Consider the following 57,671-nt stretch of genomic DNA (forward strand, 5'->3'; position numbering starts at 1 on the left):
AAAATCATTCTTTGGATTTACTTCTTTTTCTTCAGCAATAACTACTATTCTCATATTTAAATTACCTCCTTCTTTTATATAAATGTAACTATCGATAATTAAGAATTATCGTTAATTAACAAATTAATTATAACATTTATGTTATAAAAAAAACATATGCCTAATAAATTGTCAAAAAATGTAAAGATTATGTAAAAATTAACACATCTCTCTTTAAAATTTATATTCATTACAATATTATAAAAACAAAACTCAAAAAATATAAAATATTATTTATACATATATATATTAAAATTGATTATTCTTCAAAACATTTGATTTTTTCATTATCAATTTGAATATTAATTTATTTTTGCTTATTTAAGTCTATTATTTGCATTTATTAATTGAATATTTAGAATAAAAGTCATCATTTATACAACATTTAACTTTATTGTATAAATGATGATTTCATACCATTATAAACATTTTAATATTTTCCAATTATAAAATATCTTTCATGAATATACTTGTTATCAAAGTATAAATCACCAATATAAATATTATGTAATAACTTACACAAAATACTGAAACTACATTTAACCTTTTATTTTCTTATATCTTGATAAACTCTCTGGCTCTTCAGGTTGACCGAAGACAATATTACATGCACTATTAACTCCTACAATCGCTAAAAGTGTTAATAATCCTGCAAAAGCATTAAGCATCAATTTTTTTAAATTATATGTCATAGTCATTCACCTCCTATTTTTAATTTAACATTTATTATTTAGTAAATTAACATACTTAGATTATAATACACATAAAATGTATAAAAAGAGTAAAAAATTTATCAAATTATCAATATATGAACATTTTTTCTAAAATTTGTTCATATATTTTCATTTTTGTCAATATTTGTAAATTACAAAACATTTAAAGAAAAATATACTAATCAATATATAGGAGGTTATTATGAAAAATATTACAAATATAGGTCTTAAACAAGCAAGATTAAATAAAAACTTATCGGTCTCTGAGTTGGCAATCTTATTACATAAAGATCCTTCAACTATTTCACTTTGGGAAAGTGGTTTGCGTACAATTGATCCATCATCTTTATTACAGGTATCTAATATATTAGAATGTTCAACTGAAATGATTCTTTTTGGAGAGACAAGAACAGGGTTAAAATTAGATAATCTTACATTAGAACAACAAAAAGAGGTATTCAATCTTGCAATGTTCTTAAAAAAATATTATGAGGAGAATAATTAATGGATTTTGCAGATAAAATAAAATTTTTAAGAGAAGAATTTTTAAATTTAAGCCGTGTAGATTTAGCCAAAAAATTAAACATTAGCAGAACTAGTATATATAACTGGGAAATTGGTGTTTCAAAGCCGTCACTAGAAAATATAAAAGCAATTTCTCTTTTATGTGGCATCTCCACAGATTATTTAATGAAAGAAAACTATCCTTTAGAACTATCTTTATTCAAAATAGATAATAAAGGATATGACATTTTAGACAATCTCATTAAATATTTAGAGGAAAGAAATCAGGTGAAAAATAAAAATGAAAAATAAAATTTACAACTATCTTGTAAATAATAATATATACTTAGAAAAAGATGTTTTTGAATATGGATTTGAATACTTTCTCTCGTATCTTGTATATTTACTTATTGTCATTCCTATATCAATTCTAACAGATTCATTTATAGAAATAATGCTATTTATAATTTTATATATCCCAATACGTAAAAATATAGGCGGATTACATCTAAAAAAACGATATCACTGTCTGATGCTCTCAATAATAATTACACTGGTTGTACCAATTTTAACAAATTACATATTTTTAAACATTTATTTACTTTTAATTCCTATAATTTTAAATACTTTTTTATACATTATGTTTGTACCTGTTGATTGTAAGGAAAAGAAACTTTCCCAAGTTGAAATAAAATATTATAAAATTAAATCTTTAATTTTACATCTTATATACTTTACTCTTTATACGTTTACATTTTTATACAATATTGATTTTGTTTTTCAAGTACTTTGCATTATTGAAATAATATCATCATTTAGTATTATAACTTCAAAAATAAAAGTATATATATAACATTATTAATACAAAACTTCTTAAACTATAAATTTACCTTATATATCAAAATATACATTTATTTTGATTTTTAGATTAAATTATTTTACAATGTAGTTTAGTAAGACAATAGGAGAGGATAAACTTGAACATTCTTATATATGATAATAGTATTAACGATATTAATCAGTTAAAAAAATGTATTGATTGCTTTTTTACCTCTATCAATGAACCATATACTATTCAATGTTGCCAAAGTAGTAATGAATTATTTTCTACAATTCATCTCTATGATTTACTTTTTTTAGATATTGAATTATCTAATGAAAATGGTATTGACCTAGGTATGCAATTAAAAAACAAAAAATTTGATTGTATAATCATCATAACAACACATTTTATGAAATATGCAATTGACGGATATAAAATCAATGCTGAAAGATATTTTATAAAACCAATTGATCAATCTGAATTCAATTTAGAAATGACATCGATTATCCATAAATATCACAATAACTTATTAGGATTTTATGATTCCAAAATATCTAAAAATAAAATTCACTTTAAGAACATATTATATTTTGAATTTTTCAATCGTAAAACTATTATTCATTTGATAAATAACAAAACAATTGAAACAGCCTATCCTCTAAAACACTGGATACAAATAACAAAAGATACATTTTTTTCTCAACCACATAAATCTTTCTTGATCAATTTAAATTACATTAGTGCCTTAAAGAAAAATGATATTATAATGTTTAACGATGATTTGATTCCACTCTCTAGACATTTCAAAACATCATTCTTAAAGGAATATGAAAACAATTTACACGAGGTTATATAGATATATGAATATAATAATTGCTAATTTTTTTAATCTTTGTGCATTAACTTACATTTGTAATAATTTACTACATTATAGATTTGAAAAGAAATATATACGTTATTTGATATTCTGTATAGTTTTACCTATACTCTCTTTTGTAAACTTTAGGGGGACATCTAATAAAAAATCATTAATTATTTTTACTATTTTTCTTTTGTACACATTCATTCAATTCAAAGATACAATTTTTAAAACACTATGGGCTACTATTCCCTTTTATACATTTAGTCTATTATCTGAATTGATTATAGGTGTTATATTGAATTACTTATTTAATTTTTATAAAACAACACAAATCAATTCATGGATATATAATGTTGGGCTTATCAACTCTGTTTTATTATTGATGTTATTCTCTTATGCCTTTGTTAAATTCATACATTATTTAGAATTAAATTCATTTCCAAATTATTGTGAAATTATCTTTGTTTTCCCACTAGCAACTGTCTTTCTCCTGTCTTTCTTAAATAATTATTACGAAATAATAAATGACACAGCTATAACATTATTAATTTTTTTATGTATTTTGATTTCTAATTTTGCAATACTCATTATTTTCTTCTTGATTATGCGCTCAAATCAAATGTCTTTACATTTAAAACTGGCTCAATATGATAAAAATGTTATTGATACTAAATATAACTTATTGAAAAATCATTACAATAACAATTTTTCTTTTCTACACGATCTTCTTCACCGATGTTACAAAATGCATGAGTTTGTTGAAAATAATGATATTATTCATTTGGATGAAGAACTCAACAATCTTATTGATATAACTTTTGATAAATTTAACTCTATATACTCAAATTCTTTAGTTCTTAATTATATTATTAATGATTATATTGAGTTACTACAAAAAAATAAGATAAAAATTTCAAGTTCAATAAAATATAACGATTTTAACTTTCTTACATTGAATGAACTAACAGAAATATTTTCTAAATTTTTAGATTACGGAATCTTGTTAAATCAAGTCACACCTGAAGATAAACGTAATATCATTATTAAGTCTAATAAAATAGGAAATCAGATTATTATAGGCACAATAATTACATGCCAAAACATTGAAGATGATCTGATAAAGGAAATAAAACAAGACTTTCAACCTATATTAGAAAACAATACAAATAGCAATATTTCTATCAAAGTGAATTCTAATAACTCTATTAGCATTATTTTATATTTTACACATTTTAACGCAACCACAAAATAATATAGTCACTATGTCTACAATTTTTTCCCATTCGCAGATTATTATCTATAGGTTTTAATAAAAAATTCCTGCCAGTAAATTGGTAGAAATATATATTATATATAATGTATATATAATGATTATTTCATTCATTATAGAACACCTAATTCACAATTCATGCATCAATTGTATACAGTTTAAGCACAACTTTTGAAATATAGAATTTATTTGTAATGCACCATTAATTCATGCATATGCCCTCACTTTTGTTATTATGATATTGAGAGTAATAGACTTTCTAATCCATAACGAAAGGAGGGTTTTTATTATACCTAAAAAAGTTTCTGTCAAACCAATTCTTGAACTGTGTGCTCATGACTTATCAATGCGTAAAATTAAAGCTATAATGCATATTTCAAGACATACTATCTCAGCTGTTTATAAAGCCGCTGATAGTCATTCTATTTCTTGGAACAATGTTAAAGTCTATGAAATGTTATTTCCTTTACCATAAAAGTCTTCTATCTATGAAGATGCAGATTATAATTATGTACATTCTGAATTGAAAAAAACAGGTGTTAATCTCAAGTTTCTTTGGAATGAATATCGCAATCATTGTATTTCCAAGAACACTGTTCCTTGTAGGTACACAAAATTCTGTAAGGATTATTCTAAGTATGTACAATTATCGAATGTTACTAATCATCTAACACATATATTAGGAAGCACTATTGAGTTCGACTGGTTATGAGAATTTTTGTATAGCCAGTCTTATATGACAGATGGCAAGAGCCACTCTGTTCGCTATATGAAAGCCCTCAGCAAACAGTTGGTTAGAGTCACATTGTCTACACCACTAAGTTTTTAACCCCCCCACCTTCAGGTACAAAGTATCGTTGATTTTTTTATTACATCTCAATTCCATGATTTCTAGAATGAGTATTTCACTAAAAAGATGACACCATTTTCACTCATTTGATGACGTCATCAAACAGGTAACACCATTCGATTTTTAAAGTGAACTATTCACTAGAATGCTATTGACTTCTGTTTCATTTACTAATGATAATAAAAATTCATCAATGATAAGTAGATTAATTTTTCCTAACTGCTTCATCATCTTGCGATATGTTCCTTGAATCTTAACTCTTTCTAAATACATAAGCAGTTCTGGAAAGCGAATATATTTTATATGTTTTTTAACAACATACATGGACACCTAATGCATTTGAAATCCAGGTCTTTCCATAATGTAAAATTTCACATTAAGGTAAATTTTTTCTATCGAACTGTTTAAAAAAAGTAGCCTGTCGTGATGGCATAAGTACATGTTACATAAGAACACCAGATTTATTTGCTCAGCAAGAAGAACTTAAGAGAGGAAGAAATAAACTTATAAAGAAGCATGAAAATTGCCCACTATTAAAACTTGATGAGTGGCTAATCAATTCAATGAGCGAACAAAAAATTAGATTTATCTTTGAACTTGTAGAGAGAAGATATTAAAACAACTCTACTATCTTTTGTACACAATTTAAGATTAAATCATAGCATTCACACTTGTGTGAAGAAGTCCATGCTAATGCCATCATAAATCGTATCATCCATAATTTAATGACAATCAATGTAGAAGATATCAATATGAGAGAAAACACTAGTAAGCGTAAAATGAAAAAGCCCTATTATCAATCAACGACATTGATTATAATTAGAGCTGTAATAAATTGACAATTTATATATGTATGATTTACAGGACTCGACTAAAAGATCGTATCTCTACGATTTTTTAGTCAGATATGTATTATCAGGCAATTCTTTTGACCATGGCATATAATTATCAAGGGCTTCTTCATCATTGATATCTATTTCTGTCAATGATGACAAAAGATAGTTAAAATATTCATAGGGATTGAGATTGTTTAGCTTTGCAGTTTCTATAAGTGAATATAAGGCAGCGCTTGTCTGTGCTCCCTGAACCGTATTGGTAAACAGCCAGTTGCGTCTGCCTACACAGAATGGGCGTATCGCATTTTCTGCTCGGTTGTTTGATATCTCTATTCTCCCATCTTCAAGGTAGACTCTTAGTTTTTCTTCCTGGTTGATGCTGTATTTTAGTGCTTCACTTAACTTTGTTTTATCCACTGCAACTTTTGCACATTCCCTGACATCTTCAAAGAAATCATCAACCAGTGGTTTTGACTGTTCCTGTCGAATTTGCCTGATTTCTTCATAGCTTCTGTCCGCGTTTTCCTTTTCAATTTGAAAAAGCTTGTTGATCTTATGAAAAAGCCTATAGCTGGCAGTTTGTTTGAGATCTACCCCAGCAGGCGCACTGTCTAGTGCTTCCTTATATTTTCTACGACAATGAGCCCAGCATCCCATGTGTGTAATGCCTTCAAGTTTCTCATAGGCCTGATAGCCATCCGTCTGAAGTATATGATGATAGCCCTCCAGATGCTTCTGGGCATGCTCGTGTCCTCTTGTATTTTCGTATATGAAAACAACTATCTGCTTCTCCTCGCTGCGTCCTGTCTTGTATACCCACATATAGGATTTTGTGGTTGCCTTTTGATGCGGTGCCTTTAAAACCTGAACAGACGTTTCATCTCCGTGCAGGTATTGACTTTTTAACAGAACCTTATGCATATGACTAGCGATTGTCCTGAAATATTCATCATGCAGTTTGATTATCCAGTTGGCCATCGTCTGTCTTGACAGCTTCAGCCCCATCTGATTGAACATGACTTCCTGTCTATACAGAGGCAGTGCTTTGTTGAACTTGTTATCAATGATATATGACAGAAGTGATGGCGATGCAAAGCTCTTGTATATGACCGGTTCCTTCATGGGTGCCTTGTATATTGGCGATTGAACAGCTTCCCTGTCACATCGATCGCACGTATAGACATATTGAATATGTTCAATGACTTCATATCGTGCAGGATGGTAGACAAGCTCCTTTCTTTTGTTTTCGCCTATCTTTCTAAGCGGTGCACCACATTCTGGGCAGCTTTTATTGTCAATATCATGAATAACCTTCTTTACTGGCAGTGATGAAATATCTATTCCTCTCTGTCTGCTTTTTCTTTTTCTTCTGTATGTGATTTCTTCAAGTTCCGGTTCCTGCTTGATTGGTGTGGATTCTAGTTCAATTTCATCAAAAAGAGAAATCTGATCAGGAAGAACAGTCTTTTCTGAAGATGAACCAAAAAGCTTCTTCTGCTGAAGCTTGATCTGCTGACTGTACCAGTTCAGCTGCTCAGTCAATGCTTCAATCTTTTTATCCTTTTCATTGATCATCTTGATCAGTTCTTCCTGACTTAGATTTCTCAAGTTCATGACATCTTCACACCCCACATTACATGATTTCAGCTGTTTCGTATTATACCATAAAACAAACTGCTTTGTTAGATGAGAAGCTGCTTTTCTTTCAATTTTTCATCATATTCAAGACCCTCCAGAAGCCAACTGAGCTGACGGGAAGTGATGGCTCTTGTCAATGATTCCTGCGATTCCTGGATTTTGAATTTTCCATGTTCAAGTCTCTTGATGAACAGCCAGAAGCCGTTGCTTTCATAATAGAGAATCTTGATGCGATTTCTTGATCGGTTGGTAAAGATAAAAAGGCTGTGATCAAGGACATTCATCTGGAATTGGGAATGCACAATGAGTGTCAGACCATCTATCGACTTGCGCATATCCACGAAATGCGTTGAAACGTAGATATTCTTGACTTCATCAGCGTTGATGATCATTTGAGAGCACCAATGATTCTGTCAAGAAGTGCAGGATCAAATTCAATACAATGACCATCAATGGTCATTGATACATTGGGGTGGGCATCATCCACAACCTCGACAGGAACAAATAAATCACTTTGAAGTTCATCATTTTCCAGTCGTCTTTTTGACTTATAGAAAGAAGACACACAGATATTGTTCTGTCTGCAGAATTCCTTGACAGTCAAAGTGCTTTCCTTTTGACTATTTATGATTTTTTTCCAATCATATTGCATATAGTAAGTACCTCCTTTTTTATTGTACTTACATTTTAAATGAATATCCGCAGTCTTGTTAGTGCCTTTTCATTTGTCGCTTACAAACACTACAATCATAAGTAAAAATATGCACCACTTTTAAGTGGTGCTATCAAAACATATCAATGGTGATCAAATTGTATACAATTGGTGCATGAATTAAGAATTAAGTGGCTGACTAAAGCAAAATAATCAGTATAGTACTTTATTTATTAAACTTGATTATTTATTGTAAATTCTAATAACTTTTTTATCCTCATGTTTTTATGATATATTATTGACTTGAACAGTGAGTAACAACATAATATTTTCGTTTTATACATGTAATTAGAAAATTATACTAATTTGGAATAATAATTTCTCCTGCATCGGCACCTAACTTTCCTCCACCACTGCTACCACCATTTCCCAAAGTGAGTCCTAGCTCAGATTCTGGATATGAACTATAATTTTTAATGATATAACTCCATCCTCCTGGTGCAGTGTCTTGATTAATAAAGCATGCAAATTTATCTTGCCACCCATTAGGTGCCGTTACATAATATGCAGCTTTTGGACAAGTAAAACTAGAATTATGTAAATAAACTCTATAAGATGCATAAGGTACATCAGCATATGTTATACTCTTATGCACCCATATACACTCGTTAGTCTCTTTTCCCGGTGTCCCTAATCTATGATCACCATTATAATCATTTGCTCCTTTACCATAAGTATATCCAGTACTTTTAAAATTACCAGGTGCTGAAGACAGTGGATCATTATCAATAACTATATATTTAGCTGCATACACACTAGTAATCGTAACTAAACAAACTATAAACACTGAAAACATTCCTATTATTTTCTTCATTTCTTATCCTTCCTTTATCATACTACTATGTTTATCAAATACGTTTGTCTTTAAAATTTGATTGATATTTAATGTATTGATTTGAGTGAAAAATGTATCATTTCCTTCATCATCAATTAAATGTGATTCAAGTAAAATACCTGTAGATGAATCAATAATAAATTTTGAAGAAATAGCATTATGTTTTTCTTTATAATATTCATTTAATTTAGACTCTACAACCACACAATTTCTACCTAGGTATTTATCATTTGAAACAATATTCCATTTATTGAAATCTGTACCCATAAATCCAATCGCAAAATCTTCAGGTAATAAAACTGTTTTAGTAATTCCCATAAGTGAAGTTTCAGTTTTTCTAACATATGTTTCTTTTCCATCGGTTGTTATTATCCTATCCTCTATTGAATCAATATTTTTACTTTTCTTTTTCAATGAATCAGGAATAAAGATTTTATCATAACTTAACTGACTATACTCCCCATTTCTTGCTGATTCATCTGATACACCTTGTGAAGCAAGATAATCATCACTTCTATATACAGAATAGTATTCCCCATTAAAGACACTTTCTTCAAACGGATCAGTAATACTCTTTGTTTTTAAATTTCTAAATGTATTTTTCTCATATGACTTGGAGTTCTCTATGTCAACAATAAAATCAACATCCATATCTGTATCAGCATTTTTTGAATAATATCTAAATGAACCTGATGCATTTTTAAAATAATCAATAGAATTAATCATCATATTTAATAGTTCTCTCTTATCTGCATCTGAATTTGTAAAAACTTTTGATGAATTATTACTAAGATTTAAGGTTTCATCATTTGATATTGCTTTAGCATTTTCTATGGGATTATGAGCATTATAAAGTGTTATAGTACCCACAAACAGACCTAAAATAACACCACTAATCAAAATTTTCTTTCTCTTCTTCATAGATATAGATCTCCTTCATTTTATACGATAAGATTAATTTTATAAGCTAGCCTATGTATAGAAAACTATCATAAATAAATTTTTATGTAAATATACTTTGAACAAAATGCACATATATTGTATAAAAAGACAATATTAAAATATAGTAACAATAATTATGAAATAGATAATTCTATTTATGCTATTATTTAACTTGGTTAATCACTTGTCACAGTGTTAATCAAATTAGATAATAAAATCGTAAAAATGATTTCAACAATATAAAAAATGAAGTTAAACCTTATATCACATTTTTGCTTTCTCTTTTTAATAGACGTTGTACTATGCCTTGCATCTGCTACATATGTTTCTATTGTATCTCCATATTCAAAATCCAAGAAATCCTTTAGATGATAAAAGGCTGTACTATCATGAATATTACCTGAATCCAGGCTCATTCCTAGTATGTATCCATGTCCGTCACAGGCAACATTGACATTGTATGCAAAGCATTTTTCCTTTTCTCCCTTATGAAAATAGCCACAGGCTGGGTCGCTTAGGCTCGTTTTAATTTCTTTTGTGTCTGGAAGTTCTTTTTTTTTACGCTTTAATTCCTTCTTGAAATGTTCCGCTCTATCCTTATCTATTTCTTCATCAAGTTCCTTCTGATATCTTTTCGATGCAATCTCAACTTCCTTGTTGATTGATTTGTTTTTATTGGCATTGGCCTTAAGATGTGTTCCATCCACAAATACAACACTTGGATCTACTATGCCACATTCAACAAGTTCCTTGATGTAATGTTCAAAAATTTTAATAGCTGTATTATCCTTTTTAAACTTTCTTATATAGTTCTGAGAGAAAGTGGAATGATCAGGAACTTCTTCATCGAGTCCCAATCCAAGAAACCATCTATAGGCAATATTCACCTTGACTTCTTCACATGTTCTTCTCATTGAATGAATGCCAAAAATAATATTGATAAACATCATCTTAAATAAAATAACAGGATCAACTCTATTCGTTCCTTCTTTAGAATAAAGTGGAACACAGATTTCATAAATAAAGTCCCAGTCAATGAATTCATCTAGCTTTCTGACAAAATGATCCTGTGGGACAAAATCATCAAGCATTCCAAGAATAAAGCTTTGATTAGCTACATATCTGTTTCTTGCCATAAAATATCAGTCCTTCCATACCTCTATTATACTACAATACAAAGGACAATATTTCATTTATATGATCATCGAAATGAATAAAAAATTCTAATTTTAACAAGAATTAATTTTTATTATTTACCATAAGCATTGAATAGTTAATCAAAATAATCAGAAAATATCACTTAATTAAAAATGTAAGAATAGTTAATCAACACAACCAAAATGATTAGTCAATTTGAACAGAATATTCAATAGAAAATATTTAAATACATATCAAAACAGAATTATTAGAAATATACCATATCGATTACGATAATTACAGTAACATTAAAAGTATATCATCAAGGTTATTATAGTATATTTTGATCACAACAAATTATAATAACTTTTCTTAAAAAATCTCAATTAATTATTTACTCTATGTTGATTATTAGCTCTCCTAAAATCACTTAGCTTATTAAAATTTTGATAATGATGGATCAACATGTTTTAATACCATTAAATGTATTTCGTACACAATTTATGCCTCTTATTCAAACACAATTTACAATTTTTATTTCATATATTATCTTATATATATATTTGTGCAAAGGAGGTGTTCTAATATGATAAAAAAAATAATATCTTGTGCAGTTGTAATGTTCATTTTTGCATTATCATGTACAAATTCTTTTGCCGTAACAGATAGTGCTTCGAAATCTTATTCAGGTTATGGTACCTTAAAAGGGACAATTGAAATGGAAAAAGCAAGTAACTCAAAATCTGTTTATCTAGTTACAACAATTGGAAAAAAATGTAACTATGTTGGCTGGAAATTATCTATCAAAAATGCAACAAGCGGTGAAACATACTTAAGTACTGTAACGAGAAGCTCAAGCAACACTACTAAACATTCTGAAGGCATGATTTTTCAAAAAGGTTACAATAGTACACACACAAAAATTTTTAATAACAAATGCGTTGCTTATGGTACTCATGAATTCAGACATACTACGTCAGGCGTAGTGTATACAAAAGTTGTATTATAGTAAAGAAAATAATAGATAAATTCCATATTTATCTATTATTTTTATAAATTATAGATATTTTATATCTTACTTGCCTACCTTGTTCTATCAATACATGTATATATTATTTTTTCATTATATTAAAACCTGAGTGAAAAACAAAACGGAAAAAGTTTTACACATTTAAATTAGTTTAATTCATAAAACTTTAATTGACTAAAGGATTATACATAGTCCCTTTAATAAATATAAATATTACAAATTTCAAAGAAAGGAGAATAGTGAACTATTTAAGAATTATGACAAATTAAAGTTTTCAAAAATACATAATAAGAATTAAATATCTAAACTTTTTGTCTTTGAAAAATGGCTTGTTTACGTAATGAATAGTAGTAAACATACATAAATAAAATAATTACATCTGTATTAGAAAGATATAAAACAACATAGTAAATCATTTAATCTAAGATAATCAGTAATATTATGTATTTCAATTAGAAATTTTTATATACTTTTGATTTAGTATAATTTAATCACATATTTGTCATTTTTACCTTAATAAAGCTTACTTCATAACAGAAATGATTATTAAAAAATTTTTGATATGTTTTCTCGTTATATGTTTATGTGGGTGTACTGTTTCAGAAGATAAAAACGAAGAAAATAATCAAGAAATATTATATTCTTTTGAACAATCAACAAATCTCACAAATAATCAGTATATAGAGTCATCAATAAATTTTGACTACACTTTTAATAATAACGGAACAAGTATTACTTATGGATTAATGATTTTCATTGATGGTTATATACAAGAGTTTAGATTAAATAATTCTTCTAATAATTTTTTTCAAATTATATCATCTTCTGAAAATACTTCAACAAAGTATTCCATAACCATTGATAATCCAATAGTTAATGCACAATCTAAAAATCATACAATTAATATAGCCGGAATTCTTAATCCGGCAAAAAAATATGAATTAAATAATTATAACATAGAACACAGCTTATCCCAAACAATAAACTATTCTATTCAAGGCAATTTTAAAAGAAGATACAGTATAGATGATTTTAAATGCATTTTACCAAAAAACAATTTAAATGATTCAATGTTAAGTGAACTTAACATTGAAAAGAAACAATTAAACCAAGAAATATTTTTTGAATTTATACAGTCTAATAAAAAAATCATTGACACAATAAACAAAAAAAATAATTTAGATATCAGAATATTTGGAAAAACAGGAAAATATGCAATCTATCTATTTACTGATGGTATACCATATGAAAATAAACCAATGAAAATTATTGATGTGCAATCAAATCAATATACCGAATTTAACATTGATTTAGCTAAATATGATTGTAAAAATTTTTTCTTAATAGCTTGTCCAATGAATAATAAAGATTATATATACCAATCTGCTAAATTTGTCATGGAGTAAAAAAATGAGTAGTTATACAATATATAAAATATTACAAAAAACTAAAAAAAAACATAGAATAAAAAAATATAAGATAGCCTTCATTATTATTCTCATTGCATTAATAATATCTTTATTTGCAAGTGATATTTTTAAAATAAAAAACATTGATATTAATTGTAATGACCAAATCATTTCACAAAATGTTCGAGAAGCCATGAGTAACTACATTAATAAATATTATTTATTTTTGGATGAAAATAATATAAAAAATATAATAATGGAAACAAACAAAAACATCAAGAAAGTTGACATAACAAACAAATATAATGGATCAATTGAAATAAATATCGTAAAAGCTGAATCTATAGCATATTCAGAAATAAACAGTCATTATTATATAATCAATGAACTTGGAAATATAAGTCAATGCAGTCAGGATCAATTACCTTTATATACTACTAAATGCATAAATTTCCCTTCCAAAGATATTCTTGAAAAATTTGCAAAACAATATTATAAAATAAGAGACATTATAAGAAATGATGTTAGTGATATTGAGTTTGTATCAGATGATTATAATTCAATTTTAATTCGCCTTTATTTAATAAATACTAATGTAATTCAAATAAGAGTTGAAGATATGGTTTCTCAACTTGAGAAAGACACTTTTCCCTATGAAGCATATATGCAAGTATATAAAAATAATTATATTTTTAGTTTTGAAGGAAAATATGTTTATATAAAGAAAATAAAATTACAATAAAATACCTTGCCACAAATGTTTGTTAAACGTTTTGCGGCAAAGTATTTTTTATTGTGTATTTATGATTTTATATAAATATGTACTTAGCAATTTTTACTCCATATCTATTATAAAATTATTTTTTAACTGCGCACTCTTCTTTACACTCATCATTACTATTACCTTAAATTTTATATATTTATTTTTAGTTCCCTCTACAATTCCAACATAATAAGACTCATTATCATAATGTCTATCATAGAATATTAAATTACCATATGATTCATCTATATGTATTATTTTATTCATAAATATTGCCTTTTATTCATAAATATTACATTTTGTTCATAACACATTTACATATTTTTATAACTATATTTTAATATATATGGAAAGGAGAATTCACAATTCTAAATTATATTTTAAATAACAGGGAGGAATGAATATTATGAAAAAAAATAAACTTTTTTTGAAGTCAGCATTAGTATTATTTATAGGAATTTGTAGTATATCAAGTGTTTTTGCAAGTAGTTATACTGGAAAGTTTACCATGACACACATGATTGTTTCAAAACAATCATTGTATTTATCTGGGAAAAAAACTGTTAAAGGAACAGCAAAGATTACAGATCTTGGAGGTGGTAATGTAAGTGCCGCAGCTTTAACAGCTGAACTTGTTCAACCACAGATTTTTGGATATAAGATTTGTTACACCACATCTGCTGGCAAATTAAAATTAGGTTCAAGATCCTTTACTTTTGGAGAAAAAAAATACCCGGGTGATACATATTACTTTGCATTAGAACATGGAACTGGATTCCCTATATCTGGAGAATTTACAGTTAATTGGTAGAAAAAAGTATGAGGTTTATCATTGATTTACCCTTAAAAACATTTATTGTTTTGTTTATAATTTGTTCAATAATTGTCATGATTTTGCATTATCTACGTTATAAACAAAAAAAAGCTAAGTATTCTCTTTTCTTCAAACTATCAATATTACTTTACATTTTATTGTTGATCAAAGTCGCATTTTTAGGAATACAAATTACAGATGAAGAAGGATATAAAATCCTTTTGGAGTATGGCTTGATTAACAATGCACGATTTATTCAATTAATTCCTTTTAAAACAATATTAGATGTTTTAAGTACTGTAGAGACATTAAGTGTAACATATATACAAATTGTTGGGAATATTATTTTATTGACACCACTTTCATTTATATTATGTTATATCAAGGAGTTTTCAGCAAGAAAAACATTGTTATTTACTTTTTTTGTGTCATTGTTTATAGAATCATATCAATTGATCATAAGTTTAATAACTAAGATTCCTAGTCATACATTTGATATAGATGACATAATATTAAATATTTTTGGGGCAGTAATTGTAATAGTAGTATCAATATTTATTAAGAGAAATGAAAAAATAAAAAATTTCATTGATAATTTTATATATAAAGACAATTAATATGTTGCATAGTATATATTTTTGTTCGTTTATTGATTTACAGTAATTATATTTTTTATAAGTAATATATTTAAAAAATTTATTATGGTTTGAATGATATCAACAGCTGTAACGATATGGCTTTCAAAAGGTTATTTCGTTGCAGCATTTTTCGTTACACATACGTTATTTTTTATAATTACTGATAATATACTAAATAATATAAATATTTGGATTTTCATACATAATTACTGTATATCAATATAAGTAAGAATTAATTACAATGAATTTTTATTTATCATAGGCCACTTGAACCACTTATTTTTTGTAAGTAATTTTAAATTGATTATTTCATGCGTTATGCACCATCGATACACAGTTTAAGCACCATTTTATAATATTCAATTCACATGTAAAGCACCATTAATACACATGATTAGCTCCACTTTTGTTATCATAATATTGAGAGTGACAGACTCAAAGTTTCTGTCAAACCTATTCTTGAATTAGGTGCAGCAGGTATTTCAATACGTAAAATTGAGGCTTAACGCATGCATCAAGCTCATTGGTAAGCTATTTATAAACCCACTAATATTTATTCTTAATTATTAAGGCATAGCTGATTAAATATTATGATTTAAGTTGCTCATCAATTCTGATAAAACTGATTAATAGGTTGACCAGCCAAATAATATACTCCTTTTGATGTCATATTTAATTGTAGATAGGTATCAAAAATATCAATACAAAGTCAATTCTACAAGATTTATTCATATTCTAAGAAAGTTTTTTGAATGGTGCTATTCATTTGCATAGGTGGTGCTACAATTATCTACTGCTGGTGCTGATGTTGTGAATTAAGTGGTTGAAGAACGTGAAATAATCATTAAATTTTGGATTTTTTAAAAAATAAGCAATATAAATCAACTTTTTTCTCTAAAAAATATAAAATATTTTCGACAAGTGTGTCTGATGGTCTATGATATTTTTATTTATTAAAAAAGTTTGAAACCACTTTAGTTCATTGTTCAAAACTTTAATCTTCAAAATATTTTATATACCACTATTTCATTCCATATCCTCTAACAACTTCATTAATTAAACTATATTTCTTTTCTCTACATTCATCATTACTGTTACCTTCTATTGTATAGACATATTGATTATCAGATGATTCTACAATTCCTACATGATCAGGATCATTGTCATTGTTCCAATCGAAAAATATCAAATCTCCACTCTTGGGCTTATAATTCTTGTCAGCCCATTTTTTATTATCCTCGAACCATTGTATTCCATCTTCAACCCTAGAAAATTTAGGTATACTTACATTCAAATCACCACTTTCGTTTGCACACCAGCTCACGAAAATAGCACACCATTCTACATGAGAATCAAATCCATACCATTTCCAGTATTTTTTCCCTCCAACATTACCCACCTGTGATTTTGCTACTGCAACAATATCTCCATTTGCTATGTGATAATATCTTAAAACATGTTCTACATAGTCAGGATCACCATAGACATCTACCTTCAGCTTTGCTTTCATTTCATCTGAAAACAGTTTTGCATTAGCTCTGGTATAACCTTCAAAATGTTCTAAAGCCCAATCAATATAACCATTTCCATAGTTATATCCTTGTAAAGCCAATGAAATATTTTTCATATCAGATATACTTTTTACACTTGCTGCTTTTAAGCAATCTGACAAATAATGGACACCACAGTCAATCGAATATTCAACATCTTGAATTCCATCTGGTTGTTTAGCATATTTTTCATTATATGGGCACTCTGAAGATTGCATCGGGTCTAATCCTTTGCCACCACTTTCCTGCATCATCACTGCTTGAATAAGGGGAACATATTCAGAAACTGCATATTTTTCTGCATACCTTTCTATGATTTCTGTATATTCAAGAACTTCAGCTGAAACATACATTGTTCCATTTTCTACACTCGAATCATCTGATAGTGCTGAAAAAACACCAATAAAAAGAACTATGACTATCAACAATATCAATCCTGTCCCTAAAGATATGATATTATTGACTTCTGTCACAGTTTTCTTGACTGCACCAACTGTACCTTTAAAAATTTTAGCCGAGTGATGAGATGACTTTTCTATCGTAGAAAGAGAATCTTTGGTCTTTCTTATCTTTCTTTTTTTTTTGGCTATAAAAAAAGATTTCATTTGCTGATTATAATGATTTGATACATTCTCATTTGAAATCATAGTATTGTCATTCTTTATTTTTATAACTTTTTGATTGGCAGATTTTTCCATTTTTTTATTCACAATTAAATCTTTAGAATTATTATTTGTCTTTGCTTTTTTGAATTCATTGTTTTGTTCTTCATTCTGTTTTCTATTCTTTTTCTTCATGAATAACTTCTTATTATAACGAAAGCTCTGATATGCTGTTTTCTTTTCTCTATCCACTACTTTATTGACTGCATAGTTATTATCCTGCACTTCAGCATTATTTTCGTCTTTTTTATGCCTTTTAAATTCAATACTATTTTTCTTGATGAAATGCTTAAGATTGTCATTCTTCTTATTTATTTTAATGGTATGATTCTTTTCTTTTGTCTTTATGTCTTTCATTTTTAGCTTCCTTTAAGTTAATTTTTAATTGTATCATTTCTAACACTCCCTCTCAACGATATGAAATTCAACATTCGTACATTTGTATGAAAAAGGCATTATGTTTATGATGTTACTGAGGTGATTGACAAATGGATGAATATTTAAAACAAATTTTTGATCTGTATCTAAACGATGAAATATATTCAAATCAAATTACACACGATAAACAGTACATGGCTTTACTCGAAGAAATACATAACCTGCAGGAAAAAATAATAAAAAGTTTAAAATGTAATTCAAAAGATTCAAATATGGATTTATTAGTACAGAACCTATTCAATACACATATGGAACTTTCCAATCTATACCGATACTATGATTTCGTAGAAGGATTTGCTCTTGGTACCCTCAATGGTATAAATTGCACAAAGCATGACGATAAAACTGTCTATAAAATAAATAAAATGACAAAAGACTTAATATTAAAAAACAAAAACATAGATTAAAAAAAGAGATTTCCAATTCCCTTAATCAGGAAAAAGAAACCTCTTTTTTTATTGTTATTGATGGCTAACGGATTGGTTCTTTATGAATAGTCTTTTCATCTTTTCGATGGTTTGATTGGTTTGATATAAGCTTCAGATGACTTCTGACCGATTCTCTTTTGAAATGATCAAGCTGATTTAACATCTTTGAGGTTTTCATAGCCATGCCTTTAACTAATTGATGAATAGAACGGGAAGATTTTTGCATAAAATTAAGTTTTGAAAAATCATTGCTTTCATGAACTGCTTTTTTACCCATAAACAACAAACCAATATTCTTGATATTTCTTTTGGCATTTCTCACTTCAACAGTCATGGAATCAACTGTCTGAATCATATGGTTTGTTTTGCTTAATGCTTTTATAAAAGACTTCTGCAAACTCGTTAAAGCATCTTTGATATGCAGTAAATCAATAGTCTTAACAATTCCACTTTTGCCATGCTGTTTAAAAGATTGAATGCAGCCTTTCATTGAATTCGTTACATCTCTTTTTAGGTTGTTCAATTTATTCATGCTTATATCAACAACATCCTGTGTCTTATTTAATGTTGATTCCAATCTCATCTTCATTGTTGGATTTTGCATAGCATTCAACTGTTCCTTTATATCCCCTAATTCCTTGATAACCAATTCAAATTGTTTTTCCATACTTTCAATATAATTAGTCAGGCCTTTTGTATTGTCATATTCCTTGTGTTGATCATTATCCAATAGCATTGACATATATTTCTTGACAATAGGATCATTCATAATAGGTAATTGCTTATCCATTATTTGTCACTTCCTTTCATTTCTCTATCCGATGGCTTTGTCGTCATTAATTTATATAATTCTGTATTCTTTGGAAACCTATTTACAAATGGAACAAGACTTCCTCCATATCTAATCAATCCACAGCCTGGTTCTGCATTGGTTATATAAGTTAACTGTTCATCACTGATATTCAACAATGTAGCGAGTTTTTCTCTATCCTGATATGCCTGATTCAACATCACAACAAACTCGGAATTTGATAACATTGTACTTGCCTGAACACTATCAAGCAGATACTCTACGTTTTGCGTAATGCCAATAGGGTATCCATCACGTTTTCTGAATTGTCGCCATGCTGAATTGAAGAAACTTGCACTTTCTTCATTTTCAAAGACAACATGAAATTCATCAATGATGATATGCGTTCTTTTCCCTTTTCTCCAGTTATCATTGACACGATTAATCATGGCATCTGTAATGACCAATAATCCCATTGTCTTCAGTTGCTTCCCTAATTTAAAAATATCATAGGAAACGATACGACTAGATGTGTTGACATTTGTTTCATGAGCAAATGCATCTAACGAACCATCCGTAAATAATTCAAGTTTCAGTGCAAGACTTCTTGCTTCTATTTCAGGCTGTTCTAGAAGTTTCTCTCGTAATGTTATAAGAGTTGGCACTTGCTTAGTTTGATAGTAATCCTGATAGACGAGTGTAACACATCTATCAATAATACTTCTTTCGCTAGGCTTGACTCCATCCCTATCAAGCTGTTCAAATAATGACATGACAAATTGTGACTTGTCCCCAACAGGATTTCCACTATCGCCATATCCTTCATTCATATCCATTGCATTGATATGATTAGGACTTCCTGCAGCTATTTGAATGACTTCGCCACCTAATTCTTTGACAAGCAAAGAATATTCACCTTCTGGGTCACAAATGATAATATCGTCATCTGTTGACAATGCTATAAAGATAATCTGTTCCTTTGTCAAAAATGATTTTCCACTACCCGGTACACCTAATTGAAATGCATTGGGATTCATCAGTTTTTCCTTATTGCATAGAATAAGGTTATTTGTAATGGCATTCTGTCCAAACCATATTCCACCTTCATCAATTATTTCCTGTGCTCTAAAAGGAATAAAAACAGCTAGACTTTCAGTAAGTAATGTTCTTACAATATCCAGCTTGTTGATACCGATAGGCAATACACTCATGAGCCCATCAAGTTGTCGACTAGCAAAAGCAAGTGGTGATAATTCACACATATACTTTCTTGCAGTAGCCATCAATAACTCTGAGTCATTATCAAGTTCTTCCTTTGAATCTGCAAGATGGACAATTGTCATGCAACCAAGCATCATCCTTTGATCACGAACAATCAAATCATCAAGAAATTCCTTTGCTTCCTTACGTTGATTTTCCATATCATAAGGTATCACAGCACTGAAATTATTATTGGCATTCTGACGTCTTTGCCAGTTTGTAATATTGGTTTCAATTCCCAAAAGACGATTTTCAACTTCCTTAATAGCTTCATCAGTAGGCACGGTTATAATATCCATGCTATACATAAGATTTCTATTCAATGAACAAAGTTCAGCAACAAATCCATCCTTGATATAACTTGCATAATTTGATAGATATAATACTCGACCATATTTATCTCCTAATTTGAAATACTTGTTATAAAACTCTGGCTGATAAGGACAGATTGCATCTTTGAAATCATGTCCTTTGTACATAAAATCATTAAAATCAAATTGAAAATGTTCTTCCATTCCGTTCCGATAAAAATCATGTAAGATTTTTAGTCTTTCTACTGCATCAAGTTCTTCTAAAGAAGAACCTAATTTTGAAAAATGAGATGACAATTCAACTGTTGTTCTTGAGAAAAAATTTCTTGCTTCATCAATGTTATTTTTAAAAACAGTAATCGTTATATATTTTTCTTGCTTGATGCTATCTGTCCCTGATATTTTTTCAAGAAGCATATCATTATACTCTTTACGATATTTATCAAGGTGATCCCCCTTTAAGGGAATCAATATATGATTCTTAAATTCTTGTATATTAACCTTTCGATTATTGATAGTAATCTTGGTTGTAGTAGAACTATCCAATGAATTCAACAGTTCACTGTAATTCAAAAATAAATTGATCTTTTCTTCTTTAGAGGCAATAGAGTAATTGACATCCTTAAAACAATACGTTTTAGAATACTTATTTCCAGAACAAAAAATACCATCTTTATAGATGATATCAATATCAATAACGTCCTGTGCTCGTTTTGGTACTTTTATTTTATCTTTGTTTTGTTTTCTTAATTTTTCGTAGCTTTTTATCATTTGGATTCATTGACTCCTTTCTTTGATTTTCTATATAATCTTTTAATATTTCATAATATAAATTGTATGGTTTAAAAGTAAGTTGACGATGACTCATCAAAAATGAACGCCATACATTGATTAATATTCGCTCAAAATTCATACCTTGATATGAAACAAATCCTAAAGCAGCAAATGGTATGGCCACAACAATACATAACCAACTTGTCACTTCAAGACCTAATACATCTATAAATATAAAATACACTATAACTGCAACAATACATGCCAGTATAGAAAAAAAGCATTGTCTAAGAGTTAATCCCAAGACAATGCTCTCTGTATAATTTCTTATTTCCTTGTTAATTTTGATTTCCATTTATACACCTTCCTTTAATGAAAACGAGTACACTATTATAACATTCATTTCCATAAATTAACCATTATTCATAATGGATTGTTTCAATATCATATATATCATGAAAACTTATTTTCACTCCATTTTGAAACAGAATATATTGTTCAAAATCATCTACCTTTTTTACCTTATCAGATATTTTGAAATAAATGCCACCTTTTTTCTTATTATCTTTTTTAAAATAGGTCATCATAACTCTTGGAGAACTCTTTATATGATCTTTGATTTCATTCAACTGAACATTAATTTCTAACAGCTGATATTCATCTAAATCCAGCTTTTCATCAACCATTCTCGCTGTTTCATTAATAGCTTCCTGATGTCCAGTCAGTGCAGCAAATGGAGAAAATTGAGCTGCACGATCTTGAATGGACATTCTAGGATGAACCTTTGAAATATGATGTGGTAAATTAATAATATCACTATAATCTTTATCCCTCATGCTTTATGTCCCCCAATCTGCTTATTTCTATCCTGTGTCGTTGCTCCATCTTCTAAATCCATTGCTTTTAAGACACTATTTTTACCATATTTCTTCTTAATTTTATTAATGGCTATCTGCAATTGATGTTCCTCTTCAAGTTTTTCTTTTTCTTTTTTTAGACTTTCTGCATCATATTTTGAATAAGAAAAAATATCCATCTGGTCATAAAACTCTTTGTTCTTAACGCTCTGACTATCTACAAGATGATTCGCAGAGATATTTAATCGTCTAATAAATAATTTTTTATTAACAATTCTATCATAAAGTTCTAAGACTTTTTCAGTTATCAGTTTTGTTGATGAAGTTGGAAATTTCATATTTGCTGTTCCATGCGAATGCTTTGGAATTTTTCTGCCATACATATCTATCTTCGTTTCTCCAGTATAGGAAGGATTGATATTCTTTATATCATATCCAATTGTCAAAACTACCTGATCAGTAACAAGATTTTTATCAACCAAATCCAATGTTAACATATCAACCATTTCTTTTACAATCAATCTTGCCTTATCATAAGTATATGGTTCATGTAACACTTGTCCAGAACCAATACTTTTATCTCTAGGCTTATATTTCTTGATATCCTTGATTGTACATGGTTCATATCCCCATGCATGGTCAATAAGAAGTTCTGCATTTACACCAAATAACTTATAGAGTAGTTCTTCATTGTAATAGTCTTTTTCACTACCTAATGAACATATTGCTATATCACCCATAGTATATAAATGAACATTTTCTAGTTTTTTAGCATAACCCTTACCTACTCTCCAAAAGTCAGTAATAGGAGTATGATTCCACAAAAGACGACGATATGACATTTCATCTAATTCAGCAATTCTAACACCATCTTCATCCGCTTCAACATGCTTTGCTACAATATCCATAGCTACTTTACAGAGGTATAAATTTGTACCTATTCCAGCTGTTGCAGTTATACCAGTTGATTGTAAAATATCTTTAATAATTGTTCTTGCAAGGTCATGAGCTGACATTTTGTAGTTCTTTAAATAATCGGTAACATCCAAAAAGACCTCATCAATTGAATAAACATGTATATCATCCTGAGAAACATATTTTAGGTATATATCATAAATTTTTGTACTATATTCAATATAATAAGCCATTCGTGGAGGCGCTGCTATAAATGAAACAAGCAAATTTGGATTGTTTTTTAGTTCTTCATCTCTGAATGATTTCTCTGTCAGTTTTCTTCTTGCCTTTCTCTGTCTTTGGTCATTGACTTCTTTCACTTTTTGTATAACTTCAAATAATCTAGCACGACCAGAAATACCATATGCCTTGAGTGACGGTGACACTGCCAAACATATCGTTTTTTCAGTACGACTGGCATCAGCAACTACAAGATTTGTAGTAAGTGGATTGAGTCTACGTTCAACACATTCTACAGAAGCATAAAATGACTTCAAATCAATAGCGATATATTTACGTTCTCTAGGCATTAGCATTCTCCTTTCTGAAAAATAGTTGATATACATTATTATGAACGTACTTTTTTTAAAATATAAATAATTCAAATCAATTATACAATTCTTCAACAAGATTGAAAAGAAAATTTATAACCCCATCATATCTTTCACAACACGATCGCTCATCTTAACTGTTCCCACTAAAACAAGCATATTGAAAATTGTTTCTCCAATATATGTCCATAACATACTAATAGCTGATGATGAACTATCAATGACAGGTGGAGAAGCTACAAACTGTGAAAAAATAATACATGCTAATACAATAATTGTTCCTTCCAAACAAACACCAATGTAACTTTTTAAAAAAGTCAATGCTACAGACTGTGTATTCTCTGAAGCTGATGTTGATAACGGTATTGGGCTTATTGCTGTATACATATATAATTTAAAAAATCTTCCATAGACTGTCAGTATAAGTATAAAAGACAATATTGTTATGAATATTCCTCCAAGTAATGTCACTGCCCATACTGGTATACTTTCTAGAAATCCACAATCCTCAACAGCCTTAATGATTTCCTCAGGAATTGTTGTAGTTGTTGCACTACCTGCACTCACTGTAGACATAATCTTGGATGTAATACCTTGAATGATTTCAAATACTTTTGTCATGATAGTCATTCCATACACGACAATGCCTCTTGCAATGGCAAATCTTAAAAACAATCGTAATGCATGTTCTGGACGTTTGATTTCTGTAAGATTGGTACAAGTTCTTACCATTCCAATGACAAAAAACAAGACAAGCAACGCTAAACCAATTGCCGTTAAAGTACCATGTATCTTCACAATGATTTCCCATATATGACCACCCTTAAAATTTTGAGGTGTTTGTGTCAACAAAATCCATATTTCTGCCATCTTCTCATTCCAAATATTAATTGCATTGGTGAGATTATCAATGATTCCACCCATTATGTTCACCTCACTTTATCCATATATGGAATTAACCACCAACAATGAGATTTAATATTTCTTTTGCAAAAGTAATGATAATCCCTCCTGCTAGAGTTAAAAAACCATTGGCACGTTGCGACGGATCATGACTTTTCAAACTTAAACCAACCTGAACAACACCAAATCCCAGTAAAATCATACCAATAGCTCTAATCAAGCTAAAAATAAAAGTTGATAAATTATTAACCACAGTTAATGGATCTCCATCTGCAAATACTGGAGTTGCTCCAAAGTTAAGAAATAAAACACTCAAAACATATGCTAAAAATAACATTCTTAATTTTTTAGAAAATTTTATATAATTCATATCTACTTTTCCTCCGATTCATTTTTAAATAATAAAAAAGTGTAGTGATGATTTTTTAATCTCACTACACCTGAACAATGACATATTCATTATTTGTTGCGTAATACCAAAATTTTTATATTACTCTTTTTCTGTTCTTAAAAGTTCCTTAAAATATTCTTCAATATCCTCATCTGAATAAAGTTCATAGTCCTCATCAGTGAGAAGAATATTCTGCCAATCATCAATCACATGATTTATCTTTCCATGCACATAAGGCTTAGCTTCCCCATCTTTTGTATATTTCACATTAGGATGTTTCAAGATGTCAAATTTCTTGTCAAAGATTGGTCGTTCACCACGTATAAACAACAATGAATAATCATTATCTAATAGTCGCACCTCATCAGGTGCCAGAAGTTCCCTTCCGGTCTGCTGATAATTGGTAGAATAATTCCCATTCTTTCCTCCTGATTTGCCATACGTATTTGTATCCAACGTTTCCTTACCAAGATATTCACTAAGGAACTTGTGAGTAGATTGTTCATTTCCACCAAGATAGTATAAAGTGTCACAATTACCTATGAGGCTTTCCCATGAATCTTTATACAGTGCTTTTATCTGAGCAAGATTTTGAATAATAATAGATACAAATATTTGTCTTGAACGCATGGTGCTCAGCAATTTATCAAATTCATCTGGCAATGCGACATTAGCAAATTCGTCCATTAAAAAGTGAACAGGTACAGGCAATTCTCCACCATGAACTATATCTGCCTGACAATACAGCATCTGAAACAATTGAGTATACAACATTCCAATTATAAAGTTGAATGTTGAATCATTATCTGGTATGACACAAAAAATGGCAGTCTTTCTCTCTCCTACTAGATTGAGTTCAAGTTCATCAACAGCTGTTAGCGAAGCAATACTTTCAAGATTAAAAGCTGCTAATCTTACCCCAACACTTATAAGAATTGATTTCGCTGTTTTCCCGGCTGCCTGTTTATATATCTTGTATTGTTTTAAGGCTAAACTATTGGGGGTTCTTAATTCAAGTCTTTCAAACAGTTCATCTAGAGGACTTTGATAATCTTCATCGTCCTCTCGTACATCGGCTGCAACAATCATTTCCATGACCATTGTAAAATTCTGTTCTTCCTTAGGTGCTTCATGCAATAAATAAAGACATAATGCTTCTAATAAGGCAGTTTCGGACTTTTCCCAAAATGGATCATTCGTTTGACTTCCTTTTGGGGTTGTATTTCTAATCAAATTAGTAATCAGTTTTAAGATATCTTTATCATCCTTGATATACTCGAAAGGATTGTAACAATGTGACTTTGACATATTGATCAAGTCAACAACTTTAATGACATACCCTTCCTTTTCTAGAAGATAACCAGTATCTCTTAAAAGCTCTCCTTTTGGATCAAGGCAAACAAAACTTGTATTACATTGCATTAGATTTGGCTTTCCATAAAACCTCGTCTTTCCAGCCCCACTTCCACCAATGACAATTGTATTCAGATTACGTCTGTGTTTTTTCCCATCAAGTCCAATACGAACATTTTGACTTAGAATTTTATTCTGTGAAAAATTTTTATTGGCATATTTTTTATTGACACTTCTATTGTTTGCCCATCTTGCTGAACCATATTCTTCTTGACGGCGATAGTTTCTCTTATTAGAAAGATAAATCCCCGTTCCACATACATAAACAATAATAAATAAACTTATTGTTCGTAAACTACCCTTACTCCATACAATAGAAAAAGGACTATTCATTGCTTCACTGATATACGGTAAAGCATTCAATAGTCCATCATCAATATAAGGAGCAATTTTAAGGCTAAACCATATTACAGGTATAAAACCTATAACAAAAAGTACAAGGTCATCACGATTATCTTGTTTCATGACTGTTTCTTATTCCTTTCATTATATTTGCTTTCGCTGATTTAGCAATGATTGTTTCAATGAAATCATAGTTCTTATTCTCTCTAATCTGTTCATCTCGTAATTTTTTTAGAGCGTAAATAATAATTCTTCTTTCACAGTCGGTTACATATATACAGACTGTTTTTTCTTTTGATGAAAATAAACTCATTATCTGCTCACATCATTTCTTTGTTGAATTTTTTCTTGTTGAGATTTATAGATACCTCTATCAATACGTTCACTAACATCTTCACATAAACTCTTAATATTTCCCAATTCTTTTTTTATGTCTTTTAACTCCATACCATAAAAGTATTGAGTCACTTGATCAGCAAATTTAATATCATGATGAGGTATACCATATTTTTGACAAAGAATATAAGCCGAACTTTCAATAAAAAATTGATTGTTTTCACGATTATAATCAGAATACTGTTTATCGAATTCCACATGACAGTATTCTCTTGCAAGTCCCTGAATCAACTGTGTAGGACTCAAGTTATTAGCATAATAGATACATTTGGCATCAGGTGAATAAAATACAGGTTCACCACCATCAAAGGTATCCAATTGTTGTAAAGCCACTGGTGAAAGATATGTCAAACCATTAATCATGTTTGCAACATTCATTTGTGGTGCATTATATAATATTTTCTTTGTATTAATCTGTGAAACATCAAAAAGGTACTTCGCATTAAAGTTTGCTCCATATGAACCATCTTCTCTTTGGTATTCACCGGTAGGTTCTAGAATCTGTATACCCTTTGCTCCCTTTTTTATATAAAATCCACTATCACGCCAATGTTTGCCATCCTTCAGCATCTTTGCATCAGGATTCTGTGCCATAATCAAAAGAGTATTCGTAATCGTATAATCCAATCTTGCCATGAGATTTAAAAACTGCAGATATTTCTGTGGAGAAGAAACAACTTCACCAGACTGAACTTCTGCTAGTCTATACAGATGATTTCGTTTATATTTCATCTGTTTTGCATATTCCTCTTTAGATAATCTTGGCTGTTTTCTTTCATTTGATCTTTGAGCATTTTTATTTAGCATTGCATAAATATTTTCCATGAAATGTTACCTCACTTTCTTCTTGATTTTTTTCCTTTTGATATTCTTATGCTGACTCTGTTGTTTGACAGTCGTCTTCTTTTCTTGCTGTTTCTTGATTTCATTGAGTTCTTTTCTCACCGATGGACGCTTATCAATAATATTTGGTTCTTTTCCTGCTTTGACTGAGGTAGGCTCGAACGGACTGGCGTCCTTTGTCGTTCGAGCAGTAGTCGGGTTTTCAGAAAAGCTCTTTTCTTCTTTCTTCATTGAATTCATTAATGATTGCACAAGTTTATCATGCTCTTCATCACTCATTGTAGGAACATCCTTAAATGCCTGATTTTGTTTTGAAGTAGCATAATCATTAATTGTCTTTGCATCGACAGTTGCCAGTTCAAATTTATCAACTATTCGACTGATTTTCGATGCATCCTCTGCTCTTACCATAATGTCACATATCCCATCAATGTTGTTTTTTTCTTTCAGCACACAATACATAACACCATAGCGTTTTGCTTCCTGACAGAAAACCTTCAAATCATTATGATGAATAGCAAAGACTTTCAATTCCTTTCCAGACTTCAACATGGAATTAAGTCTTGCTTTTCCCTTAACTTTTTTCTTGTCCGTCAAAATAGCATAAAGCATTGCTGCTAAAGATTTAGATGCCATACCACCAGCTTTGAGTGCAACATTGGCAGCAACTTCAATGCCTTGCAAGGTCATTCTTGTCATCTGATCAGCTGTTTCCCCACCTGTAGTCATTTTTTCACGCTCCTTTTGTTGAAATTCAAATATTTAGAAATACAAAAACGATGAATTGAATCATCGCTTAAGATTAAAAATTGATAAAACTGTATAGAAAAAGGTATGGCTCCGCATCAATCTGCACATCCCGCCACAAGAGGCAAGAAAACCATACCTATAAGAGTATACTCTCTTTCTAAACACAATATACCATTAATTCTTCATTATGTCAACTAATGACATAATACTATTCAATTGAACGATAATTCGTTAGAAGATAATATAATGTACTGTCTTTTTCATAAATATGATGACGTATAATACTACATATATTGTCTATAAATTGTAAACCATATTCTAAACGAGAATCCTGTTGGACAATAGATAAAACATTATTATTTTGTTTTATTGACTCGATTATTTTTAGTTCAAAATCAGTTTTATTAAATGTATCAAAAATGATATCAATTTCACAATCAATTTGTGAAACAATTTTATTCAATAACGAAATATAGACATTTTACTTTTCTTGCTGATAAAACGATTTACTTTTTTTCTTATAAATAGCATAATAAATGGAATAATTCATTGTGCTTATATGTTCAAGCATACACACTTTAATCCTTTGATATTTTTTATCTAGTATTACTGATTTAAACTCTGTAAAGATTTTTTCTTTATCTTTTGGAGAAATGGGAAAGTTCTTTACCTTCTTCGTGAATTTTTTAAATGTTGCATCTGTTTTTAATTTAGAATCTGTTAATAAACCTGCAACTATAAAGTAATCCTCACATTCTGTTTCATCAACAAATAATATCATTATATGATTTCCTCTTTCTCGTTAATAGTCTTTTTACATTCTATCATTTATCGTTCTGTATTTCTATATAATCTGTTGAATTGTGTATCATTTTGTCTTTCATTCATTGCTTTGATAATTTCTTTCATCTTCAATGAACGATTTTTTATTCCCTCATAAAGCCTCACCTCCTTTCGTAATTCCTTGATTTCTTCAGAAAGACTATACACATCTCTTTGAAGTTTCTCTTTTGTATCAGGATTTTTACAACGTCTAATTTTGTTATAAATACATCTGCGTTCCTTAATAAGTGATTCCAGTCTATTCTTGACAGTTGATTCTTCTTTTTTTAAATCATCAACTGTTTCAATTCTTTTTTTACACAATAGAGTCGCTTCCTTTGTTATTTGATCCATGTATCTTAATTCCTCTCTCAATAAAAAATGCACCCTTCTTTTATGAGGTGCGTTCTTAGGCAATATTCCCATTTCAAACATATAACGAACATACAGTGCACGAAATCCTGTTATCTTTTTTGATTTTTTAATATTTCCCTGATAGTGATATATTCTTGGTTTAACTTCTTGGATTGTTCCTTTTAGCCCTATACCATTATTCAAAATACGAAGTTTAATATTTTCCTCACTATATGATTCATCTTTGGTGAGATTATGAAGTCTGAAAAATTTTTCAGCACCCGGTGGTCTGATAGCTATATACTTGACATTTGTTTTAACTTCATATCCCATGAATTTTAAATATCTAATAAATTGTGTGAAGGTCATTGAATTGTTGATGGCTCTATCAACATCATCTATCATAAGTGTTCGTCTAGTAGGCATTTTTTGTTTTTCAGCCAACCACTCACTATAATGCTTTCCTTTCTTTGGATTATCAATAATACTCAAACGATATTTTCTACAGATTTCATCAGACAAACGTCTTAATCTATCATAATCCTTATGCTTGTTTAAAAATCTTTTATGTGTTGCCCAAGATACAGAGTTTACTACAAAATGATTATGATAATGTTCCTTATCTAAATGCGTTGTCACCAATACTTCAAATTCATCGCCCCACATCTTTTGAGCAAGTTCTACACCAATGGCATGTGCCATTTCTGCACTCACCTCTCCATGTGCAAATGATTGATAACCATGAAAGGCAAGAACACTATCTTCCTTATGTGCCGCCTTCTTTGTTTGAATCATCTGATCATACACATTGTAAGGACTGCAGTTGACACCACTAACATAGAATTGCTTTTCAGTTTTGAAATCATTTTCTACATATTCGATAACATTTTCAAGTCCCTGAAATTCATAATCATTGAAATCCTTGTTTTCTGTTTTCATTGGATTAACAACATAATCAAGGACATCCTTCAAGCTATACTTGACAGCCCACATAGAAGTTGTTGCCACTATATATCCACCTCATCTTTTCTGTATTCACCATTGACATATAAAACATATTGAATCTGTTTTTGAAGCTCCTCAAAATTCTTTTTATATTTCATGACATCAATGGAGCCAGTCTTATAGGCAATCACTGCAATTTGGTTGATGTTATTTCCTATCTTTCTTAATTGATAAATGGTTTCTTTTAAATCCGGATAGGGCTTTTCAGCTGGTACAATCTTTTGAATAATCAAACGAAGATATGCTTCTCTTGAAAGTCCTGTTTTAGCGACTGCCACATTCAAATGATTTAATTCATCATCACTTAATCTGATTTCTATTCTATTTTTTCTTTTCACTTTCATAATATCTACCACCCTGTATAATGCACATAATAATAACTCCACATAATGCTCCTAGTTCAAACACTCCCAACAATTTCAACCATTCCATCACTCTTCACTCCTTTCTTGGGGTATTAGGGGGATTTCCCCTAACAAGCTGACTTTTGCCATCAAAAGTCCTTGCTTGCTACAATTTACGACATAGAAATAGGTATCTTTTATTATGAGTCCTAATTTACCTAACGAAAGTAAGCTATCTAGCATAATCATCACGTTTTCTTACTTTTTCAATAACTTTAAATTCTGTCGTTATATAATTTTTCTCATTTAAAACAAGTTCTTCATTTCGATATTTTTCTTTTAATTTGATAAGTGCTTCCTGTTCATTTTCTGCTTCAATGATTTCCTGATACTGTAATATTTCTGTAATTTCAACTTTATATTTAGCCATTATGTTTCATCTCCATTCCTTATATTTTCAAAAAAAGAATCAGTATTCTTTTCAAGTTTTTCATACTGATTTTTCAAATTATTTAAATCTTTTAATCTTAAATTCATGATGTTAATTTCTTTATCTAACTGATTTCTTTTTTCAATTTTTAATTGCTTTTGTTGTTCTAGTTTTTGTATTTCTTTTATGATTTTTTTAATCAAATCAACCATCTCCTCTCTAAATTTACACAAAAGAAAAAGCAACTTCTTTTTTAGAAATTGCTTCTACCTTTATACTCTAATCTTAAATAATCAGTTATTTTTCTACCAATTATAATAATTGTAGGCATATGTTCTTATTTTTTACATTGACTGTTACTTTACTAAAAACCAGTTCAACATTTTTTAAAAGATTTAATTCATCAACATAGGTATACACTTGATTTTGACAGCTTTGATAAATAAGTGTATTAATTTTCTTAACCTTTTTAACATCACTACAAGATTTAATATACCAATCATTACTTAATAAAGGAGATGTTTTAAAAACTAAACAAATTTCCGTTGACAATGGAAAAATAATCATATTACAGTCCCCTTTTTTAAAAATAGAATATTTATAATGACTATCATCTACTTTTTTTAAAGTGCATATAGGAGAATCGCTTGTAATAAATGTTTCTTCCGTTTTATTTATCAAAACATCACAAGTCATTTCCCCTATGCACATCATCTTTGCATTATAGTTATCTAATTCTCCAATTTGTCTTATATGATGTACTTTAGCATCATCATTATCATGAATACCAATATCAATTTTTTTATTATTAAAATTTTTTATGCCATTATTTCCACAAATTTCATTAACTGCATTGTAAATTTTGATATACATATTTTTATACAATGGAGATCTCATATATTGAATTAAAATATATAAAATGATATATTTTCGAGTTTCAAAAAATTGTGAAAATGGAATAACTGTATTTATATTTTTTTCATTTAAAATATACTCTTTAAATTTTGAAAAAATATTACCCATAACAGATTCTAATTCTGAAAAAAATTTTTCCATATTGTTTGTATGAACATAATCCTCAAACTTTTTATTTTTAAAATCGATACCTTTAATCACTTCCTCTAACAATGGAGAAGTTGGTTTATCTAAAGAAATATCAAAATAATCATTTTCACAAGCTACATTTCTAATCAACTGATTTTTTAAAATTTTATTTTCTTTTTTTAAATATACATTTATTTTGTCTTCATTTATGCAAAAATATTTTAAATAAAACTGTGGAACATAATGTTGTTTCTTAGTGTAATTCATTCGGAGTCACCTCTATTAAATTATCTCACTATACCTTTACGAAAACAATATTTACCTTAACATTGTTTTTTTCATCATTGAATTATTCAACAATATCTCATTTATATCTTTAAACTTCTTTGGACTTCTGTCAAAAATTTCATATCTTCCACTTAAATGATGTTTAATCTTTTCACTTGTTTCATAACCTGCTCTATCATTATCAAGATGTAAAATGATTTCTTTTATTTGTTTATTATTCATTAAAAAATATTCTAATGCTATTGGCAATTCTGAATTTTCAATATTCTTTCCAAAATTTGATGCACCACCCAATGACAAATAGTTTTCATGATTCCAAGATCTGCCCTTTTGTTTTTCTAAAGTCTGAAATGACATTAAGTCAATTGGACTTTCAAACACATGAAGGACATCATTTGTTGCATTAACAAGTCTAAAACTATAGTGTTTATCACTTCCATACACATCTTTTTTCCAGTTATCATTGGTTGCTCTTTTAGATGCAAATCTTTCTTTACCTTTTTCATCATACCCTATAAAGAGTACTGAATGATCTTTTTGACATTCGTAGATATAGCCTCTTAGATAATAGAAATCGACAATATCTTTATCAATACATCTTTCATTGACTAAATAATTAAACATATTTTTTGATTGAGAACATACTTTTGGCAATTTAAAGTCACAAGATTGTTGCTTCATATGATATGCTTTTTGATAAACAGGTGGCTTTTCTGTGATGCATCTATATATCAAAAATGCAGCATCTAAAAAGGACATGTCACAAACTTTTATCAGATAATCCAATGCACTTTTTCCACCTATTCCTTTGGACCACCACATCCACATGCCATTAGTCATATGCAGACTATCATGTGTTCTTGTGACATAATCATTATGTGATTTTCTAACAAGCTCATTAGGTTCATAATTTGATAAATAAGTTAATAGATCAATTTTTTTCACCATTGCTAGTTCTTCAGGCTTTAAATATTTTTTCATTTTCTTCCTCCCAATTATAAAAAGCCGATAAAATATATTATCAACTTTATCTTTCTAATGATATTGGTGTTCGATATTTTTCTTCTGGAACTTCATCATCAAAAACTAAAGATTCCTTATCATCTTTTCCTCCAATATCAAGCTCTTTATCCAATTTTGATAATCTTTTACTTAAACTTTGTAGCTCGTCTTTTTTTTCAAAAGGCTTCTCCACTTCTTCCTTCGCATTCATAAACTGCTGATAAGTTTCATCATATAATGCTTTTTCTATTTCCAATTTTTTAGGAATGGAATCTATAACATTATCAATACGGGTGATATTTCCATAGACATCATCACCTAATTCAACAGGATGACCCAAATGATTTTTTAAAGTTAAAATATGAACATTATGAAACGAGTCATATCTTAACGACATTTCAAATCCTCGATAGTTCCCTATCATGATTTCCTCCTGAGATTTTAATTCCTGACATGCTAAAAGGATGGCTTGTCCTGCCTGTTTTTTATCATGAAATGTGATATCTTTAACAGTCATTTCACCAAATTCATTTTGATGAACAATTGATTCTATATCCTTTTTATAACCATGAATTCTTTCTTCGATAAGTTTGATTTTTTGAGGATAATACTTTACTATCCTATCTTCAAGCTCATATTTTTGTGAAAGATAATTGGCTTTAGCCAGTTTAAGCTTAGCCACTTTCGTATCTAGTTCCATCTTTTCCTTGACTTTAGGATTTCCACTAGCTAATGCTTTTATCTCAGCATAACTAAGTGAAGCTTCGTCGATATCTTCAGCAGAACGAACAGGAGATTTGCTTGTCATAATCTGACTAATAAACTTCTGTTTATTTTCAACAAGCTGATACAAATAAGCGTCAAATGTCCCTTCCGTTACATATCTATAAATATACACATCACTGTTTGTATTTCCCTGACGAATGATACGACCGGCTCTTTGCTCCAGATCACTTGGTCGCCACGGGCAATCTAAATCATGACTAGCAACAAGCCTATCCTGAACATTTGTTCCTGCTCCCATCTTGCTTGTTGAACCAATCAAGATTCGTACTTTTCCTTGTCTGACTTTGGAAAAAAGTTCCTTCTTTTTGGCATCGGTTTTTGCGTTATGAATATAGGCAATCTCATCATCAGGCACACCATTTTCAATGAGTTTCTTTCTTAGTTCATCATATATATTGAACTCATTTGCCTTTGGTGTAGACATATCACAGAAAATCAATTGTGTTGACCTTTGGTTTTTAGTTTCATGGTAAATCTTTAAGACATTATCAATACATGCATTGACTTTACTATTTTCATATTCCGACAGTAACGGATTGATAAGCCTCTGATCTAATGCCAGTTTTCTTCCATCATTTGTGATTTTCAGCATATTATCTTTGCTAGGGTCAACAGCACCATCTCTTATCTTTTCAGCACGTTTCCCTAATGATTCAACAATCTCTTTTTGGATTTCACTAGGCTTGACTGATACATTATGATAATGAGCCTTAGGTACTGGAAGATTAAGCATATCTGCAGTCTTTATATCGGCTACTTCTTTGAACATATTAATCAATTCAGGCAGGTTAAAAAATTTCGCAAATCTTGTTTTCATACGATATCCCGTTCCCTCTGGTGCAAGTTCAATGGCTGAAACTGTTTCACCAAATGTACTTGCCCAACTATCAAAATGCTGTAAATTGTGTTTGACAAGAGTTCCATATTGCAGGTATCTTTGCATTGTATACATTTCAGTCATTGAATTACTTATAGGCGTTCCGGTTGCAAAGACAATTCCCTTTCCACCAGTGATTTCATCTAAATAACGACACTTCATAAATAAGTCAGAAGATTTCTGTGCTTCAGTTTGAGCCAATCCTGATACATTTTTCATTTTTGTAAAAAGAAAAAGATTTTTATAATAATGAGCTTCATCAACAAAAAGACGATCAACACCCAATTCTTCAAAGGTAATCAAATCGTCTTTTCTGTCCCGATTATTCAGTTTTTCTATTTTAGCTTTTAATGATTTCTTTGTCCTTTCCATCTGCTTGATAGTAAATCTTTCTCCATTATTCGCCTTTAAATCCTGAATGCCACGAGTGATTTCCTCTATCTGATTTTCAATCGTCTGTATCTGCCTTTCAATAGACATCGGTATCTTTTCAAACTGTGAATGACCGACGATGACCGCATCATAATCACCTGTTGCAATACGTGAAAACAGCTTTTTACGATTTCTTTTTTCAAAATCTCGTTTTGTTGTGACTAATATATTGGCACTTGGATATAATTGCAGAAATTCACTTCCCCACTGTTCAACAAGATGGTTGGGAACAACGAACATAGATTTATTGGACAACCCAAGTCGTTTGAGTTCCATACAGGCAGCCACCATTTCATATGTTTTTCCTGCACCAACTACGTGTGCAAGAAGAACATTATGACCATAAAGAATATGAGCAATGGCATCTTTTTGATGTTTTCTCAATTCTATCATAGGGTTCATGTTTGGAAAAGTGAGATGACTGCCATCATATTCACGAGGTCGAATACTGTTGAAATTTGTGTTATAGATTTTCGTCAGTCTATCTCGTCTTTCCATATCCTTCCATACCCATTCCACAAACGCTTCCTTGATAGAGTCTTGTTTCTGTTGAGCAATCATTGTTTCTTTTTTATTAAGAACGGCAATTTTTTTACCATCATCATCGTATTCATAATCAAATATCTTTGTTGATTTTAAATTCAAACAATCCTCAATCAGTTTATAGCCACTCACTCGATGTGTTCCATAAGTCTTGTCTGCTTTGACATTGTTTTTATCATAACTTTTACCATTGATATTCCATGCCCCTGTTACATTGGAATAGGTGACATTGATATAGTCACGATAATATGCAGATGTACCTAGAAGTTCATGCACAAACTGTGTATAAATATCTTCAGGTATCCATGTAGCTCCGAGCCTAACCTCAATTTCACTTGCACTTAAATCCTTTGGTAAAACTTTTTCCAGTGCTTGAACGTGTTTATGATATGTTGAATCAATTGCAACAGATAATCGTGCAATTTCCAATTTTTCACGTACATTCCCACTTAAATATTCATCAGCCGTGATATATTCAGCTTTAGTATCACTATTTAAAACGTTAGGTACTTTGTAGATTACACCATCAAGTTCATCAATCATATCATCAATGGAATGATTACATAGTTCACTCATATACTCAAGGTCAACTTTTCCTTTTTCTCCAAGTGATACCATCAACGCTTCGTTTGCAGTATCAACATGGGTAACATCTACTTTCTTTCTAATGGTACGTTTTGTAAACATATCAGCCTTGCTTTTGAGAGTTCCATCTTCATTAATATTTTCAAGCGAACACAACAAATAAAATGAACTATCATCTCGGAATGCAAGACTATTTGCACGACTATTGATAAGTCCATGCTTTGATGTAAAGCTATCATAGATTTCGTTTAAATAAAGCTGCTCAGCCTTAATTTCTTCCTCCGAGTAATCTTGACTCTGAAATTCAATTAAACGTCTCACAGACTCTCTAATAGCGATTAAACCTATAATTCTATTCTTTGCAGTTGATGAAACATCAACTTTGTTCATCATGCTATTGATACGATAATAGATTTCACCATCAACGACTGTATAGCTGAAATTTCTAATATTTGGATCTGCTGGAATACTTTCAATGACTTCATCTTCTGCTATATCATCTTCTATGACATATTCATCAATATTGCCATGAATATTGTCTGTTGCATTATTAATAGCGTCTTTTAAAGAAATATCTTCATATGGGATAACTGTCAAATCTTCTCGACCATACATGCTTCTTGTCTTTTCAACTGTTCCAAGTATCATTTCAGGATGGTCAATAAAATATTGATTCATGATGTTACCATACTCATCAAAACCAGTAGAAACCCATATATCATCACAAACAACAGGTCTATCCCTTTTCTTTAAAAAGATAATGTCACTGACCGCTTTTGTATCATCGAATGCGTTATTCGGTAAACGGATAGCACCTATCAATTCACATCTTTCATTGATATATTTTCGAGCAGTGCTATTTTTCTTATCCATTGTATAACGTGATGTCACAAATGCAATCAGACCTCCCGGTCTTATTTTATCAATTGTTTTTGCAAAGAAATAATCATGAATGTTAAAATTTAATTTATCATATTGCTTATCTACGACCTTAAACTGTCCAAAAGGAACATTCCCTATAGCAACATCAAAAAAGCTATCTGGAAGTTTGGATTTTTCATAACCCTCAACTGCAATATTGGCATTTTGATACAGCTGTTTAGCAATTCTACCCGTAATTGAATCCAATTCAATCCCATAAAGTCTAGACTCTTTCATATGATTAGGAATCATGCCAAAAAAACGACCTATACCACATGATGGTTCTAGAATATTCCCATAATGAAATCCCATCTTCTCTAGTACCTTATATATACCCTCAATCACAATGGGAGAAGTATAAAATGAAGATAATGTTGATTCTCTTGCCATCGCATATTCACCATCATTTAAAAGATTTTTAAGTTCCTCATATTCCTTTGACCATGAGGATTTAGATTCATCAAAAGCATCCGAAAGTCCACCCCAGCCAACATATTTAGCAAGTATTTCCTGTTCTTGTGATGTCGCAAGACGATTTTCTTTCTCCAAAGAAAAAAGCAACTTAATAGCTGCTACATTGTTTCTGTATCTTTCTTTTGGTGTACCTGCCCCTAAATGTTCATCTTTTATCTGATAATTAATACGTTCAGTTGAAATGATAGTTTTATCATTAGATTCATTTTCAACAATGGCTTCACCATAATTATCAATATATGCTTGAGGAATATCTGTATAAGTGATTTTTCCATTTTCATCAAATTCAATAGAATAAAGATTATCTTTTTCATCGTTTACATATAAACGCTTATATGCGAGATAATATCCTTTATCACGAATATTTTGAAGCCATCTAAGAGCATATTCTATCATATCTTCAATAGCTATGTCAGATGTTGAGTCCCATTCAATATTCATATCTTGATTATAATAATAAACCGGTTTAACAGTTTTATCATTTTGATCAATTGAAAATCTCATATGATGATTCATGATTTCTATACCATTCGTTTCATAGAAATGATACATATCAAAAATGCCTTCATCACGATCATAACTCAATGACAAGGGATAGTCATTTTCGTTTTTTGTCTTCAATGTCAAAAATGGTGAATTTAAACTTAAAAATTCAGAATCAAGCTGACGAAAAGCATCATATAACTTCATTTGTTTTTTCATATTTGGTTTAGAAAACGATATATCATTATATATCCTATCTAAAAGTTCATTAATCATCTGCTCTCTAAAAGTTGAATCAGTTGTATATAAATCATAGATATCAGGATCTGTGATATTGATTGAAGTCATAATATCAATCATTGCTTCACGAATAAATAGTTCTGCTTCATGTTCATCCGTATCACGCTCTTTTAATTGTGGATAATATTCACTTTTCTGTATCTTATTAACAAATATAGGAATATATTCATCAAAAAGCTGTTCGTTAGTTTCAAGATTATCTTCTTCGATTGCAACAAGTAACTTATCATTGAGTGGGTTTTCTTTTAAGAGATTCTTGAAATCTTCTCTTGATAGGTAATCAATAAATAAAGGAAATTCATCACTTTGGATAGCAATCTGATTGCCATCTTCGATGATGGTGTATTCATCAATTCCTTTATAAAAGGTATCTCCCACTTTCCAACGATAATCTTTCTTGACATTCTCATCTGAACTGTTTTCCACGACCATACCAGTTGGCTCATGATTTAACCTTTTACGTTCGTATTCAAGCTGCTGTTCCATCTGCTCATGGAGAAACTCTGGATAGCGTTCCATTTCATCCTTGCTAAGATAACGATTGGCAACAACAAGTTCATTGATCCTTTTCGCAATTTTCTTCCAGTTGAGTGTTATCGTGATTTCTTCCTTGCCTATCTGTCGACTTCTAGAAAAAGTGATTCCTCTGCTGTCGTAATTTATATCAATCAGTCCTACTACTGGAGCAAAACCACCAATTCCATATTCTTCTTTTAAAAATTGAGCATTTTCGTTGAGTGACAGTTTTTTGAGCATTTGCTGATAGATTCTGTATTTTCCATCTACGAAGCCACTGCCACAAACAAGGACACGATCAATTTCTTCTTGAGAAAAATAAATGCCATTTTTTAATTGTTCTTCATTTTCATATATGGCTGTTTGCTGTTCTTCAACAGTTGGAATCTGAATACTAGGATCAAAATAGCGTGATAGAATCATGCCATCTATTTCATTTTCTACAAGTGACCAACTGTAATCGCTAGATGCTTTCTGATTATCATGCGGTCCCATGTAGATATGCAGATGCTCATTCTCTTTCTTGAATCCAAGAATGACACCATCCACTTCCATTTCTACAATCTCGTCAGGATAAAAGTCTTTTATGAAGTGTATTCGTTTTTGTTGATCTTGTTCATTGCTTAAAAATTCAATAATTTCAGTAGAGCTTTTTTTGAACTCACTTTTATATGAAAACAGGTAATAATCTACATTTCTATTCATTGTTCCATTTTCATAAGTTACTTGAATAGATGACATTCTTTCCCATTTAGAAAGTAGATATTCGTTATTTTCAATCAGTTTTGCGACTTCCAATTGAAGCTGAAAGAAAGATAAATGAGATTTGGATTTTTTGTTTTGCCAGCTCCCAGCCCATACATTAAGTCCATTACCATCTTTCTTATAGCCAATATAAGAAAAATCATTTCTTTCTGGATGTCTGAAAGTTTCCACTAAAGTATCATCATAACATTCTGCAAGATATTGAGTACGTTCATTATCATCGGTATGTTCCATAAAGAACTGCTGAATTTCTTCACGAGAATGTTGAAGTGAAACATCTTCACGTAATAATGCAGGTAAATCCTGCAAATCAAAAGGTGGTAAAGTATTTTCTTCTTCACCACCTAATCCTAAGTCTAATTGTAGATTATCTCCTTGAGAATGATTTCCTCGACTTGTACCTTTAGATTGTTCATATGCTGTACCCATTCCATCTGATAAGTTTCTTTGTTCGGTGCTGGATGTTTCACTAACATCTGTTCCATCATTTTTTCCATCTTTGCCTGTGCTTGTTCCTCGACTTCCTTGAGATGTTTGTTCAATGTATTGCTTGCCCTCAAGGCGAACAGATGTGCCGGTTGGTTGGTTTTGAGATAATTCATTCTCAGCATTGCGTATTTCCCTAATGGATTTTCCTCGTTCCCTATCTTGAGATTTGGAAACTGATAATCCCCTACTTGATTGTATATGACTTCCTTCATATATAACACTCCCTTCATTATCACCATCATCTATATTTTGACTTATTTCTTTAGACTGTACAAATGTACGATTTTCTGATTGTATCAATTTTCGTACCACTCGACCGATTTCACTTAATGCCACATCCGTTAAATCCTTATTGGCAGTTCCTAAAACACCAATAACATCAAATGTATCAAATAAAGATATAGCGTCGAAATCCCCCTTTTCAAAATAAAATATCGGGTCAATATCACTTCTTCTCATCAGACAGTATGCTATGGAGTTTTCAAGAATCTTTATAAATACTTTTTTAATTTCAAATACTTCCATATTCTCAAAAGAACTATTTTGATTATATTTTATGATCTGTTCTAAATAATCATCACCGTTATCTTTGACAAACATATGAGCCAATGATAAATATGCACTTCCTAAATCTTGCTTATTTTTTAAAATGCCATAACTATTCGACAATGATTCAATAACAGCATCATACATTGATTCGTTAATTGCCCATAGCTTTAGATTTTGGTGTTGTGGACTTCTTGTATCTGCAATATCAAAGACATATCTCAAACTAGAGTATTTTTTTGAATCATCTATTAATGCTATACCTTTAGCTCCTTTTTTAATCCATCTTTTCATTCGATTATTCCAATAATCAAATGTTGCACATGCTTTCGCATCTGGCTTTTGAGCATAAATTAAAAGCTGATCAGCAAAATCGTATTTAAACATATAAGACGATGTATCTAAAAAGGACAACCATGATTTCTCATCTTTTACAACCATCTTTGTTGTTTCAGCTAATAAATCATTGATCATATCAAACTTATTCACTTTTGCACCTCCTTTTCTTTCTAAAACAAAAAAGAGATCTCAATTTTTTTTGAAATCTCTCATATTCAAATCATTTTAAAAGAAAACATAAGAAACTAATGTCCCTTATGTTTTCTTTTTCTCTTTTGCTGTTTCAATTCAAACTTACGTTCATTATCAATCCTTTTTTGTTTATGGCTTTGAATCTTACGAACTTTTTTATTTTGTTCTTGTTGTAATTTTAAAGTCTGTTGAGATTTAGTTCCAATTCTTCTTAAGAAATTCCTTCCCTTTTTCTTAACAATAGTATTTTATCTACTATTTTCATTGAAAATGTTTCATTCTCTATTCTGGCTATATTATACGTACTATCTTGATTATATTTATACTAAGTGAATATAGCAATTTGTCAGCCAGCAGTTGCGTATAATCAATTTGGGTTTGTTAGAAAAGTTTTCCTAATACATAACCTATAACAGCACTTAATATGCAGAAAAACCAATTATTTATATTTTGAATCTTTTTTTCTTTAGCATTTTCTTCTTTTTGCACTTTTAGTTCTTCTTCATGTACTTTTTGAGAATGAATCATTTCATCATATATCTGTCCCACTTTCTCTTCTAATCGCTCAAGAACTTCTGCTGATGGTGTGGTCTCAGAACTTACAATTGTGGACTTAATTCGTGACAACACGTCCTTACTTGTCAAAACAGAAATATTGGTATCATCTTCTCTTATATAGGCTCCACCACCTGCAATAACTATTGACTTTGATTTTTCGACTTGGATAACAATTAACGCTTTTTCCTCATACTGAACAATATAAGCATTACAAACATCTTCAAGATGATTTGTCGAAATAACTCTCTTTATTATTTCAAATTCATCCATGGAAGTGCCAATTACTGATTGATTTTTTTCATCATAACCCAAAATTATGACTCCACCTTTGGTATTAGCAAAGGCACTAATAACTCGAGGCAAAAATTTGATTGCACCTCTCGTCATCGCTTTAAATTCTACTGTATTACTTTCACCAGCTAGTAATATCGAATTTATGTTATCCTTAGTAACAATCTTCACCTTTATTACATCCTTTCCTCCTGTAGCCAACAGGACTTTCTACCACTATTAGTGCAAGAATATCCTTGTTAAATTCATCAATTTATGAACATCAATGAAGTTTCGCATTTTTCTATGAAGCTGTATACTAATTTAAACTCTTCATATACAAAAATATAATCACTAAATTTACTTTTGTAAATATTAACTAAATAAACAAACTGAAATATAAAGACTTTTCTTCTACACAAAAGATAACAAAGAAACTATCACTAACCACTCGCACATTTTTCTTTTATTCCAATTCACCATAAAATCAGCTAATAAGTTGAGCAACTAGTCCCATCAGTTTCTGTTCATCAAATAGTTCTACATTAGAAGAATAAAGGCTAGTAGCATTAATTCCTCTCAACGCCTTATCAAGCTCATCAATTTTAAATGCAAAAGGTTCTTGTTTTGGTTTATATTGTGTTAGATATATTGCATTATTCTTATTTCTTAAAATATACCAATCACCATATATTTCATCTGTTTGTACCAACCAAAGGTTAAACCCTAAACCATTTGTATTTACAATTTCAACCCATCCCATAATATTTCTATTTTTGTACTGTGGGGTATATGCCACTTCATAACTACCATATCCAACATCATCCATATCCAAAAGACCATATGCTCTATCTACATCAACCACACGAGTAAACGAATTAGGCAGAATTACTTTACATTTAACTTTAATATCTGTAACAGAAGGGATGGTTAGGTGGTATGAAAATAGTTCCATTAATTCAAAATCTTGCATGTCTGATTCGAATCTACACTTATCATTTCCGGCCAAATGATTATTATATTCATCAACAAATCGCTCAAAAAAATCTACTATAACTGATTCAAATTGATTTCTCACTAAATTAACGTAATCTTCTTGTTCTTTTCTTTTACGATTTTCCTCCTCAATTTGCTGTTGTTTTCTTGTATCAGCCTCAATTTTCTTGCCGATTGCTAAACTCACAATATTCCCTAAATCACCAACTACTTCAAGAGAGGGTTTTCCTAATTGTCCTTCAATCTCTTCCCATGATTTTAGTCTCTTCTGTATCGGTTTTTCTAACATAGCTAAAATTATAGATGCTACATCTGCTCCTAAAATATTTTTTAACTCACTCGTTCTTTTTATTCTAGAAAACATATGTGCACTTCTATATGCATCCACATCATTAGAAGCAATATCATATGGATAATCTAATAAAGCTAATTCATAAAAAACTATGCCCATAGAGTAAATATCCATTTGAATAGTGTTTTTTTCTGATTTCCAAGCTTCAGGAGCAATATATTTCAATGTACCATATCCCTTAAAAGACATAGTTCTAGTAGATTCTGAAGCTACTTTTGCAAGTCCAAAATCAGTAATCTTGCATATTCCATTACAAATAAGTATATTCTCTGGTTTTATATCTCTATGAACTAATTTTTTATTAATTGACTTCATTCCATCAACAAGTTGAAGAAATAGATTTCTCAGTTCCACTGTTGAATATGGATTATTCGTTTTTTTTCGCTTATCAATCTGGTCTGCTAGTGTTCCGCCATCTGCATACTCCATAATGATATAAGGAGGTAATTCAGGATATTCATCACCATTATGTGCATAAAGGTAATGTATTACATGTTCTCCACTTACTTCTGATGAGAGTTTTATTTCATTTTTAAAAGAATTAGCTGTAGCTTCATCACCAAAAGAATGCAATAAAGTTTTCACTGCGTACACTGTTTTATCAACATCACATACTGCTTTATATACACATCCAAAACCACCATGACCTAATTCTTCTGTTAGTGTATAAATATTTCCTTCTCCATCTTTCACCTTTGATCCAATTGTAATAATCAATGTCTTCACCTCAATATTTCAAACTTAATAAACGACAATTATACTCTATGTAAAGTCCATTTTATCGTCCTTTATAAAACTATTGTACAGTTACACAACAAACACTAACCTTTTTGCAATGCTAACATGAACTACCTATTCCAAAGTAATGCTATCATTTTTTATTGTAGGTTCAATCATTGCATATGTAATATTACTAAAATAACAGATTTCTTATTACATTTCATCCACCTATAAAGGCTCATTAGTTTGTGAAGCAAGAACAATTAACTTGAATTTTTCCATATCGCATAATTCCAATTTATTTAATTAAATTATCTCATGAAGAAATTTTGTTTACAAGATAAATTAACGAGAATGATTAGATTTCACAATAGGATATTTCTTAAGATAATCATGGAGTGAGATACTTCTAGCATCTGCAAATAACATATCTTTAATTTCATCTACATTTCTATAACCATGATGTAATCCTATCTTCTTTGTAGTCAATATAGTTCCCCAGAAATTGACATGAATACATTTTCCTATCATTGTAATTATCCCGTCCTGATTATCATCATGCTGACATTCATATTTGTATACTCCTTTTAGAAGTGATTTACTATCAATTCGATAAGGTGTGAATAAAGCTGGTTTATTGAAAATTGTTATTTCCTGAAATCTTATATCTTCTAGTTTTAGCTTTTGTGGGTTGGGTATATTATTGTTTTTATTATTGTTATAGAGCTGATATAGATTTCCTTGAAGCAGTATATCCTTGATTGAATGAACCTGTTGTGTTTTTATTAACACACTTAAATGTTTATCAAATCCTTTTTCATGTTTAAGGTATTGATAAGCTCTAAATACGTCCATGATGTAATCATCTTTATCAACAATCTGAGCTAGATATTTTAAATTTTCGTTACTTTGATGTGTAAATTTGAATCTTACATGAGCAAATTTAACATCATAAGGATAATATCCTAACTTGTTTAGAGAATTAGAAACATAATTATATCCTTTTGAAAGGTCGATATATACTTTCTTATCATCATTCTGTAATATCATCTTGAATGAATTTTCATCGCTCATATTTCTTTGTTCCTTTGATTGGCTTTGTTTTATTTCTTTCAAATTCAAGATGTTTGCTCATGATGACCTGACATCGCTCTTTATAATCCTTGAAAGCATCTGTGTAACTTGAAAAATAGTGTCCAGCATAATATCCATGTTTTCTGTTAGGCGTAGTATCCCATGTCACATAAGGTGATGGAGAGATAGAGCTATGTCCTAGAACAATCGTTCTACTCCCAATACTTGTTTCGGCAATAATTTTATATGGTCCATTTGCCTCCTGATAAAGATCAGAAATATCTATATGTTCTGAACTATATAATGAAATGACTTGTGAAGTGATTTCATGTTGTTGGCAGTAAGACAAATATTTCTGGAGTCCTTCCATATGAAAAATGTCGTCACGCCAGTTATCGATGGTGTACCAGATGCCACAATGCTCATCTATTGTCATATATTCTATCTCAAACCCATTTTCAAGATCATCCAATAGATAGTCCTCTATGTTATAGTCCCATTCAAGAATTTTCATATATTCTGATTTTCCTTGAATATTTTCACGAATGCATCTTATTTCATCAAGATTACTTTGAGATACAGCTATTGCCTGAAATCCAGTTGTACCATCTCCGTTTTTAAATGATAATACTTGACTGATGACCATATCAAATTCTTCCTTATCCCTTAATATTTGATAAGAGTTATTGATGAAATCTTTAACTACTTTCTTCATTTTCTGTTCTCCCGTCAAGAATCTTGTAGCATAGTTCATTTCTGAGTTCTAGGGAAGTTATCATACGATTGTTACTTTCTATCATAGTTTTGACTAGCTCCTTAGATGATTCAAATGTGACTTCACCTAAAAAATCATGAATGAAATCTGGAAAATATCCACAGCTATAGTGGGATAAAAAAGTAGAAGTAAGACCAATTCCATAACAGAAAGACATATAATAAATGAGACCATCATCAAAAATATCAATGCTGTGATAATAATTGTCTATAAATCCCCATAATTCAATATGAAAGTCAATGGACATATAGATAATCTTATAACCCTTCTGCATTTGCTGGAGAACATAACCTTCAATACATTCTTTGAACAATTTTTTGTATTCTTGCTTTTCATAGCGAAGGTTTTGAATGGGAATTGATTTAGCTCTAGCTTTTGGGCGAAATAGAAAAGATTCATCTGGATTGATTTCATTTGAAATACCAGCTGTATAGTAATCTTTTCCATTGATTTCCTTGACAAGAACAAAATCAACATGTGGATATTCGTATAGATTTGAATTTCCTATTTCATTGAGGACATTTTCGAGATGTTCCACTCTGGTTTTAAAAATCATAATTTTCATTCCTTTCCTTGTTTAATTATTTAAAAGCAGGCAGCAATGATGCTACCTGCTTTTAAAATAGATTGTTAATGTTTATGTTTCATTTCAATGAGTTTTCTTTTTTGTTTTTTGACTTTGACATATATCTTGATACCTAAAACAGCTATCATGATTGACAATGTAACTGTTGCAATCCATAAGGCATTATTCATTCATGTCACCATCTTTCTTTGATTTTCTTGATATCACTAGGACTGCAATTCCTGCCATTGCCATGACTGCTAGATATAATCCTGTTTGAGAATTGTCACCAGTTTTCACAACAGTTGTCTTAGGTTGATCCTTCATGACAACTTTTTGAACCTCTCCAGTATCAGCAATAGTAAATTCCACATCACTGGCAACTTCATAACCTGCTGGGGCAAGATCTTCATGCAAGATATAAACTTTTCCTACTTCCAGCCCTTCGATTCTATGTGGTTCTTTCTTTGAAGTCCAAGATTCAACAACTTTTCCAGTTTCCTTATCTGTTAAAGTTAATTTTGCACCTTCAATTTCTTTTTGATTTGTTGCATCGACCTTTGAAATATCTACTTTTGTGATTTCATCTTTCATAGTCACTTTTGTTGGAGTTCCATCAGCATTAACTGTAAAAGTGACAGCTGAAGCAGTTGCATATCCGATTGGTGCTAAATCTTCATGAAGTGTATATTTTTCACCAGCCAAAAGCCCTCTGATGATATGTGCTTCTTTACCAGAAATCCATTCTTCAATGATGTTTCCATTCTTATCTTTCAATGATAAGTGAGCACCTTCAAGTTCTTGATTATTTGTTGCATCAATCTTTGAGATTTCAGTTGTTGTTTTTTCATTTTCTATATTGATTTCTTTTGTATAGATAATTTTGTCACTGTGATCATAGCTTAAATCAATATCATAGACAGTATCGTTTGGTACATATCCTTCAAGAGTCTGAACTTCTTTCAATTCATATTTTCCTAATGGAAGATTTCCAATATGGATTTCTCCAAGTTCGTTGGTTACATATAATCCATTTTCAGAAATATCTACGGATACTTTATCACCAGCTTTATACAGTAATGTATTTCTTCCATCAAGAGAATAGATATCTTCCTTTGCTGTTAATTCAAATGTAATGCCACCTAATGGTTCTTTTGTATCCTTATCAGTCTTAAATAAATCAATCTGTCCGTATGGAGCAATATTAGTGACATTGATTTCATGAGTATATTCCTTAGTTGTTATATCTTCTGCCTTGAAGATAATGTCATGTACAGTTTCATCTAAAACATACCCTTCATTTGTCAATGTTTCCCTTAATTCATATTCACCCATGAATAAATCGTCAATAATAATTTGTCCATTGACATCCGTTTTTCCTTTAGCAACAGTTTCTCCTTTTTTGAAAAGAATAGAGCCATCTATTGCAGAAACAATATCATTTTTAGCAGTCAACAGATACTCAATATCTGTCATGGCTTTACCAGTTTCCTTATCTGTTTTATTGATGATGATTTTTCCTTTAGGTTGAGCATTGGCTACCTTTACAGTAAGAATAGGTGCTTTATCATCGTCTACGTCATAATCATATTGATTAGTGATTGTAAATGAAATTGGTTCCTCTAAAGCTAAAAATCCTTCAGGAGTTTTCACTTCTTCAATGGTATATGTTCCTGCATCCAATTCTAATGGTAAAGTCACTTCTCCTAGTTCACCAAAAGGAACAGTTACCTGATTCTTTGCATTTGTAGTAAATGTATCAACTTTTTTACCTGCAACTTTTTGAACAACATAGTTACCTTGACTATCCTTGATTTTAAAGCTTGCACCATTTAAAGTGACAGTCTTTCCTGTTTCTTCATCAACTTTAATTAATTTAACCTGTGAAGTGAAAGGTCTATTGTTGATATTGATAATCTTAATCTGTTCAATATCTTCATATTCTGTGTAATCATTAGTCACACTGATTGTAAAGTCTGGAGCAGTGATATAGTCCTTTGGAGTCTTTGTTTCTTTGACCAAATATTCTCCATGAGGAAGATATGGAGTCGTAGCACGACCATTTTCATCAGTAGTGATGATTGCATATGTTGTTGCATTATCCCAACCTACATGATTGACTTCACTTTTCAATTTCCATGTAAATTCTGCACCCTGCAGTCCTTTTACAATACCAGAAATCCCATCTTTTTCACCAGATTTAAACACCTGAATTTTTTGCATGTTAACACGATCTGATGTATCAGCTTCTTTGACAACTTTAGAAACTGTCTGACCTTGATAGTCAAGTGAAACATTGATAATAGAAGTATTTAAGACTAGAGAATCATTAGAATTAGATTCCTGAATATAGTATTCTCCTAGAGGGAGATTATCCCAAGTAATTTTTCCATCTTTGTTTGTTTTCTTGGCTGATACTAAAGCATCTTTTTCATAATATGTTTTTGTACCAGCTTTATTCATGATTCTTTCTTTGGCACGCAATTCATAAGTATTTCCCTCCAATGTTGCATCACCGATTAAACCATTTGTTTTAGAAGAATCAATGGATTTTGTTAATTCTATCTTTCCGGTTGGTTCATCATTTGTAAAATCAATAGAAGTTGTTTCATTTGCTGTTATTTCAAATGATTTCTCATTCACATTGATGAGATATCCATTAGCAGATTTTGTTTCAACTGCTTTATATTCACCTAATTCCAGTTTATCTAGAATGATTTGTCCATTTCCATCTGTTGTGTACGTTTTATCATAACCATTTGGTCCTGTAATTCTGAATGTCGTATTTGGAATAGTGGCACTCTGATCATCATTATATTTTGTTAATACAAGCTTTCCGAATTGATTGACTGTCACTTTCATTGAAGTCTGCATGACATCATCAATTTTGAAACTTGCAACTGCCTGACAGTCATCAGCAGTATAATAAATACTGACTCCTGTTTCACTTGCAGGAATGTCTTTCTTCAATACAATATTTGCTTCGGTAATAGATGATGCTCCTTTTACAGTTAACGTATTTCCACTGATCTTAACGTCCAGACCACCATCGTCTACAACTACCATATCTTCCAAGACACCTTTTGTATCAGTCAAGGTCAATGTCTTATCTGCATCAATGTTGTGCGTCTTATTGGCAAATGATGGGGCTACATAAAACTTATCAACATCAGCTAGAATTTCTTTCCACTTTTGCTGAACTTCTGCATAAGTGTAGGCAGTTGGAGTTCTCACCCACTCCAGATCATCTCTTTCATGAATCTCTCTCCATAGAAGCCCCTGAGTGATTGCATACCAATCCTTATCTGTTCTTCCTGCAACCTTCGTTCCATAATAAGCTATCAAAGACAATCTCTTTGCCTTTTCTTTACTAATACCAATATCTTTATATGTTCCAGCTGTTACTTTCTTGTTGTTACGAAAAGTTGTAAAGTAATCTACACAGAATACAGGCTGATTGTCAACCAACAAGTATCCCTCTGTTCCATGTTCACTTCCATCGGTAGGATCAATAAGAATCCAATCCTTATATCGAATTGAACTGGTTGTTCCAGTTAATGCAAACGCATTTGTAACAAGTCCATTCATTAACATCATGACACTTGCTATACAAAGAACTGATTTCTTTGTTATTGTTTTTATTTTATCTAGCATTTTTCTTCTCCTTCCATATCTTTGTTTTCTTTACATAAAAAAAAGAGGAACTATTATTTTGTTCCTCAATCAAAGCATGGCGATCTAATTCTAATTTTCATATTTCTCCTTTCCAACAAAAAAAGCATCTCGTATCAAGATGCCTATCTATATTTCATTTATTCATTTGTTTTAATCCAAATATGGTGCAATATTCTTTTCTATTTGTTCAAAATTTCTTTCCATTTGTTGTTGTTTTTCCTCATTATCCCAAGTCAAATACACAGCCAAACCAACTATAAATAAAATTAACAATAACTTTTTCACATTTATCAACTCCTATTCTTTTCATTTATAGTTTAAACTAAAAATAAGATATTAACAAATATATGAAATAAATTATTAAACGATAATTTATATAGTCAATAGAAACATAATCCACTTTCTTCCGTCTGGTTAGATATACCCGTTTGGTTAGAAAGGGGTTCTTAGGGGAAAACGCAGTCACGTTTTCAGGCAAAAAAAGACAGACTCCCCCTTATAAGCCTGTTAAAAACATAATTTACAATTTTTAAAGTCACATGTGTAACTATCATTTATCTTTCTTGTTCTTTATTTCGTTTTTTTGCCCATGATTTCAACAGTTTCAAAATGACTTCACTTTTTTGTCTTGGTGTATAATCTTTAGGAAAGTATTCATCAATATCCTCCATTTTAAAAGAAATCTTTTCTTTTTGATTAGGTTTAATTTCAGTCAATATAGAATAAATAACGTTTTCATCTAATCTATTTATTTTTGACAATTCTTTCAGTCTGATAGCTTGAGCATGACTTGGTGTTAAATCAAGTTCTTCAATGTATTTAACAACAAATTGTTGATTTTCTTTAGATAAGTAAGATAATTCAACAGCTGGATTCAATGCTATTTTCTTTTTATCCTCTCTTAATCCATCAACCATATCTCTTAATGGTTCAATCAGTTCTGTTAAACGAATATATCTTTGTATTTGATTTTTACTTTCCCCAGCTTCTTTAGCTAATAACTCTACTGAATAAATACCTTTTAACTTCTGCCCAAGTTGGGCAGAAGTTAAATCAATTCGTTTTCCTTGATGTTTCATTGCCTCTAATTTCATCTTATAAGCAAAACCTCGTTCTGTTGGCAATATTGTTTCTCGCTGAATATTGCTATCCACCATGATGATGGTCGCCTGTTCATCAGTCAAATCACGTACAATTGCAGGAACTTTGTCTAAACCATTCATTTCAGCAGCTTTCATTCTTCTATGACCAGAAACCATTTCATAACCTTTTCCATCTGGAGAAGGTCTAACAAGTGTTGGTAACAATATACCATTTTCAGTTATACTTTCAGTAAGTTTTATCATTTCTTCATCTTGTCTAACCTTAAATGGATGATTTTTAAATTCATGGATTTCATCAATTGGTAGTTCCATAATTTTTTCTAGTTTCGCTTCTTGACGTTGTTCTTCATTAGTAAACAAATCATCGTATGAAGGTATTCTTATGTCGTTTATGTTCTTTTTCGGCATTTAAGATAACCTCCTTTGTAAAAGCGTTATATGCTTTGGTTGCTGAACCTTTTGGGTCATACATAAATATACTTTGTCCTGTTCCTGTCGATTCAGCTGCTCTTGTACATCGTGGAATTGTCATATCAAATATATTTATATGACTTCCAAAATTCCTCCTCACATCATTTGTAATTTTTTTGGAAAGATTTGTTCTTTCGTTTGTCATGGTAATTAATACCCCTTCAATTTTTAAATAATGATTGAGGTTATTTTTAACCATATTAATTGATTTTAATAAATCTGCCATTCCTTCTACTCCATAAGGTTCAGCCTGAACAGTAATAATGACCTTATCTGAAGCAGTTAATGCATTGATAGGTAAATTGTCCAATGATGGATTAGTATCAATAACAATAAAATCATAATCTTCTCTGACAGTATCAATAAATCTTTTCACAACAGTTTCTCGACACATAGCACTCTCTAATGTTGCATTAATACTTGCTAGTGATATATTCGATGGAACAATATCTACATTTTCATCACTATGTAAAATAAGTTGTTCCTTATCAATGGGAATATCTTGAATAACAGATAAAATCACATCCCTCATAGATAAAGGATATTGACTACTATCATAATATCCAAATGCTTTTGTTGAATGACCTTGTGGATCTAAATCTACAAGTAATACTTTTTTATCATGTAGTGCTAGACATGCACTTAAACTTACAGATGTCATTGTTTTACCAACGCCACCCTTTTGATTGGCAATTGCAATAACTTCAGCCATGTTTATTCACCTCAATCCATTTATATAACATTTTTAATCCTCCTTCCACTTTGCCAGAATAAACTCCGGCTATGTAAAAAAGTCATCTCATATAATCAAGATGACTTATCAATAAAATATGTTTGTAAATGTTTATCTTTCCATTTGCTTTTTCTTAGGTTTGTCATAATTCTTCATAGGGAGTCCTTTACTTTTCAAGTGTTCTAGCATCTTTTCCAAATCTTCTTGACTTTCAGCACCAACAACATAATCAAATATAAACTTTCCATTCTGTTCTATTGGAATGACTGTACTAATAAACCTTTTACCATTTTCAAGTGTAGAGTATTCCTTTGGTAAATCTTTATCAATAAGTTCAAGATTTCCTTTATAAAACAATACTATAGGTGGACAGTTCTTTGATTTAAAGTATTCAGGATAGTTATGATTCATGACAGTCACATACTTATGTTTAATCTGTTTTTTATACTCTCTAAGTATTTCGTTATCAATAGACTCTTTTGTTGTAATAGCAACATACATCTTTCTAAAATCTCCTTCATATTTCATAGCAAAATATAATAATAAATCATCCATATCATTTCCTCCTCAAAAATAAAAGGCCATTAAAATGACCTTTTAAAAATATGTATTTCCTATTTTAATATGAAAATGATATTTATAATTTCTCATATCATTTCTTATTATATGTTTTTTTCTTTTTGCATGGATATATCCAATGCGATGCAAATGTGGATTCATATGCCCAATATGACCGTAATCAATTCTTAATTTATTCCTTTCTTGATAATGAATAATATCCCATTCATTAAGATTGAAATAAGAAATCATTTCACTTGTTCGTAAGTATTGATTTTTGGGATATGTATAATCATCTTCATCATTTACAGCCAGATGGTAGTATATGTATATTTCACCATGATCATTGACTGCTTCTTGTAATTTTTTTATTTTATGCTTCATTGTCATATCGCCATGACAATTTCTGTGCAAAGATTTATAAACATGTATCAAATCATATGTATCCACACTTTTTTGTCTAAAAAAATCTTTATGAAAATATTTCACTTTCTTTTTAGCATTATAAACATGTATACGTTTCTTCAATCCATCTACATTCGTGCTTTTATTTCCTTCAACAATCTCACCTCCGTCAATAAAAATAGATTGTGGTTCATAAGTTTCTACAGTATGACCTGCTCTCACAAAAGGAAAAACATGCCATCCATCAAATCCATCTACGATAAGCACTTTTGAACCCTTTTTTAACGATTTTGCTAATTCATATGAAACTTTGCTCGGTTCCTTAAAAATACTCGCCATTCTTCTCTTTTTCATTTTATGACCATCCTATCAATGTTTTTTAGATGATGTAACGTTTATTTTTAAGCAGTAGATATTCTTCTCGTAATTACAATGTTTCACCTGTCACCGGAAATAATCCTACCACAACTCCCAGATTAATTAAAGTCTGAATACCAATCATCGAAATAATTCCAATCATCAAAAAGCCACCAAATAGATCAGGTGCATTTTGACTCACCTTTAAAACCGTCTTAAATAGACTGGTATATAATCCAATCACAATAATTCCCCCTATAAAGCCAAATTCTTCTGCTATAATCGCAAAAATAAAATCTGTCTGGGGTTCTGGTAAATAAAAATGTTTTTGAATACTTTTATCAAATCCAACGCCTAATAATCCACCTGGTCCAATGGCATATAGAGCCTGTATAGCCTGAAAACCACTGCCTAATGGATCCTGGAATGGATTTAAAAAAGACAATATACGCTCCATACGATAAGGAGCAGATAAAATCATAATCACAATTCCAATGACTCCCAGTATTCCCAACCCCACAAAATAACGAAAGGGAAATGGCGAAACAATCATCATCACAATGACACTACACGCCATAACAACACCACTCCCAAAATCTGGCTGTAACATAATCAGCAAAAAACCTAGTCCCATCATAAGTAAAACTGGCAGGCTATATCTGATTTTTTTCATATGATAGTAATGCTTTTCCATATAAACCGCACTAAAAATAATAATACCAATTTTAAACAACTCACTTGGCTGCAATGCAAAAATACCAAAATTAAACCAGCTGCGACTCCCACCTCTGACAACCCCTAAACCTGGTATTAAGACAAGAATTAATAAAAGAAAACAGATGATTAAAATAAACTTATAATATTTTTTGTAAAGATGATAATCAATACGTGAAGTCACAAACATGGCTATAAAACCTAAAACAGCAAAAATCATTTGTCTTTTGATGTAATACAAAGCATCATCATATTTATAAAGTGCCCAAATATGAGAAGAACTATAAACACTTATTAATCCTATAATGACAATGATGATTGTTAAAATCGTGATTTTTTTTGTTTTCATGGTGGCACCTCCATCATTTTACTATATGAAAAAAAGACAAAAAAAGAAGATACATCTTCGCATCTTCTTATCTATAGATTTTTCATTGTGTTGATAAATGGCGTGTATATTTAATCATTGATACACCAGCATAAATAGCCACAATGATTTCTGTCAATACCATAGCTAACCATAAAGCATTAGGATTTATAAGTGACAGAATGAAAATCAAGACTCCACTGATGACCAATCCTCTAGAAACTGAAACAATAAAGGCACTTCTTGGTTTTAATATAGCCTGAAAATAATATGTTGAAAAAATATGAAAAGGCAATAAAAGGAATGATAAACCATAACATCTTATAACCCAAGGAGCTATTTTCATAATTTCAGGTGTTGGCGTCATAAAAATACAAACAAATAGCATTGGCGCAAATAAAGACAATGCTGTCCATAAAAGGCTAAAAAATGCAACACTCATAAGTGCATATTTTAAAACTTCCTGAATACGTTGAGGTTGATGAGCACCAAAATTAACAGAAATAATAGGTTGTGCTGCCTGTCCCACACTATAGGCACAACATTGCACAAAAGTTGAAACATTCACAATAATACCATATACAGATAAAGCATTTGTTCCCAAATATTTCATAATCTGACGATTAAATAAGATTGTTAAAATTCCCATAGCCACATCAATAAAAAATGTTGAAAAACCAGTCACTGTTATTTGAGACAATCTAGCCATAAAATGTTTTGGTCTGACTAATTTTAAGGTATTGCTCTTTTTTAAAAAATGAGTGAGCATAACAAGTGTCGAAATGACTGCTCCAATAGCAGTCGCCAAACCTGCACCATAAATTCCCATATCAAACACAAATACAAAAACATAATCTCCAAAAATATTGAATATTCCACCAGAAAGGACACCCGCCGTTGCAAGAGCCGGATCATTGTCATTACGTAAATACGCTGCTAACATCTGATTAAACAAAAAGCATGGCACAACGAATTGAATCGGTTTGAGATAACTTAAACCAAGTGGAAGTAAA

56 protein-coding genes and 1 pseudogene (1 of these 57 running past the window's edge) are annotated in these 57,671 nt (G+C 30.3%); 12 read left to right on the forward strand and 45 right to left on the reverse strand.

Going from position 1 to position 57,671, the window contains the following annotated elements; genetic code table 11:
• Positions 1-578 precede the first annotated feature (578 nt).
• Positions 579-731: a cyclic lactone autoinducer peptide gene (locus B5E79_RS05770; protein ID WP_158095472.1), complete on the reverse strand. Its 153-nt coding sequence runs from the start codon at positions 729-731 to the stop codon at positions 579-581.
• Positions 732-954: 223 nt separating this feature from the next.
• Here B5E79_RS05770 and B5E79_RS05775 point away from each other — a divergent pair, with 223 nt between their 5' ends.
• The 5 genes from B5E79_RS05775 (at position 955) to B5E79_RS05795 (ending at position 4,193) form a co-directional block, all read left to right on the forward strand.
• Positions 955-1,257 carry a helix-turn-helix domain-containing protein gene (locus B5E79_RS05775; RefSeq protein ID WP_087297292.1) on the forward strand — a complete coding sequence of 101 codons (303 nt, stop codon included), beginning with the start codon at positions 955-957 and terminating at the stop codon, positions 1,255-1,257.
• Positions 1,257-1,568, forward strand: coding sequence for a helix-turn-helix domain-containing protein (locus B5E79_RS05780; protein ID WP_087297293.1), 312 nt, complete (start codon positions 1,257-1,259; stop codon positions 1,566-1,568). Before B5E79_RS05775 ends, B5E79_RS05780 begins: the two co-directional genes overlap by 1 nt.
• Positions 1,558-2,109, forward strand: coding sequence for an accessory gene regulator B family protein (locus B5E79_RS05785; protein WP_087297294.1), 552 nt, complete (start codon positions 1,558-1,560; stop codon positions 2,107-2,109). Before B5E79_RS05780 ends, B5E79_RS05785 begins: the two co-directional genes overlap by 11 nt.
• Before the next feature lie 124 nt (positions 2,110-2,233).
• Positions 2,234-2,935 (forward strand): LytR/AlgR family response regulator transcription factor, encoded by a 702-nt coding sequence (locus tag B5E79_RS05790; RefSeq protein WP_087297295.1) that lies wholly within the window; start codon positions 2,234-2,236, stop codon positions 2,933-2,935.
• A gap of 301 nt (positions 2,936-3,236) precedes the next feature.
• Positions 3,237-4,193: a hypothetical protein gene (locus B5E79_RS05795; RefSeq protein WP_143746767.1), complete on the forward strand. Its 957-nt coding sequence runs from the start codon at positions 3,237-3,239 to the stop codon at positions 4,191-4,193.
• A gap of 991 nt (positions 4,194-5,184) precedes the next feature.
• Here the strand turns inward: B5E79_RS05795 and B5E79_RS05800 are convergent.
• Positions 5,185-5,385 carry an ATP-binding protein gene (locus tag B5E79_RS05800; RefSeq protein ID WP_087297297.1) on the reverse strand — a complete coding sequence of 67 codons (201 nt, stop codon included), beginning with the start codon at positions 5,383-5,385 and terminating at the stop codon, positions 5,185-5,187.
• A 68-nt stretch (positions 5,386-5,453) separates the two neighbouring features.
• On the opposite strand from B5E79_RS05800, the pseudogene B5E79_RS14015 reads away from it, so the two are divergent.
• Positions 5,454-5,678: pseudogene (locus tag B5E79_RS14015) on the forward strand (AAA family ATPase); the annotation flags it as partial.
• A 270-nt stretch (positions 5,679-5,948) separates the two neighbouring features.
• Here B5E79_RS14015 and tnpC read toward each other — a convergent pair.
• The 6 genes from tnpC to B5E79_RS05835 form a co-directional block, all read right to left on the reverse strand.
• Positions 5,949-7,511, reverse strand: coding sequence for an IS66 family transposase (gene tnpC, locus B5E79_RS05810; RefSeq protein WP_087297298.1), 1,563 nt, complete (start codon positions 7,509-7,511; stop codon positions 5,949-5,951).
• A gap of 68 nt (positions 7,512-7,579) precedes the next feature.
• Entirely contained in the window at positions 7,580-7,927 is a 348-nt protein-coding gene (gene tnpB, locus B5E79_RS05815; RefSeq protein ID WP_087243382.1) for an IS66 family insertion sequence element accessory protein TnpB, read from the reverse strand.
• The gene (tnpA, locus tag B5E79_RS05820; protein WP_087256085.1) at positions 7,924-8,187 is read right to left on the reverse strand and encodes an IS66 family insertion sequence element accessory protein TnpA; all 264 of its coding nucleotides are present in this window, start codon (positions 8,185-8,187) and stop codon (positions 7,924-7,926) included. The genes tnpB and tnpA overlap by 4 nt, the downstream gene beginning before the upstream one ends.
• Positions 8,188-8,548: 361 nt before the next feature.
• Positions 8,549-9,034 carry a hypothetical protein gene (locus tag B5E79_RS05825; protein ID WP_143746768.1) on the reverse strand — a complete coding sequence of 162 codons (486 nt, stop codon included), beginning with the start codon at positions 9,032-9,034 and terminating at the stop codon, positions 8,549-8,551.
• 30 nt (positions 9,035-9,064) lie between these two features.
• Complete coding sequence (locus tag B5E79_RS05830) at positions 9,065-10,003, reverse strand: hypothetical protein (protein ID WP_087297300.1); 939 nt, start codon at positions 10,001-10,003, stop codon at positions 9,065-9,067.
• A 197-nt stretch (positions 10,004-10,200) separates the two neighbouring features.
• A complete protein-coding gene (locus B5E79_RS05835) occupies positions 10,201-11,160 on the reverse strand; it encodes a transposase (protein ID WP_087297301.1) in 960 nt (319 codons plus the stop codon).
• A gap of 587 nt (positions 11,161-11,747) precedes the next feature.
• Between B5E79_RS05835 and B5E79_RS05840 the strand changes: the two genes are divergently transcribed.
• The 5 genes from B5E79_RS05840 to B5E79_RS05865 all read left to right on the forward strand — a co-directional run bounded on the left by B5E79_RS05840 (position 11,748) and on the right by B5E79_RS05865 (position 15,794).
• Positions 11,748-12,170, forward strand: a complete 423-nt coding sequence (locus B5E79_RS05840; protein ID WP_087297302.1) for a hypothetical protein — start codon at positions 11,748-11,750, stop codon at positions 12,168-12,170.
• 560 nt (positions 12,171-12,730) lie between these two features.
• A complete protein-coding gene (locus tag B5E79_RS05845; RefSeq protein WP_087297303.1) occupies positions 12,731-13,597 on the forward strand; it encodes a hypothetical protein in 867 nt (288 codons plus the stop codon).
• 4 nt (positions 13,598-13,601) lie between these two features.
• Entirely contained in the window at positions 13,602-14,342 is a 741-nt protein-coding gene (locus B5E79_RS05850; RefSeq protein ID WP_087297304.1) for a cell division protein FtsQ/DivIB, read from the forward strand.
• A gap of 418 nt (positions 14,343-14,760) precedes the next feature.
• On the forward strand, positions 14,761-15,174 hold the full coding sequence (locus B5E79_RS05860) for a hypothetical protein (RefSeq protein ID WP_143746769.1): 414 nt from the start codon (positions 14,761-14,763) through the stop codon (positions 15,172-15,174).
• Positions 15,168-15,794 (forward strand): VanZ family protein, encoded by a 627-nt coding sequence (locus B5E79_RS05865; protein ID WP_087297307.1) that lies wholly within the window; start codon positions 15,168-15,170, stop codon positions 15,792-15,794. Before B5E79_RS05860 ends, B5E79_RS05865 begins: the two co-directional genes overlap by 7 nt.
• 1,042 nt (positions 15,795-16,836) lie before the next feature.
• On the opposite strand, the gene B5E79_RS05870 is transcribed toward B5E79_RS05865, so the two are convergent.
• Positions 16,837-18,384, reverse strand: a complete 1,548-nt coding sequence (locus tag B5E79_RS05870; protein ID WP_087297308.1) for a lysozyme family protein — start codon at positions 18,382-18,384, stop codon at positions 16,837-16,839.
• Between the two features lie 131 nt (positions 18,385-18,515).
• Here B5E79_RS05870 and B5E79_RS05875 point away from each other — a divergent pair, with 131 nt between their 5' ends.
• Positions 18,516-18,872 carry a DUF6809 family protein gene (locus B5E79_RS05875; protein ID WP_087297309.1) on the forward strand — a complete coding sequence of 119 codons (357 nt, stop codon included), beginning with the start codon at positions 18,516-18,518 and terminating at the stop codon, positions 18,870-18,872.
• Between the two features lie 64 nt (positions 18,873-18,936).
• Here B5E79_RS05875 and B5E79_RS05880 read toward each other — a convergent pair whose 3' ends face one another.
• The 36 genes from B5E79_RS05880 to B5E79_RS13810 all read right to left on the reverse strand — a co-directional run.
• Positions 18,937-19,683 carry a DUF6674 family protein gene (locus tag B5E79_RS05880; RefSeq protein WP_087297310.1) on the reverse strand — a complete coding sequence of 249 codons (747 nt, stop codon included), beginning with the start codon at positions 19,681-19,683 and terminating at the stop codon, positions 18,937-18,939.
• Positions 19,683-22,025, reverse strand: coding sequence for a VirB4-like conjugal transfer ATPase, CD1110 family (locus B5E79_RS05885; protein ID WP_087297311.1), 2,343 nt, complete (start codon positions 22,023-22,025; stop codon positions 19,683-19,685). The genes B5E79_RS05880 and B5E79_RS05885 overlap by 1 nt, the downstream gene beginning before the upstream one ends.
• Positions 21,982-22,383: a PrgI family protein gene (locus B5E79_RS05890; RefSeq protein WP_087297312.1), complete on the reverse strand. Its 402-nt coding sequence runs from the start codon at positions 22,381-22,383 to the stop codon at positions 21,982-21,984. The genes B5E79_RS05885 and B5E79_RS05890 overlap by 44 nt, the downstream gene beginning before the upstream one ends.
• Positions 22,384-22,447: 64 nt before the next feature.
• Positions 22,448-22,864: a hypothetical protein gene (locus B5E79_RS05895; protein WP_087297313.1), complete on the reverse strand. Its 417-nt coding sequence runs from the start codon at positions 22,862-22,864 to the stop codon at positions 22,448-22,450.
• A complete protein-coding gene (locus tag B5E79_RS05900; RefSeq protein WP_087297314.1) occupies positions 22,861-24,369 on the reverse strand; it encodes a Y-family DNA polymerase in 1,509 nt (502 codons plus the stop codon). The genes B5E79_RS05895 and B5E79_RS05900 overlap by 4 nt, the downstream gene beginning before the upstream one ends.
• 114 nt (positions 24,370-24,483) lie before the next feature.
• Positions 24,484-25,314: a VirB6/TrbL-like conjugal transfer protein, CD1112 family gene (locus B5E79_RS05905; protein ID WP_087297315.1), complete on the reverse strand. Its 831-nt coding sequence runs from the start codon at positions 25,312-25,314 to the stop codon at positions 24,484-24,486.
• Positions 25,315-25,345: 31 nt separating this feature from the next.
• Positions 25,346-25,630, reverse strand: a complete 285-nt coding sequence (locus B5E79_RS05910) for a glutamyl-tRNA amidotransferase (protein WP_343286454.1) — start codon at positions 25,628-25,630, stop codon at positions 25,346-25,348.
• Between the two features lie 153 nt (positions 25,631-25,783).
• Positions 25,784-27,562 (reverse strand): VirD4-like conjugal transfer protein, CD1115 family, encoded by a 1,779-nt coding sequence (locus B5E79_RS05915; protein ID WP_087297317.1) that lies wholly within the window; start codon positions 27,560-27,562, stop codon positions 25,784-25,786.
• Positions 27,549-27,752: a hypothetical protein gene (locus B5E79_RS05920; RefSeq protein WP_087297318.1), complete on the reverse strand. Its 204-nt coding sequence runs from the start codon at positions 27,750-27,752 to the stop codon at positions 27,549-27,551. Before B5E79_RS05920 ends, B5E79_RS05915 begins: the two co-directional genes overlap by 14 nt.
• On the reverse strand, positions 27,752-28,660 hold the full coding sequence (locus B5E79_RS05925) for a hypothetical protein (RefSeq protein ID WP_087297319.1): 909 nt from the start codon (positions 28,658-28,660) through the stop codon (positions 27,752-27,754). Before B5E79_RS05925 ends, B5E79_RS05920 begins: the two co-directional genes overlap by 1 nt.
• Positions 28,661-28,666: 6 nt before the next feature.
• On the reverse strand, positions 28,667-29,407 hold the full coding sequence (locus tag B5E79_RS05930) for a PcfB family protein (protein ID WP_087297320.1): 741 nt from the start codon (positions 29,405-29,407) through the stop codon (positions 28,667-28,669).
• A 229-nt stretch (positions 29,408-29,636) separates the two neighbouring features.
• Positions 29,637-29,891, reverse strand: a complete 255-nt coding sequence (locus B5E79_RS05935) for a DUF3800 domain-containing protein (RefSeq protein WP_087297321.1) — start codon at positions 29,889-29,891, stop codon at positions 29,637-29,639.
• 18 nt (positions 29,892-29,909) lie between these two features.
• A complete protein-coding gene (locus tag B5E79_RS05940; RefSeq protein WP_087297322.1) occupies positions 29,910-30,209 on the reverse strand; it encodes a hypothetical protein in 300 nt (99 codons plus the stop codon).
• 47 nt (positions 30,210-30,256) lie between these two features.
• A complete protein-coding gene (locus tag B5E79_RS05945) occupies positions 30,257-31,612 on the reverse strand; it encodes a relaxase/mobilization nuclease domain-containing protein (protein WP_087297323.1) in 1,356 nt (451 codons plus the stop codon).
• Entirely contained in the window at positions 31,612-31,953 is a 342-nt protein-coding gene (locus tag B5E79_RS05950; protein WP_087297324.1) for a plasmid mobilization protein, read from the reverse strand. Before B5E79_RS05950 ends, B5E79_RS05945 begins: the two co-directional genes overlap by 1 nt.
• 232 nt (positions 31,954-32,185) lie before the next feature.
• Positions 32,186-32,383 carry a DpnD/PcfM family protein gene (locus B5E79_RS05955; RefSeq protein WP_087297325.1) on the reverse strand — a complete coding sequence of 66 codons (198 nt, stop codon included), beginning with the start codon at positions 32,381-32,383 and terminating at the stop codon, positions 32,186-32,188.
• Positions 32,383-32,595, reverse strand: a complete 213-nt coding sequence (locus tag B5E79_RS05960; RefSeq protein WP_087297326.1) for a hypothetical protein — start codon at positions 32,593-32,595, stop codon at positions 32,383-32,385. Before B5E79_RS05960 ends, B5E79_RS05955 begins: the two co-directional genes overlap by 1 nt.
• Positions 32,596-32,695: 100 nt before the next feature.
• Positions 32,696-33,694 carry a DUF4238 domain-containing protein gene (locus B5E79_RS05965; protein ID WP_087297327.1) on the reverse strand — a complete coding sequence of 333 codons (999 nt, stop codon included), beginning with the start codon at positions 33,692-33,694 and terminating at the stop codon, positions 32,696-32,698.
• Positions 33,695-33,745: 51 nt separating this feature from the next.
• On the reverse strand, positions 33,746-34,696 hold the full coding sequence (locus B5E79_RS05970) for a DUF3991 and TOPRIM domain-containing protein (RefSeq protein WP_087297328.1): 951 nt from the start codon (positions 34,694-34,696) through the stop codon (positions 33,746-33,748).
• Positions 34,697-34,742: 46 nt separating this feature from the next.
• Entirely contained in the window at positions 34,743-42,923 is an 8,181-nt protein-coding gene (locus B5E79_RS05975) for a DEAD/DEAH box helicase family protein (protein WP_241147457.1), read from the reverse strand.
• 95 nt (positions 42,924-43,018) lie between these two features.
• Positions 43,019-43,207, reverse strand: coding sequence for a DUF2992 family protein (locus tag B5E79_RS05985; RefSeq protein ID WP_087297351.1), 189 nt, complete (start codon positions 43,205-43,207; stop codon positions 43,019-43,021).
• Positions 43,208-43,346: 139 nt separating this feature from the next.
• The gene (locus B5E79_RS05990) at positions 43,347-43,985 is read right to left on the reverse strand and encodes an AlbA family DNA-binding domain-containing protein (RefSeq protein ID WP_087297331.1); all 639 of its coding nucleotides are present in this window, start codon (positions 43,983-43,985) and stop codon (positions 43,347-43,349) included.
• Positions 43,986-44,280: 295 nt separating this feature from the next.
• Positions 44,281-45,858 (reverse strand): serine/threonine-protein kinase, encoded by a 1,578-nt coding sequence (locus tag B5E79_RS05995; protein ID WP_158095474.1) that lies wholly within the window; start codon positions 45,856-45,858, stop codon positions 44,281-44,283.
• A gap of 348 nt (positions 45,859-46,206) precedes the next feature.
• On the reverse strand, positions 46,207-46,935 hold the full coding sequence (locus tag B5E79_RS06000) for an LPD28 domain-containing protein (protein ID WP_087297333.1): 729 nt from the start codon (positions 46,933-46,935) through the stop codon (positions 46,207-46,209).
• Complete coding sequence (locus B5E79_RS06005) at positions 46,925-47,650, reverse strand: hypothetical protein (protein ID WP_087297334.1); 726 nt, start codon at positions 47,648-47,650, stop codon at positions 46,925-46,927. Before B5E79_RS06005 ends, B5E79_RS06000 begins: the two co-directional genes overlap by 11 nt.
• A complete protein-coding gene (locus B5E79_RS06010; protein WP_158095475.1) occupies positions 47,634-48,266 on the reverse strand; it encodes a hypothetical protein in 633 nt (210 codons plus the stop codon). The genes B5E79_RS06005 and B5E79_RS06010 overlap by 17 nt, the downstream gene beginning before the upstream one ends.
• Positions 48,267-48,340: 74 nt before the next feature.
• Complete coding sequence (locus tag B5E79_RS13910) at positions 48,341-48,466, reverse strand: hypothetical protein (RefSeq protein WP_255376345.1); 126 nt, start codon at positions 48,464-48,466, stop codon at positions 48,341-48,343.
• Positions 48,459-51,929, reverse strand: coding sequence for a SpaA isopeptide-forming pilin-related protein (locus B5E79_RS06015; protein ID WP_206393137.1), 3,471 nt, complete (start codon positions 51,927-51,929; stop codon positions 48,459-48,461). Before B5E79_RS06015 ends, B5E79_RS13910 begins: the two co-directional genes overlap by 8 nt.
• A gap of 171 nt (positions 51,930-52,100) precedes the next feature.
• Positions 52,101-52,235 carry a hypothetical protein gene (locus B5E79_RS13915; protein ID WP_255376346.1) on the reverse strand — a complete coding sequence of 45 codons (135 nt, stop codon included), beginning with the start codon at positions 52,233-52,235 and terminating at the stop codon, positions 52,101-52,103.
• Positions 52,236-52,504: 269 nt separating this feature from the next.
• On the reverse strand, positions 52,505-53,461 hold the full coding sequence (locus B5E79_RS06020) for a ParB/RepB/Spo0J family partition protein (protein WP_087297336.1): 957 nt from the start codon (positions 53,459-53,461) through the stop codon (positions 52,505-52,507).
• On the reverse strand, positions 53,415-54,236 hold the full coding sequence (locus B5E79_RS06025) for a ParA family protein (protein ID WP_087297337.1): 822 nt from the start codon (positions 54,234-54,236) through the stop codon (positions 53,415-53,417). The genes B5E79_RS06020 and B5E79_RS06025 overlap by 47 nt, the downstream gene beginning before the upstream one ends.
• A gap of 132 nt (positions 54,237-54,368) precedes the next feature.
• Positions 54,369-54,812, reverse strand: coding sequence for a hypothetical protein (locus tag B5E79_RS06030; RefSeq protein ID WP_087297338.1), 444 nt, complete (start codon positions 54,810-54,812; stop codon positions 54,369-54,371).
• A gap of 42 nt (positions 54,813-54,854) precedes the next feature.
• Positions 54,855-55,574 (reverse strand): hypothetical protein, encoded by a 720-nt coding sequence (locus B5E79_RS06035; RefSeq protein WP_087297339.1) that lies wholly within the window; start codon positions 55,572-55,574, stop codon positions 54,855-54,857.
• Positions 55,575-55,647: 73 nt separating this feature from the next.
• Positions 55,648-56,640: a putative lipid II flippase FtsW gene (ftsW, locus tag B5E79_RS06040; protein ID WP_087297340.1), complete on the reverse strand. Its 993-nt coding sequence runs from the start codon at positions 56,638-56,640 to the stop codon at positions 55,648-55,650.
• A gap of 82 nt (positions 56,641-56,722) precedes the next feature.
• On the reverse strand, positions 56,723-57,613 hold the full coding sequence (locus B5E79_RS06045; protein WP_241147458.1) for an MATE family efflux transporter: 891 nt from the start codon (positions 57,611-57,613) through the stop codon (positions 56,723-56,725).
• Between the two features lie 38 nt (positions 57,614-57,651).
• Positions 57,652-57,671, reverse strand: partial view of an MATE family efflux transporter gene (locus B5E79_RS13810; protein ID WP_241147459.1) — the 3' portion only. The gene runs 376 nt beyond the window's last position; the window shows 20 of its 396 coding nt (coding positions 377-396); its start codon lies off the right edge, out of view — the gene reads right to left on this strand; it ends in the stop codon at positions 57,652-57,654.

Source organism: Massilimicrobiota sp. An134 (assembly GCF_002160815.1).
Lineage (GTDB): Bacteria > Bacillota_I > Bacilli_A > Erysipelotrichales > Coprobacillaceae > Allocoprobacillus > Allocoprobacillus merdigallinarum.

What these genes read in the sequence shown, in the direction of transcription:
- B5E79_RS05770 (WP_158095472.1), bottom strand. Translation starts at nt 731, where the DNA reads ATGACATATAATTTAAAAAAATTGATGCTTAATGCTTTTGCAGGATTA.
- B5E79_RS05775 (WP_087297292.1), top strand. Translation starts at nt 955, where the DNA reads ATGAAAAATATTACAAATATAGGTCTTAAACAAGCAAGATTAAATAAA.
- B5E79_RS05780 (WP_087297293.1), top strand. Translation starts at nt 1,257, where the DNA reads ATGGATTTTGCAGATAAAATAAAATTTTTAAGAGAAGAATTTTTAAAT.
- B5E79_RS05785 (WP_087297294.1), top strand. Translation starts at nt 1,558, where the DNA reads ATGAAAAATAAAATTTACAACTATCTTGTAAATAATAATATATACTTA.
- B5E79_RS05800 (WP_087297297.1), bottom strand. Translation starts at nt 5,385, where the DNA reads ATGTATGTTGTTAAAAAACATATAAAATATATTCGCTTTCCAGAACTG.
- tnpC (WP_087297298.1), bottom strand. Translation starts at nt 7,511, where the DNA reads ATGAACTTGAGAAATCTAAGTCAGGAAGAACTGATCAAGATGATCAAT.
- tnpB (WP_087243382.1), bottom strand. Translation starts at nt 7,927, where the DNA reads ATGATCATCAACGCTGATGAAGTCAAGAATATCTACGTTTCAACGCAT.
- tnpA (WP_087256085.1), bottom strand. Translation starts at nt 8,187, where the DNA reads ATGCAATATGATTGGAAAAAAATCATAAATAGTCAAAAGGAAAGCACT.
- B5E79_RS05830 (WP_087297300.1), bottom strand. Translation starts at nt 10,003, where the DNA reads ATGAAGAAGAGAAAGAAAATTTTGATTAGTGGTGTTATTTTAGGTCTG.
- B5E79_RS05835 (WP_087297301.1), bottom strand. Translation starts at nt 11,160, where the DNA reads ATGGCAAGAAACAGATATGTAGCTAATCAAAGCTTTATTCTTGGAATG.
- B5E79_RS05840 (WP_087297302.1), top strand. Translation starts at nt 11,748, where the DNA reads ATGATAAAAAAAATAATATCTTGTGCAGTTGTAATGTTCATTTTTGCA.
- B5E79_RS05845 (WP_087297303.1), top strand. Translation starts at nt 12,731, where the DNA reads ATGATTATTAAAAAATTTTTGATATGTTTTCTCGTTATATGTTTATGT.
- B5E79_RS05850 (WP_087297304.1), top strand. Translation starts at nt 13,602, where the DNA reads ATGAGTAGTTATACAATATATAAAATATTACAAAAAACTAAAAAAAAA.
- B5E79_RS05860 (WP_143746769.1), top strand. Translation starts at nt 14,761, where the DNA reads ATGAATATTATGAAAAAAAATAAACTTTTTTTGAAGTCAGCATTAGTA.
- B5E79_RS05870 (WP_087297308.1), bottom strand. Translation starts at nt 18,384, where the DNA reads ATGAAAGACATAAAGACAAAAGAAAAGAATCATACCATTAAAATAAAT.
- B5E79_RS05875 (WP_087297309.1), top strand. Translation starts at nt 18,516, where the DNA reads ATGGATGAATATTTAAAACAAATTTTTGATCTGTATCTAAACGATGAA.
- B5E79_RS05880 (WP_087297310.1), bottom strand. Translation starts at nt 19,683, where the DNA reads ATGGATAAGCAATTACCTATTATGAATGATCCTATTGTCAAGAAATAT.
- B5E79_RS05885 (WP_087297311.1), bottom strand. Translation starts at nt 22,025, where the DNA reads ATGATAAAAAGCTACGAAAAATTAAGAAAACAAAACAAAGATAAAATA.
- B5E79_RS05890 (WP_087297312.1), bottom strand. Translation starts at nt 22,383, where the DNA reads ATGGAAATCAAAATTAACAAGGAAATAAGAAATTATACAGAGAGCATT.
- B5E79_RS05895 (WP_087297313.1), bottom strand. Translation starts at nt 22,864, where the DNA reads ATGAGGGATAAAGATTATAGTGATATTATTAATTTACCACATCATATT.
- B5E79_RS05900 (WP_087297314.1), bottom strand. Translation starts at nt 24,369, where the DNA reads ATGCCTAGAGAACGTAAATATATCGCTATTGATTTGAAGTCATTTTAT.
- B5E79_RS05905 (WP_087297315.1), bottom strand. Translation starts at nt 25,314, where the DNA reads ATGGGTGGAATCATTGATAATCTCACCAATGCAATTAATATTTGGAAT.
- B5E79_RS05910 (WP_343286454.1), bottom strand. Translation starts at nt 25,630, where the DNA reads ATGTTATTTTTAGCATATGTTTTGAGTGTTTTATTTCTTAACTTTGGA.
- B5E79_RS05915 (WP_087297317.1), bottom strand. Translation starts at nt 27,562, where the DNA reads ATGAAACAAGATAATCGTGATGACCTTGTACTTTTTGTTATAGGTTTT.
- B5E79_RS05920 (WP_087297318.1), bottom strand. Translation starts at nt 27,752, where the DNA reads ATGAGTTTATTTTCATCAAAAGAAAAAACAGTCTGTATATATGTAACC.
- B5E79_RS05925 (WP_087297319.1), bottom strand. Translation starts at nt 28,660, where the DNA reads ATGGAAAATATTTATGCAATGCTAAATAAAAATGCTCAAAGATCAAAT.
- B5E79_RS05930 (WP_087297320.1), bottom strand. Translation starts at nt 29,407, where the DNA reads ATGACTACAGGTGGGGAAACAGCTGATCAGATGACAAGAATGACCTTG.
- B5E79_RS05940 (WP_087297322.1), bottom strand. Translation starts at nt 30,209, where the DNA reads ATGATATTATTTGTTGATGAAACAGAATGTGAGGATTACTTTATAGTT.
- B5E79_RS05950 (WP_087297324.1), bottom strand. Translation starts at nt 31,953, where the DNA reads ATGAAAGTGAAAAGAAAAAATAGAATAGAAATCAGATTAAGTGATGAT.
- B5E79_RS05955 (WP_087297325.1), bottom strand. Translation starts at nt 32,383, where the DNA reads ATGGCTAAATATAAAGTTGAAATTACAGAAATATTACAGTATCAGGAA.
- B5E79_RS05960 (WP_087297326.1), bottom strand. Translation starts at nt 32,595, where the DNA reads ATGGTTGATTTGATTAAAAAAATCATAAAAGAAATACAAAAACTAGAA.
- B5E79_RS05965 (WP_087297327.1), bottom strand. Translation starts at nt 33,694, where the DNA reads ATGAATTACACTAAGAAACAACATTATGTTCCACAGTTTTATTTAAAA.
- B5E79_RS05970 (WP_087297328.1), bottom strand. Translation starts at nt 34,696, where the DNA reads ATGAAAAAATATTTAAAGCCTGAAGAACTAGCAATGGTGAAAAAAATT.
- B5E79_RS06000 (WP_087297333.1), bottom strand. Translation starts at nt 46,935, where the DNA reads ATGAGCGATGAAAATTCATTCAAGATGATATTACAGAATGATGATAAG.
- B5E79_RS06005 (WP_087297334.1), bottom strand. Translation starts at nt 47,650, where the DNA reads ATGAAGAAAGTAGTTAAAGATTTCATCAATAACTCTTATCAAATATTA.
- B5E79_RS06010 (WP_158095475.1), bottom strand. Translation starts at nt 48,266, where the DNA reads ATGATTTTTAAAACCAGAGTGGAACATCTCGAAAATGTCCTCAATGAA.
- B5E79_RS13910 (WP_255376345.1), bottom strand. Translation starts at nt 48,466, where the DNA reads ATGAATAATGCCTTATGGATTGCAACAGTTACATTGTCAATCATGATA.
- B5E79_RS06015 (WP_206393137.1), bottom strand. Translation starts at nt 51,929, where the DNA reads ATGCTAGATAAAATAAAAACAATAACAAAGAAATCAGTTCTTTGTATA.
- B5E79_RS06020 (WP_087297336.1), bottom strand. Translation starts at nt 53,461, where the DNA reads ATGCCGAAAAAGAACATAAACGACATAAGAATACCTTCATACGATGAT.
- B5E79_RS06025 (WP_087297337.1), bottom strand. Translation starts at nt 54,236, where the DNA reads ATGGCTGAAGTTATTGCAATTGCCAATCAAAAGGGTGGCGTTGGTAAA.
- B5E79_RS06030 (WP_087297338.1), bottom strand. Translation starts at nt 54,812, where the DNA reads ATGGATGATTTATTATTATATTTTGCTATGAAATATGAAGGAGATTTT.
- B5E79_RS06035 (WP_087297339.1), bottom strand. Translation starts at nt 55,574, where the DNA reads ATGAAAAAGAGAAGAATGGCGAGTATTTTTAAGGAACCGAGCAAAGTT.
- ftsW (WP_087297340.1), bottom strand. Translation starts at nt 56,640, where the DNA reads ATGAAAACAAAAAAAATCACGATTTTAACAATCATCATTGTCATTATA.